Origin of the sequence: Paenibacillus senegalimassiliensis, assembly GCF_001486585.1 — a bacterium.
GTDB classification, from domain to species: Bacteria; Bacillota; Bacilli; order Paenibacillales; family Paenibacillaceae; genus Fontibacillus; species Fontibacillus senegalimassiliensis.
The window spans coordinates 288358-346028 of record NZ_LN909046.1 but is presented as its reverse complement, the minus strand read 5'-3'; the positions used below and the strand labels follow the sequence as shown (position 1 = coordinate 346028).

Sequence of the window (57671 nt, the reverse complement as noted above, 5' to 3'; positions counted from 1 at the left end):
CATCCCCATGATCTGTTTGGTGGGGGCCTCGCCGTCACCGCTCTCCTGGTTAAAATGATTCTTCATTAAATCAAACACATTATTGACGATAGTAGACGCGTAACAGACGGTGGGGACTCCGATTGCGATACATGGCACGCCCATAATTTCCTTGGTAAGTCCTCGCCGCTTGTTGCCGATGCCCGACCCCGGATGTATACCGATATCAGCGATCTGAATTGTCGTGTTCACACGTTCCAGAGAGCGGGAGGCCAATGCATCGATGGCAATGATCAGATCCGGCTTGGTCCGGTCGACAATGCCCTGCACCACCTCGCTGGATTCGATCCCCGTAATGCCTAGCACTCCCGGCGCTATCGCACTCACGTCGCGATAGCCTGGAGCTACCTGGTCTGGCGTCAGTTCAAAGTAATGCCGGGTCACTACGACATTCTCCACGACCAAGGGTCCCAGCGCATCCGGCGTGACGTTCCAGTTGCCCAGTCCCACGATTAAAGCTTTGGCCCCGGGAGCAACACCGATCTTGGGCAGGAATGCCGTAAATTCTTGGGCAAACGCAGCGGATACCTTCTCCTGAAGCTCCGTGTCCTTGGTCCGCAGGCCGGGCACCTCCAGCGTGATGTAATGCCCCTGAATTCGCCCGATTTGCCTGGAAGCAGCCTCACTGGTTACGTCCAGACGAGTAATTTTGATGCCTCCGTCCAGTTCCTCAATCTGTTCATGAACACCTGGCACGGGTCCACCATGGGCCGTCTCCGCCATTTCCTTCGACTCGACAGCAAGATCAGTGCGTACGGAATATTTGCGCAAATCCAAATTCATGCCATAAGACCTCCATTTGCTCTTGTTGCCTTTATTGTGCGGGAGAGGGAATCCGTTTATACATATAGCCTTTTTGGCAGGCTTCTGGCTTGCCAGAAAACGAGAGATTAAGTATGATGATCTTATTGCTTTTTACTACCTTGCGTGATAAACTATTTTAAGTTGTGAATCATCTGGGTTGATATATGCTTTACAGGAGGTGAATGCAATGCCAAACATTAAATCCGCAATCAAACGTGTGAAAACAAACGACAAGCGTCGCGCTCTGAACGCTTCGCAAAAGTCCGCCCTGCGTACAGTAGTGAAAGCTGCTGATTCCGCACTGGCTAACAACGAAGTAGAAGCAGCTAAAACTGCCTTCGCTGCTGCAGCCAAAAGATTGGACAAAGCCGTAACTAAAGGTTTGATCCATAAAAATGCAGCTGCCCGCAAGAAATCCCGCTTGGCTAAAAAATTGAACGCCCTTACGTCCCAAGCGTAAGAGACGTTATTATATCAAGTTTAAGCTCAAAAAGACCTGGACGATGTTCGTTCAGGTCTTTTTGGTTCATCCGTTAATTTTGAGATTATCGCATAGGCCTGGGGGGTTATTAGGCCCCCAACTTCAACAAGAACAGTTCCAAGCCTAGTACCTTGTCAACCTTTCCGCTCTTCATGCGGTAATCCAGCTCGGCCAGGTCGAACATAATTGTGCGCAACTGTTCGGGTTCGAATTTTCGCGCCTGCTCTCCCGCCAGCTTGACTACATAAGGATGTAGACTCAGCCTGGAAGCAATCTGCTGCTGTGAATAGCTTTGTCGTCCCAGGTCTTTGACCTGCAGCATGATTCTGAATTGACGAGCAATTAACGCAGCGATCTTGATCGGCTCCTCGCGTTGCTTAAGCAGCTCATAGAAGATACCCAAGGCCTGCTCCAATCTCAAGGCCGCAATATGTTCAACCATAACAAATACATTTTGCTCCGTACTCCGGGCTACTAATTGCTCTACGGCAACGGTATCGATCATTCCTCCCGCTCCAGCATACAAGCATAGCTTGTCCGTTTCAGCGGCCAACACAGCCATCTGCACACCACTGACGGCAATCAGTGCCTCTGCGGCATCGGCGGCGATTCGGCAGCCTCGTTTCTCCACCTCTTGCACCACCCACTGGACAAGCTCACGTCCTCCCATCGGCATAAAGGACAAAGCCGTACCCGAGGCCTTCATGGCCTTGACTACCTTCTTCCGCTCATCCAGCTTTTCATGATGCACAACAAATACAATTACGCTATGTTCAGCCGGGTTACTTATGTAAGATAATAAAGCCTCCACCTTATGCTCGATCTTTCCTCCGTCCTTCCCTGCGGTGAACACGGACGAATCACGCACAATAATTAATTTGCGCTCCACCAGAAACGGCATCGTCTCCGCTTCCTCCACCACCATCTCAACCGGTGTTTCTGCCAAGTCGAAGGAGGCTAAAGCAAAATCCTTCTGTTCCCGATCTACCAGCTTCTCCTGCAATAACCCAACGAACTCCTGAATTTGATATTTCTCTGTGCCGTAGCACAAATATAACGGGGAGATACGCCCCTGCTTAATGTCTTTTACCGCTTGCTTTGCGTCCATTCGGCTTCTCCCTTCCGTCTCTTACCTCTTACCATCATACTTCGAGTTCCCCTTGTTCTTCAAGGTCTCTTCCGATTACGCAACAAAGGGACCTCTGCCTCATGGCGAAAGATCCCTTTGTCCCGGAGCATCTATATAAACGCGCGCCGAAGAGCTCTAGAAACTCTCCGAATGGCGGTCATACGACGATCAGGGGGATATAACATTGTCTCTACTCTCTAACCTATTCCATATCTCCTGAAAAGGTGACTGCTTTTGCATATTTAGGAAATCGCCTGAGTTCGAACCCGGCTAACCCTGCTACAGTTCTATGGCTGTTCTCCCGCAGCATTTGTCTCGGCTGTTTTGCCTGCCTCGAACTTGTGATTAATCGCAGCCCCATCTTTCTCTGTCTGATACGTAAATATATGGCCGTCCGCTGACCAGCCACCAGTCACCCAATCTCCGTCAAGCAGCTCAGCATGAACCTGCTTCCGCTCCTCGGATTCCCATTTGTAGATATACAAATGTTCCTCTTTCACTTCTGCCTCAAAGACTCCATCTGGAGAAGACCAGACAGCGGGTTGCCCAGTGAGCCAATAACCACCATCTGCCGTGTCACCAACTATAGCCTTATCACTTGGCTCCTGTTGCTGCTCCGTCTGCTGATTTGGATCGGCAGAATCTGCCCCACCCTCGGCATTCTTGAAAATTTCTGTACGCATAGCTTCCTGATCTTCAGGCTGCGCTTGATCTGCTCCTGAAGAATTACCGGCTGAGGAATTGTCCTGCGAACCCGTCTGGAGCTGATCTGAAGCCGAATTGCCACCGGAACGCGCATCCGGTTGACTGGCTTGCGGCGAATTACCCGATTGATTAGAGTCTCCCGCAGCAGGACTACCGTCCGTGGAGCTTGGCTGCTTATCTATCACAGGTGCTTTCGCCGTTTGATCCGGCAATTCGGGCGACACCTCATGATTATTGGTGTTACTGTCCTCCATCTTGAACTGAAGGGCCGTCTCATCGGGCGCCGCATCGGCTGCCGAATCGCTGCTGGTATGCTGGTCATTCAGACTCTCACTTTGCTGTAAGGCCGAGGACACCTCGGCGTCTGACAGCGTGCGTGGCTCATATTGATAAATAAACACGCCCAAAATAATAACCGCCGCTGCCCCGAGTGCACCATAACGGTATATCCAGCTTCGTTGCAGTGTTCTTCCACCACTCCGGCGTCGTACATTTCTGCCACTTGAAACTTCCGGGAATTCGTCCGATGCGCTCTTGTCCATCGACATGATTGGCAAAGCCGAAGTCTCAGCAGTGCTTCCTCCCTCCAGCCGGGCGCGATCGATTTCTTCCAGTTGCGGAAGAATTGCGTCCACAAGACTAAAGTTAGGCATGACCTGAGGCAACTTCTCCAGCCGGGCAGACAGATCGCTTAATCGTTCGAACGCTTCAGCACAAGCCTCGCAACTGTGAATATGCTCGAACAGCAACGAGCGATCTTCTTCATTTAGATCATGGTCCAGATACCGCTGCATCCATTCCTCCGCCTCCTGGCATTTCATCCTGATACACCACCCTTCTGATAATCTTGGAGTAGATGCTGCAACTGTTGCCTAGCCCTGAATAAATAGGATTTCACTGTATTCAGGGGTAAATTCAAGCTGTCAGCAATTTCGTTATACGAGAAATCCTGCAAATATCTAAGCACAACCACCGACCTGTGATGTTCCGGTAATTGCTCAATGGCATCCCGAATATCATCGGCCAAATATCCCGCCATCACTTCCCGCTCCACGCTCTCCTTGCCTTGGAACACCATTTCATGCTCGTCAATGGATACGGTTGGCTTTTGTCTACGGAATTTATCAATGCAGATGTTGGTCACAATCCGTTGTACCCAGGTTTTGAACTGCGCCTTCTCTTCATAGGAGTCGATTTTGGTATAAATACGAATAAGGGCTTCCTGAGCCGCGTCATGCGCATCCTGCTCATTGTTCAAAATATAATAGGCCGTCCGGTATACGTGATTCTCGATCTTGCGCAATAGGGTGATTAGAGCGTCGCGATCGCCCGTTTGAGCGGCTCTGATGAGATCCTGCTCTACCACTAAAGGCTCCCCCTTCCTTGCATCTTTACAGACGCTAGAGTCCGACAATATGTTGCAATGTTGTTACTATATAATTAAACTTTTAATCCTTGCTTTATGCTCTCTTAATCTCACCTTAGAATATCAGAAAAGAAAGGCCCCGTCATCCTGCTCTAATAAGGTAACCCTTTGGCTTGATTCAGCTTCCTTTACTCGGGCTGTACAGGCAGTTTGAACCTTGCTTCAATAGGCTGTCCCCGGCGTATTTTCATCTGTACCTCCCCTTGCTGGTCTGTACGATAAATCTGCACCTTCTGCTCGTCCAGACGCTCAACTACCGTTGGATGAGGATGACCATAGACATTCGTCGCTCCCGCCGAAATTAACGCACGCTCCGGCTGCCAGAAGTCAAGCCAGGCCGCTGATGTCGATGTTTTGCTGCCATGATGAGCTACCTTCAAGACATCAACAGGCCCCTTGTAGACAGTGTTGTCCCCGAAATCCTCCAAAGCTAACGCCCTTCTCTCTGCCGCCTCATCCATATCTCCAGTAAATAAAAAGGAGGATTCGTTCATTTCAAGCATAAAGACAATGGAGCGGTGGTTTTGCTCTTTATCTACGGGTAGTGTTCCGGATTCTTGAATGCCTGGCTGCGGATATAGAAACTCCAATCGGGTGTCCTTGTCAGGCTTAAGCTGCATCCCCCGGCTCACCGAATAGACGGGAATCCCCTTTGCTATAGCCGTTTCCATCAGTTTCGTCATTGTCGCCGACGGAGACAGACTGCCATTAATAAGTAAGGATTCGACACGAAATTGCTCCAGCACGGCCTGCACTCCGCCGATATGATCCTGGTCGCCATGGGTCAGAATTACAGCATCCAGCCGATGGATACCTCGCTTTTTGAGCAGCGGAGCCAAAGTCTTGGTCCCCACCTCGAAGGGCTCCCGGCGTTCCCTCCAGTTATCCTTGGCTTTGCGAAAAGAAACGGTACCTCCACCATCCACCAAAATGTGAACCCCCGAAGGTGTTGTGATCAAGGCGCTGTCTCCCTGACCTATATCAATAAACTCTACATAACCCGTTCCTTTCACATAAGCCGTGCCATAACCAACCACAAGCAACAATGCCAGTCCAGCAATGGCGGCTAAGCGCAGCAAAGCAATGGGTCGCCCCATAGCCAAGCGGTAAAGAGCCGATATCCATTGCCGTGCACCCAGAGGGAACCTTCGCCCCCTTCCATCCCCGGCTATTCCAAATCCGTAGGCTGTAGAGTCGGCCGCAGCCTGTGCCCAGACTCCTGCTGCTCCTGGTCCGAGAGGAACTGTATCCCCCACCATTCCTCCGTTTACCCGCCAAGTATCCGCTTGCTGTTGACGCTCCCTGCCCTTAGCCAGCACATAATAGCAAAGCCCGTAAAAAGCCAGAATCCACGCTATATTCGGTGATCTCCAATAGGTCATAAAGCCACTACGCCCGCTAAACCATTCTGTAACTATAAAAGTAGCGCTATTTAGCCAACGTACCGGTATCGCAGCCCATAATCCCAGTTTGGTGGGCAGCAAGCTAAGTAGCAGCGCTCCCGTGCCAAGCGGTAATGCAATTGCCCCAATAATCGGTACCAGCAACAAATTAGCCAGAATTGACAGAAGGGAAAATTGATTAAAATAAGTAATCGTCAGCGGAAATGAAACCATTTGTGCTGTTAACGTAATGGCTACAGCGCCTCCGATCTTAGGAGGCAGCCACCGGAAATAACGGCTTAATAGAGGAACAAAGATAATTAACCCCGCGGTAACAGCAAAGGAAAGCTGGAAGCTGACATTCAGTAGAAAATAAGGCTCCCACAACAGCATAAGCCAGGCTGCGGCAGCTAATATGTTCAAGCTATCCTTCCATCGACCTTGCTGCAGCAAGTATATCCCGAGCATCGTCATAAGACCGGATCGGATCACGGACGGGGAAAATCCGGTCAACAGCATGTAGACAGGAACAAAACCCATGACGACGTTCAGCGAGGTTTCCCTGGTCGCCCGACATAACCGAAGCAAGCCAAACAGAAGCCCCACGTTTATAGCTACATGACTGCCGGAAATAGCCAGAATATGTGTCAATCCAAGGTTAGTAAACTCGGTGTATTTGTCAGGCTCAAGCTCATCCTGCAGGCCGATCAGCAGCCCCTTCATATAACCAGCCTGCCAACCTGGGAACAGTCGCTCTATGCGGTCACCCAAGGCGTAGCGAACTTCATCGACCTTACCGAAGAAAGCGGCGATTCCATGGCTGCCACCCTCTACCTCCAGACTCGAAGCTCCTTCGGCTTTGAGCAGCCAGTGAATACGTTGAATATGTAGATAACGACTATAATCAAAACCACCGAAATTCCGGGCAACTTGTGGCTCCTGCAAGCTTCCGCTTAAGCTGATTCGTTGACCACGCTTCCAAAGCTTTGCCGTTTGAATCTCTTCTTGTGCAGCAAGCCTCAATTGTACAGCCACCCGTTCTCCGCCCCGAATTTCTTGTTCTGTCTCTTGTCCTTGTACCAGCCGAAATACCTCCAGTGTAAAATCAGCCCGGTCGCCATCGACCTCTACCATCGAGACAATCATTCCTTCTACGCGCCCCTGCCACGTCTGCTCGTTTGGTGGAATTTCTATATGACTAATATTACGTGCCTCATTATAAAGCCAATAAGAAGCTCCCAACGTAAATACCAGCCATAATAAAATAAGCTTGCGCCCTGGCATCCCTAAGACTATCACGGACACTAGCACTAAGAGCGAGACGCCCAGCCACAGCCACCAAAATATCCCGCCGCCGCTCCCTGCCGCCAGGCCGCTGCCAACTAGCCAGCTAACCGTCATTGCTGTTAAGGGTCTTCTTCTCATCTTCACTCCTCCTCCTTTCCATTGAAGCACTAGCAAGCCCCGCCAACTAAAAAAAGCACCCCATCCGCTTTTAAGCGAATGAGGTGCTTCCCACATTCAGATCCTACTTATAATAGGTCAATTTGCTCGGCCGTTTCCTGCGGGGGCTGATAAGCCTCCAGACGGCGAAAGGTAATACCGATTTGCTTCATCATGGCCGTGACCTTCCCGGTATCCTTCGGATAAGGACGATGGAACACGATCTCCGTAATGCCGCTGTTAGCCAGCATATTGGCGCAGGTCCAACAGGGCTCATCGGTAACGTATACGCTTGCCCCTTCCCGATCCGTGCGATCCGTGAACAAGAGCAGGTTCTGCTCGGCATGAATTGTACGAATGCAGCGCTGCTTCTTGACCATCTTCTCTTGCCCGTCTTCCAGCACCAGCTCAACCTCTTCCGAAATCATACAGCCAGCCTCCGAGCAGTCAGGCACGCCAGAGGGAGCTCCATTGTAGGCCGTCCCCAGCAATTTCTTCCCTTGCACCAGCACTGCCCCCACATGCCGCCGGCTGCAGCGTGAACGCGTGGATACCATATAAGCAATATCCATAAAATACGTATCCCAATCTTTGCGTTTGTCCGGATTCATCTTCTAGCTCCCCCTGTCTCACAGCCTGATGTATGGCTTCATCTTCGCCAGCATTTTATCTCCAATACCCTTCACTTCCGTCAGCTCTTCAATCGAAGTAAACCCTCCGTGTGTATCGCGGTAATCCATAATGGCCTTGGCCTTCTTCTCGCCGATACCCGGAATATCCTGCAATTCCACCAAACCCGCCTGATTGATACTGATTAAGCTAAGATCAATGGCAGGCTGATTAGTCCCTGCTGCATCCACAGCAGGAGCCTGGTGTATTCCTGATTTTGTCGCTGTGGGAGACTGAATTAACTCCGTCTCCACCGTAGCTGCTACCGTTGCCTTCCCATTAACCTGAACTTCACCGCCAGAAGCCATTTGCTCACCCTGAGCAGCTTCCTCCAGCGTTGCTTCGATTGCCGCATTCACAGGAGCCCAGCCTTCAATTCCGGCAGGTTTACTTCCTCCTGTTGCCAGCAGCATCAAGCCCGCTCCAAGCATCGCAGACATGGCGGCTGTCATGACCAACTTGCGCATACCCACACCCCAATCTTAAGAGGTAGTTCAAAAAGTCGCCTTCCCATGACGAAGCTGCTCAAGAAGCAAACCCGACTTTTTTGAACTCGCACTTAAAAGAATCTACTCTTATGTCATGAAGATCCAATCAAGATGCATACATATTGTTACAAGTGGAATAAACATGCCTAGACATGCTTCATACCAGAAAGGTGCAACAAGCACGGAAAGGGGAACCCGGATGAAAGTCGCCTTCATCGGAACCGGATCCATGGGAAGCTTGCTCATCGATGCTTTTTTGCGTTCAGGCGCGCTGCTCCCGCATCATATTTGTGCCAGTAATCGTTCTCCCTCTAAGGCCAAATCACTCGCTTCACGCCACCCTGGACTACAAATTAGCGATAGCAATACCCAGGCGGTGCAAGGAAGCAAAATCATCTTTCTTTGCATCAAACCTCTGGATTACCCCGATGTCATCGCGGAAATCCGGGATAGCCTTGATGAGAAGCAAATCATCATATCTATCTCAAGTCCTGTTCAAATTGAAGCGTTGGAGAACTGCATTCCCTCCAAAGTTGCCAAGATTATCCCCAGCATTACTCATATGACCCACAGCGGAGCTTCACTTTGCATTTATGGTAGCCGAATTCTTCCGGAAGATCGGCTGCTGTTGGAGCAGCTCATGTCGTCCATCAGCGTCCCGCATTCCCTGCGAGAAAGTGAAACGCGAATTGCCTCGGACTTATCCAGTTGCGGACCCGCGTTCATGGCTTATGTACTGCAAATCTGGACGGACACCGCCGCCGAACTTACTGGCATCAGCCAAGCCGAGGCCCGTAGGCTCGGCTCAGAGATGCTGCTAGGAACAGGCAAGCTGTTGACCGAAGGAGGACTCACCGTTGAAGCGCTCCGGAAGCGAGTCGCCGTGCCCGGCGGAGTTACCTCCGAAGGCATCGCTGTTCTACAAGGCGATTTACAACGTTTGTTCGCCCGTTTGATACAAGCGACTCACCGCAAAAACGATGAGGATATCAGCAAGCTTCAGGAATTGTTCCGTTCCATCGTCAAAGAAGCTGCATCCGATTAGCCCACAACGATATTGACCAATTTGCCAGGAACGGCGATCACCTTGCGGATGGCTTTACCTGCCATAGCTTGCTGCACATTAGGCAAGCCCAAACTATGCTCTTGCATGGCCGCCTGATCCAGATCCTTGGAAATTTTAGTGCGATCCACAATTTTACCGTTCACCTGAACGACGATTTCCACTTCCGCTTCCACGGTCCAGGCCTCATCATAAGCTGGCCATGGTTCATAAGAAATCGTGCCTTCATGCCCAAGCCGCTCCCATAATTCTTCCGCTATATGTGGAGCTAATGGGGAGAGCAGTTGCACGAAGCTCTCGGCTGCCTCTTTCGGAACTGCATCAGCCTTATAGGCTTCGTTCACAAAGATCATCAATTGGCTGATCGCCGTATTGAAGCGCAGATTGTCAAAATCTTCGGTCACTTTCTTGACCGTCTTATGCCAGGTCCGCTTCATCTCGTCGCTGCCGCCATCCGCCGTGATTTTGGCGTTCAGGCTTCCATCCTCAGCCACGAACAAGCGCCATACACGGGACAGGAAGCGATGAACCCCTTCCACCCCATTGGCATTCCATGGCTTGGTAGCTTCCAGCGGCCCCATGAACATTTCATAAACGCGCAACGTATCCGCTCCGAATTCATTCACAATTTCATCCGGATTGATGACGTTACCGCGAGATTTACTCATTTTCTCATTATTGGTGCCCAGGATCATCCCTTGGTTCACCAGCTTGTGGAACGGCTCCTTGGTAGACACGACGCCCAGGTCGTAGAGTACCTTGTGCCAGAAGCGGGCATATAGCAGATGGAGCACGGCATGCTCGGCTCCCCCGATGTACAGGTCAACAGGCAACCATTCCTTTTGCTTATCTTGAGAGCACAGCTCTTGATCATTATGCGGGTCAATGTAGCGCAGGTAATACCAGCAGCTACCGGCCCATTGCGGCATCGTATTTGTCTCACGACGTGCTGGAAGTCCTGTCTCCGGATCGGTTGTATTCACCCAGTCCGTAACGTTAGCCAGTGGTGATTCGCCTGTACCTGATGGCTTGATCGCATCCACATCCGGCAGAACAAGCGGAAGCTGATCCTCCGGCACCGGCTTCATCGTGCCATCCTCCAGATGCAAGATTGGAATCGGTTCGCCCCAATAGCGTTGACGACTAAACAACCAATCACGCAGACGATAGGTAATCTTGCCTTTTCCTTTGCCGTTCTCTTCCAGCCAACTGATCATCTTCTTGATGGCTTCCTCATTGTGCAAGCCGTCGATGAATCCTGAATTAACATGGGCTCCGTCACCGGCATAAGCTTCCTTGCTCAAATCGCCGCCGGACACCACTTCAATAATCGGCAGCTCGAATTGCTTGGCAAAGGCATAATCACGTTCATCATGTCCCGGTACAGCCATAATCGCTCCCGTGCCGTAGCCAGCCAGCACATAGTCAGCAATCCAGATCGGCAGCTTGGCCCCATTCACCGGATTGATAGCATAGGCCCCGGTAAAGACGCCTGTCTTGTCTTTGGCCAAATCCGTCCGCTCCAGGTCACTCTTGCGAGCAGCCTGCTCTTGATAGGCCTCAATGGCTGCGCGTTGTGCTTCCGTTGTAATCTTGCTAACCAGTTCGTGCTCCGGCGCAAGCACCGCGTAGCTCGCTCCGAACAAGGTATCCGGACGCGTGGTGAACACGGTCAATGCCGCGTCGTGCCCTTCAATGGCAAATACAACCTCGGCTCCTTCCGATTTTCCGATCCAGTTACGCTGCATATCCTTGATACTTTCGGACCAGTCCAGTTCCTCCAGATCCTCAAGCAAACGTTCCGCATATTCAGTAATCTTCAGCACCCATTGACGCATCGGCTTGCGAATGACTGGATGACCCCCGCGTTCGCTCTTGCCATCAATGACTTCCTCGTTCGCCAGTACCGTTCCCAGCGCTGGACACCAGTTCACTGGCACCTCGGCAACATAAGCCAAGCCGCGTTTGTAAAGCTGGATAAAAATCCATTGCGTCCATTTATAGTAAGACGGATCGGTCGTGCTAATCTCACGGTCCCAATCATATGAGAAGCCCAGCGACTTAATTTGGCGCCGGAAATTGTTAATGTTCTTAACCGTAATATCCCGGGGATGCTCACCCGTATCAAGCGCATGCTGTTCCGCCGGAAGTCCGAAGGCATCCCAGCCCATCGGATGAAGTACGTTGTAGCCGCGCATCCGTTTGAAGCGGGAGACGATATCCGTCGCCGTGTAACCTTCCGGATGGCCTACGTGCAGGCCCGCACCCGAGGGGTAAGGGAACATATCAAGCGCGTAAAATTTCGGTTGCCCCTGTTCCTCCCGTGTTTTGAACGTATGATGCTCATCCCAATAAGCTTGCCATTTCGGCTCGATGGCCTGAGCCCGATAGATGTCTTGGGGCACGTTATGATCCGCCATATTCCAAAATCCTCCTTGATTAACCATAGTTTTAATACAAAATCCAGGATCGTCCTCTTAAGATAAATAAAAAACCTCCCGATCCATAGCGTATCATCGCTAGGGACGAGAGGAAGTTTCCCGTGGTACCACCCTAGTTAGCATCGGACATACTTTGTCCTAGCTCACTTTGACCCTTAACGCGGGCAAGACGATGATGCTTTTGAGCATCATGACTCCAAGGCGAGTTCATTTTCATTTCCCAACCGGCTTGCACCTGACGCCGGCTCTCTGGATGGTGAAATCAAAATTACTGTTCCTCTTCAAAGTTATCGTGATGTATGCAATTTTGGCTATCAGTTATTATATCCAATTTGCCGCTATAAAGTCAACGGCAGACCCGGTTTATCCGGTAATCAAAGTTGAAGCTCTTGATTATTCCGTCTAAATTTTGTTATTATAAAGATGTGTACACAACGCAAAAAACCTCGACAATTCGAGGCAGACTCCTGGACAAGCACCACCTTGTCCGAGGAACTTTATTTTGCAATGTGTTTTACTTTACTGGAGAGGAGGTTATCACTCATGGCAAAGGATGTACTCTGCGAAGTGAATTCATGTCGTTTCTGGGACAGCGGTAACAAATGCGCTGCTTCCTCCATCTACATCGTTTCTCATACAGAAGCTAAAACTTCTAAGGAAACAGATTGTAAAACATTTGAGCATAAAGCATAATCGATCCATCTGAGAAGGGACAACCCATGTTCCTTCTCTTTTTATTTTATCAAAGTTGAGAATGATTATCAAGATGAAAATGCAATTTTTTGTCCATGCTCTGAACGCAAGATAGTTCTGGACGCAAAAACCCAAGGAACTAAGCGAAATAGGTCGCTTTAGCTCCTTGGGTTTTAAAAACACTTCTCTATTTTGTTACTCTGGATGTTCTATTTAAATACGGTTGATTCGAGCAAGCAGGGTCTCCATATCACGCTCGCGAAGGCCCCTCTTGCTAAGCCACACCAGCGCCCGTAGCGGCAGGAAGTGCAAGTCCGCCTCGGCGATATCCGCCGGTTTGTCAGCCGGGAATATACCGCTATTAGCCTTGAACTGCTCAATGAGTTCCAAAGTAGCCGAGTCGGGATTTCCCCAAGTCAGCAAATCCCCCAAGGTTGAGTTGCGAGTGAAAACACGATTTCGCTGAGTCCCACTCTCCACAAAGACTTCTGACGTTGCGGCGATATCACGAGATGAACGCCCAATCATAATGTCGAATAGGCCGCTCTCCGCATGCCAATCACCTAACTCGACGTCGTAAAAGGCGAACGCTCTTTTACTTAATTCGAAGGTGACGGTCTTCTCTTCCCCTGGCTGAAGCTCGATTTTCTCGAAGCCCTTTAGCTCGCGAAGCGGCCGGGCAACAGAGGCTTCCCGATCTCCTACGTACAATTGAACGATTTCTTTACCTGCAAGCTCCCCCGTATTTCTTACTCGCACGCTCACCGTTAAGGTGTCGGAATCCTGAATATGTGTACTACTTAAGGATAGGTCAGAGTATTCAAAGCGGGTATAGCTTAAGCCGTGCCCGAACGGGAATAACGGCTCCAAGGCTTTGGTGTCATAGTATCGGTACCCAACAAATACGCCCTCACGGTACTCCGCCCGGTCATGCTCTCCCGGGAAGAACAGGTACGATGGGTTATGCTCCAGCGCAGCCGGGAAGGTCTCGGCTAACTTACCGCAAGGGTTAGCGTCGCCGAACAGCAGATCAGCCAAGGCCCCTCCACAGGCTTGCCCACCTAGGTAAGCTTCCAGCACAGCCTGGGTCTTGCCGATCCAGGGCATCTCTACAGGTGAACCATTGCTAAGAATCACCACCAGGTTAGGTTGAACCTGAGCCACTTCCTCAATCAGACGGATATGATTCTCTGGCAGACGGAGATGCTTGCGATCATACCCTTCCGTCTCATAACGGTCCGGCAAGCCAGCGAAAATTACGGCTACCTCAGCTTGCTTTGCAGCTTCAACGGCTTCAGCAATCAGCCCGGCATTCACCTCGTCCTCATCCGTCCGATACCCTGACGCATACGACAGTTGTGCCGAATTCGCCACTTTACGACGGATCTCCTCGAAGGCATTATCCAGCTGGGTAGGTACGATATGTGAGCTGCCGCCACCCTGAAATCTCGGTTGCTGCGCGAAGCCACCAATGATAGCAATATTTGCAGACTTCGAGAGCGGTAAAATGGCTTGCTCATTCTTAAGCAATACCATGCTTTCGCGGGCCACTCTTCTAGCCAGCCGATGATGCTCCTCCGCGTCGAAGGAGGCCTGCTCCCGCTTGGCTTCATGTCCCTTGAAGGCCAGTTCCAATAATACGGTGACAGCTCTGTCTAGCAGGGCTTCATCCAGTTCACCATTTTGCACAGCCTGGACTATTCTGGCATCGCCTTCTCCAAGGCTGAACGGCATCTCCAGGTCAAGACCAGCGCGCAGACCAGGTACCCGTTCATTTATCGCACCCCAATCGGATACAACTACGCCTTCAAAACCCCATTCATCCCGCAGAATATCGGTAAGCAGGGTCTTGTTCTCAGCACAGTATTCACCATTGACCCGATTATAAGCTGTCATCACGGTCCACGGCTGGCCTTCTTTGACAGCACCTTCAAAGCTGGCAAGATAAATCTCCCGCAACGTCCGTTCATCCACGATAGCGTCCACAGTCATCTTACGGTATTCCTGATTGTTCAAGGCAAAATGCTTAAGCGAGGTGCCCACGCCTTGGCTTTGTACACCTTGAATATGGCTGCCCGCCATCTCCGAGGATAGATAAGGGTCTTCCGAGAAATATTCAAAGTTTCTGCCGCAGAGAGGGCTGCGCTTGATGTTGGCACCTGGGCCTAGCAGCACAGATACCCCAGCAGCCTGACATTCAGCACCTAGCGCCGATCCCATCTCGCGAATTAATGAACGGTCCCAGGAGCACGCCAAGCCAGCGGCGGAAGGAAAACATGTAGCCGGAATACTTTGACCCGCAATGAGATAATCCGCGTTCTCTACTTCCTTACGCAGCCCGTGGGGGCCATCCGCAACCATAATGGAAGGAACGCCCAGACGCTCCACCGTCTTCAACCGCCAGAAGTCCTGACCCGAGCAAAGGCTAGCCTTCTCCTCTAAAGTCAACTGCCCGACGATTTCCTTGATCGATCGTTCCATGCTTATTGATTCCCTCCTGTTCCGGCGGCTGACTTGAACACCAAAGCCTCGTACGGCTGCAATACACCCGATTGATGTTCCACATAATTGGACAGAAGCAGTTCTCCAAATAGTGAAAGCTCAGCTAATTCGGTCAGTGCTACTTCATGATCTGTAAAGTTACAAATGACAACAAATTGCTCGTCTCCATAAATCCGGCGATAAGCTCCAACTTCATTGGATTCTTCATAAAGGTCCTCGTAAAATCCGTAGACCAGAGCCGAATGTTCCCGTCTGAGTGCAATTAACTGGCGGTAGAACTGGAGAACAGAATCCTGATCCTTCATATTGTCATCCACGTTAATTTGTTGATAGTTAGGGTTTACCTTAATCCAAGGCTCACCGCTGGTAAATCCTGCTTCTGCCTCGTTACTCCACTGCATAGGAGTCCGTCCCTGATCGCGGCTGCGTCGGCCGAGATAATCCATAATCTCATCGGCCGAACGTCCCTTCGCCGTTTCCTCGCGGAACAGGTTGATGCTGCCGATATCGCGATACTCATGAATGGATTCGAAATGACAATTGGTCATACCGATTTCCTGACCTTGATAAATAAACGGCGTACCGCGCATGAGGAAATAATAAGCTGCCAGCATTTTGGCCGCAGGCTCACGATATGAGCCGTCACTCGCGAATTTCGATACTGAACGTACATGATCGTGATTCTCCAGGAACAACCCCATCCAGCCTTGCCGATTGGATTCCTTCTGCCATAGCGACAATGCATCCTTGAATTTCTTCATGTCCCAATCAATAAATTCTGCCTTACCACCAGGTTTGATATCCAGATCCACATGCCCGAACTGGAACAACATCGTAAATACTCCGTCCGTTTCATCCACGAAATCCGGAATTTGCTCCAGCGGTACGCCGGGTGCTTCAGCCACTGTAATTGCCCCGCGAGGTTCCAGGGCCTCCTGCTTCATTTCCCGTAAGAAATCCAGAATGCCCTCCTGGTTCAAGCTTGCCTTCTCGATTGGAGCAAAGGAGCGACCATTTTCAAGTTCAAGCTGAGGATAAGCAGGGTCCTTCTTGATGTAAGTAATGGCATCAACGCGGAAGCCTGCGATGCCTTTATCCATCCACCAGTCAATCATATTGTAGATTTCCCGCCGTACTTCTTCATTCTCCCAGTTCAGGTCCGGCTGCTTCTTCGAGAAGCAGTGAAGGTAATACTCGCCACTCGCCTCATCCCATTCCCAGGCAGAACCCCCGAATGCGCATTCCCAGTTGGTTGGCTCCTTGCCGTCCTTGGCCGGACGCCAAATATACCAGTCTCTCTTGGGATTATCCTTGGAGGAACGCGACTCAATGAACCAGGCATGCTCATCCGACGTATGGTTAGCCACCAAATCCATGACCAGCCGAATACCTCGTTTCCCGGCTTCTTCCAGCAATTCGTCCATGTCTTCCATCGTTCCGTACTCAGCCAGAATGCCGTGATAATCCGAGATATCATACCCGTTATCATCGTTCGGGGAATCATAAACCGGACTTAGCCACAACAAATCAATCCCCAGATACTGCAAATAATCGAGGCGCTGGATAATCCCTCGCAAATCCCCGATTCCGTCTCCGTTGGAGTCTTGAAAGCTGCGTGGATAAATCTGGTACGCCACGCTTTCCTTCCACCACTGCTGCTTTTGCTCTCTCATTGTTCGTACCCTCCGTACCCGATGAAATCATGAAATTCAAAAGATAATACCATGTATAATTTACAGCCAGCAGCTGTCCATTTCCCATTTATTAAGCTTCTCCAGTACGGCTGAGCCGTCGCCAAAGAACAAAATTCCGTCGGAGTCTTCCCCCGGATAAAATCGAGCGCTCATTACCTGCTCGCCATCATTAATGAAGATTTCAATGCATGAGTTGTCAATAAAAATACGCAAGAGCAAACGGCCGTCCTGCAATTGCACCGGGGCTTTGCGCATTCCTCCCACTCCTTGTCCAGAACGAGTGCGGTCCAGGATCAATTTGCCTTCCGGTCCGTTAAAGGTTAATACGGTCTCCTCCACACCATCCGGGCTACAACCGATCTTCACCCCAAACACCGAATTGGCTTCCGCTTGAATAGCCAGTTCCAACTCGGCACTATTCCCCCGGACACCATCAAGTGCAAATTGTTGATCCAAAGGTATGCTGGCATGACTGACATGCTCCTTGCGCAAGCTCTCCATTTCGGGTAAAGGCATGCTATACAACTGCTCACCCTTAAGCGTTAGCATACGCGGCATCGTCATTGCCCCTGCCCACCCATGGGCATCCTCCGGCTTATCTCCGTCCCATAAGGACATCCAGCCGATCATGACTCGTCTTCCTTGGCTGTCCAGCACCGTCTGCGGTGCGTAAAAGTTAAAACCGTAATCCAGCAAATGAAAATCATGATGCTTGAAGGAACCCTGCATTTCATCAAAATATCCAATCAGGTAACCCGATTGGCTTTTGTTATGATACAAATCGCCTTCCGGCTGCATGCCTTCTGGTGAAATAATAAGCATATGATGATGGTTAAGCTCGAACAAATCGGGACATTCCCACATGAACCCCAGACGCTCATCACCTTGTGCCAAGACGTTAACAAATTCCCAATCCAGCAGATCGACTGATTTATATAATAAGGCCTGTCCGCGATCATCCTGGCTTCGGGAACCGAGCACCATATAGTAGTGATCACCTTGCTGCCATACCTTGGGGTCGCGGAAATGATAAGGATGAATATTGCCCTTCGGCGCCGATTCGATCAATGGATTTTGCTCCAGCTTGGTGAAGGTGATGCCGTCTTCGCTGACTGCTGCGCACTGTACTTGGAGCAGCTCGCGCGTCCAGTCTGAACCGGTCCATACATTGCCGGTATACAGCAAGTACAGCTTGCCATCCTTCTCGATGGCACTCCCGGAGAAACAACCGTCCTTGTCGTACTCTTGGTCTGGCGCCAAGGCCACGGGCAGATGCTCCCAGCGTACCAGATCACTACTCTTCATATGACCCCAGAACATATTTCCCCATTTAGAAGCGTAAGGATGATGCTGATAAAATAAATGATAGTCTCCCTTATAAGCGCTGAATCCGTTCGGATCGCTCAGCCAATTGGCCGGCGCGGAAACATGATAATTGGGCTTCCACCGGCTCTCATCGGCCACGGGCTTAACCCGCTCCAGATACTCTTCCGCCTTCATGATGGAATTGTCCAAATAATTCGTTGGTTCATATGACATTATTTAACTGCTCCTTCAACGACACCGCGAATAATTTGTTTTTGCATAAATAAATAGAAGAAAATAACCGGAATCATGGACAATACTAGCGCCGCCATAGCTACTCCGTAGTCGGATGTGTATTTCCCGAAGAAGTAGAAGGTGGACAACGGCAAGGTTCTGTCGTTCTCCCCAATCAGGACCAGGGACGGTAACAGGAAGTCGTTCCAGATCCACAAGACATCCAGAATAGCCAACGTGGTTGAGATGGGCTTAAGAATAGGGAAGACAACTTGGGCAAACACGCGTAATTTACCCGCTCCGTCGATCAAAGCAGCCTCTTCCAATTCTTTAGGCACGCCTTTGACAAAACCGTGGAACATAAAGGTCGCCATGGCCAGTCCAAATCCCAAGTAGAAGTAGGCCAGCCACCACTTGCTGTTCAGCATGTTCAAATCCCCATAAATCGAAACAAACGGAATCATAACCGCCTGAAACGGAATAATCATTGAGGATACGAGCACCATCAGGATATAGTTATTGAGCTTCCATTTCCAGCGAACCAGAAAATAAGCGAGCATCGCTGCAAACACAATAATGAGTGCCACCGATAGTACCGTAACAATGACGGAATTAGATAAAGCATGCAGAAAGTTCATAGTTTCAAAGGCTTCCTTGTAGTTGCCGAAGCTCAGGGTTTCGGGCAAACTCAGCGGGTCCCGAACGATATCCAGGCGTGGCTTCAAGGAATTCAAGAAGATCATTAATAACGGGAAAATGAACAAAGCGAGCATCAGCGCGCTTACGACAAATAACAGTGACTTTCTTATGACTTTGCCGCTCATCACGCTTCCACCTCCACTTTTTTCATCGCTCTAACTTGCAAAATGGCAATCAATGCCACGATCAGGAATAATACAAATGCCTTGGCTTGTCCTGGCCCGTAATTCTGATACACGAACGCTTCATTGTAGACGTGCATCGCAATCATTTCCGTCGAACGGAACGGTCCCCCCTTGGTCAGGGACAAGTTGGTATCATAGACCATGAAGCTGCGTTGCAGCGTCAGGAACAAGCTGATTGTAAAGGCAGGTACCATCAACGGGATGCGGATGCTAATCAACTGTCTGAAGTAACCGGCACCATCCAGATTGGCCGCTTCGGTCAGCGATTCGGAAATCCCCGTCAACCCGGCAATGTAGATCAGCATCATATAACCTGCATTTTGCCAAACGCCAACTACGACGAGAGACCAGAAGGCCGTACCCGGGTCGGCAAGCCATGATGAAGAGAAGATGCCTAAGTGCAGTTCAGTACCTACATATACAAGGACTTTGGTGAAAATAAACTGCCACACAAAGCCGAGAATGATCCCGCCGATCAGGTTGGGCGTGAAGAATCCGGCACGGAAGAAGTTCTGGCTACGCAGCCCACTGGTTACAATCAGGGCGAGGGCAAAGCCAATCACATTGGTCAAAATTAGCGTAAAGAATACATAACGAATCGTTAACCACATTGAATCCCAAAATATAGCATCTTGCAGAGCCGTTACGTAGTTGCTCAGGCCCGTAAATTCAAAACTGCCAGTCCCCTGCCAGTTCGTCAGAGTCATGAATAGCCCGGCAAGGAAGGGCACGATGATGACCGTGGTGAATGCAAACAGCGGGATGGCCGCGAACAATCCGAAAACCTTTAATTTACCTATCCAAGTTTTTTCATTATACATAGGGTTGGATAACCTCCAAGAAGGGCTCTGAATAATAAGGTAGGGGAAAAGCCGGATGGCCTTTCCCTCTATAGTTCCACTTTGTTATTTCTTTGTTTTCCAGTAATTCTCGAATTCCTTGGCAACACCGTCACGGTCAAGCGCACCTGTCAGATATTTCTGCAAGGCAGCTCCCATGGTTGGGAAGCCATCTGGTGGGAAGTACAGGTTCATCCACTCCAAAGTTTGCTGCTTGTCCATGTAATACAACACCGATTGCGACAAGCTATCTTCCGGTTGGACCTGGAAGTTGCTGAAAGCAGGAATTGCGCTGAATTGGTTCACGTAGTAATCCTGACCTTCTGCGCTGCCAATCATCCAGTTCAGGAAGTCTTTAGCTGCAGCTTGTTCTTCAGGTGTGGATTGCTCTTTGTCAATTCCCCAGTACAAGGAAACACTGGCCGAGATTTGGCTGTTACCATAATCGTCAGCATTATTGCTGATCGGTACTGGCAGGAAGCCATATTCGCCATCAGGATCGGCTTCTTTGATTTGTGGATATGCCCAGTTGCCCATGAACCACATCGCTGCGCCTCCGTCAGCGAGCAACAATGGTGCTTCGTCGTATTGGGCTGCCAGGGGAGCATCTTTTGCTGTGTTATATTGCTTCATCAAATCGAAAGTGTCCATCCAGCCGTTAAATACAGCATTGTTAGCAAGATCTACGGAGCCTGCGGACACATCTTCAAGGAACTTGTGACGCGCATCCCGATCCTGCGATTGAGTTGTGAACAGGATGTTGGAGAAGTGAGCACCAAGCGACCAGTCGATTGGAGTCACCGTAATTGGAGCTACACCGCTCGCTTGAACTTTTTCAAAAAGCGCTTTCAAGTCGTCAATAGTTTTGATCGTTGCAGGATCAAAGCTGCCTCCGGTTGCTTTGTCCAGGATAGCTTTGTTGTAAATAAAACCAAAAGCTTCTACGGACATCGGCATACCGAGCACTTTACCATCAAACGTTGCGTAATCCAGCGTACCGGCAGATGCATTCTTGACCCATTCTTCATTGGTCAAATCCAGCAGCTTGTCCTTCATCAGTGGCATTTCTTGCCCGATGCTGATTACTGTTGGCGCATTGTTAGCTGCATACAAGGTTGTCATTCTCTCGTATCCGTTTGCACCCGACAACGGAATGATGGTAACTTTCGCCTTATCTTGCGATGCATTGTAATCCTTGACCATCGCCTCGAAAGGCTTGGCAATTTCCTCTTTACCAACCAGCACGGTAATATCAACGGCCTTGCCACCCGCATTGCCGCCAGCCCCTTGGCCTTCATTACCTTCCTTGCCATTTCCCCCACATGCCGATAGCACTGTAACGACAAGTGCCAAGGCAATGGAGAGTGACATCCACTTCTTCATTTTGTGTTCCCCCAGTCTGCTTTTTTTGAAATCGGTTCATGAACGAACTCATGAACTTATTATATTCCTTTTTGATTTTATGTCAAACGTTTTCATATAAAAAAAACGACATAAAACAAGGGTATTAGGAAATAATATGACGCATAAACCATAAAAATGTGGTAACGTTAACACACCGATGCTATAGTTTACAAGGAAGGATTTAAGCCCCTTCTATAGAATTTTTACAAAGGGCAACAACAACAAATGAAGGATGATCTTATGTCAAGTATTAAAGATGTGGCCAAAAAGGCCGGAGTTTCTGTTACGACTGTATCCCGAGTAATTAACAATCGCGGCTATATCGGCAAAGAAACACGCCGAAAAGTGGAAGCGGCCATGGAAGCCGTGGATTACCACCCCAATCTGATTGCCAGAGCCCTGCAAAAAAGCCAAACCTTCTTTATCGGGGTCATCGTCCCTGACTCCAATCACCCTTTCTTCTCCGAGCTCATCAAATATATCGAAATCCAGGCCAATGACCGTAATTACAAAGTGCTGGTCTGCAATTCGCTGGACGACCCCGAGAAGGAAGCCAATTACATTAGCATGCTTCGGCAAAATCAAGTTGACGGTATCATCATGTGTAGTCACACCTTGGATATTGATCAATACAAGAAGGCTACCTTGCCGATTGTCTCTTTTGACCGCATGATCTCCCCCAACATTCCATGCATCGGCTCAGACAACTATCGTGGGGGGGAGCTTGCTACCGAGCATCTGATCAAGCAAGGCTGCAAGCGGATTTTGCATATCTCCGGTCCGCTTGATCTGGATATGCTCTCCAACCGCCGGGGAGATGCCTTCATCCTTACTTGTATGAAATACAAGGTGGATTACGACTTCGTTGAAGGCGCACGGAACAAATTGACCTTCGACTATTTCTGGGATTTCATCACCCATGAATTGTCTACGATTGAGTTGTCTGGTTACGATGGGGTTTTCTGCAGTAATGATATTGTGGCATATGCCCTCTATATTTATGCACAGCAAAAGGGGATTAAAGTCCCTGAACAGTTGAAGATCGTCGGCTATGACCATCATAGCTTCACACGAATGCTACAAAATCCCAAGCTGACCACCATTAAGCAACCCATCGATCGGATCGGGCGCCTGTTGTTGAATACGCTCATTCAAATGATTGAAAATAAAGATGAGGAAATCAACAGTACCACCATTGTGGATGTGGAATTGGTTGTTGGGGAAACTACTTAAACAGCAGCTAAAAGGGGAGCCACAATGTGTGGCTCCCCTTCTCTATCACCATGATTACTTACTAAATAATTTCTCAGCATCATCCAACGCCATGCTATGTCCAATGGAGGAGTAATCCAGCCATTTCTGCCCGTCAAGAACATAGACATGGTTATTTTTTACCGCTTTAAGATTTTGCCAGATTGGGTTCTTGGTTAATTCTTCATAATTGCTCTTTGCAACGTCGCCGGTACTTATGATTACAAAGATAGCATCCGCATCATAATCTGGTAATACTTCTCTGGATATGACTTGGTAAGGCTCATCGGCAGGAATTTTCTCCACCCCATCTGCCATCTTCAATTCCAAATCCTCAAACATTATAGGTCCAAGAGGCCGTCTTGTCCCCATAACGCGTAGTTCCTTTGCAGTCATTCGAACTGCCATTACTTTGGCATCTGCTCCTAGTTCATCTGCTATTAACCCTTTAACCCGTTTTGCTTTTGCTTCGTAATCCTGAATAAAGTCCTCTGCTTCCTGTTCTCGTCCAACATGCTCGGCAATACGTTTTAAGTGTTCCCGCCACGTGCCACTATCCATATCAATTGTAATTGTTGGAGCAATCTTCTCGAACTTTGCTAAATCTTGTCCAGAGTACACTTCATCAATGTATACAACATCAGGCTTTAGCCCCAGCACAGCCTCCATATCCGGATCTGTAACTACCCCAAACTTAGCTACTCCTTCTAACCGGTCTTTTACATGAGGTAAAAAGTCTTTGACATCTCCTCCAACAACAGATCCCGCTGGAGTAATTCCGAGTGCCAGCAAATTGTTAGTGATGTGAATAGACATGGACGCTATCTTAGCATTTGGATCATGTGAAATGATATCTGCTTCCGAATTAGTCGGAGTCGAAGACGAAGATTCAGTCTGCTCGTTAGATTGCCCACAGGCAGAAAGTATCGCAACCAGCAAAAGTGAAACAAACATAAATGTTATTTTTTTCATATGAAATCAGTTCTCCCAGCATAATTATTGTGTATTAAATCAGCCTTTGCTCTTAAATAAAAGATATAAAAAGTAGGGACCACCAACAAGTGCAACTACCACACCTGCCGGTATCGCATTCGGCCGAAATATGGATCTGCCGATGGTATCTGCCGTCACCAAAATAACAAGCCCGATCAATGCGGCAACGGGCAAGAAGTAACGATGTTGCGGGCCTGTTAGACGTTTCGCAATGTGAGGAGCAACCAACCCAATAAATCCGATTCCTCCAGCCACCGACACGCTCGCGCACGTTAAGGCAACCGCCGTACCCAAGAGAAGTAGACGCTCACGGGTAACATGACTGCCCAGACTATGAGCTATTTCATCACCTAGAGATAAAATATCCAATGTTTGAGAGCGACTATATATAAATGGGACAAGTAGAGCAACCCATGGTAACAGTGACCATACATGAATCCAGTCTCTGCCCCATACACTCCCGGCTAACCAGCGGGCAGCAAACGAATAAGTTTCTTCATCCAGCTTCAAGGATAATATGAGAGTAACTGCACTAATTCCGGCAGCAACTGCGATTCCTACTAGAATTAGACGGATAGGTAATATTCCACGGTGGCGATCATAAGCAAAAAGAAAAATGATGAATGCTGACAAAGTTCCGCCAGCAAACGTGAATATCGGGATTAGCAGTGATAAGGGCCCCTCCATCGTCCGAAAAAAAGAAACGAAAATAATAAGACCCAATGCAGCCCCAGTATTAATACCTAGGATACCCGGATCGGCAAGAGCATTTCTTGTTGTCCCCTGAAACGCGGCACCTGAAACGCCAAGACCAATTCCCGCCAACATGGTTATAATAATTCGGGGCAAGCGGTAATCAAATAAGATCATTTTCTCTTCGTTCGTTCCGTAACCCATCATCGTCTGCCACACGGAAGCAGGGGATAGCGAAATACTGCCAGTGTTCAAACTGATTAAAACAACAATGACAGCAACGAGTGAAAAAATGAGGCTAAACGCTACCGCACGCCGAAATCTTTTTCTCACCAAGATTTCTTTGTGTGCATTCATTTCAAAGCTCCCTCCCTTCTTTACGCGCCAGGTAAAGGAAGAATGGAACGCCAACCAACGCTACCATTGCACCTATCGCAAATTCTTGAGGAGGATTAACCATCCGCGAAGCGAAGTCAGCCCAAACCAACAATACGGCTCCAAGCAACGCAGAAAATGGGATTAAGACACGATAATCCGGACCCAGCAATCTGCGTGCAATATGAGGAACCACCAACCCTACAAAACTAATTGCTCCAGCCACGGCGACCGAAGATCCGGCAAGAATAACCGCAATGAACAATCCGACGATTCGTATTCGTCCAGTGTTCACCCCCAAGTTGACCGCGGTTTCTTCTCCAAGAGACATGAAAGTAATCGGTCTTCCTATCATAACTGCCCAGAAAATAGCTAGCAGAACAATCGGAGTAATCACTCGTAAGTGCTCCCAGTTAACCCCTGCTACTCCGCCGGCATACCAGAAAGCTAAGTCCTGGCTGAGATCGAAATAAATGGCAATCCCTGTACTTAACGAATGTAAAATAGCTGCTACTACCGCACCAGCAACCGTCAACCGCAAGGAGGTCAACTGCCCTGGCGTTGATGAACCCAGTACAATAATAAACAGGGTAGTAGCAGTTGCTCCAATGAAGGAAAAGAAAATAATCCCCCAATAAGACAGCCCTGGTGCTATAGCAAAACATATAGCAACTGAAAAGGCAGCCCCTGCATTAACACCAAGAATTCCACTATCAGCCAAGGGATTACGGGTTACACCTTGCATAATGGCCCCTGCTACGGAGAACGCCATTCCAGTTATCACTGCCCCAAGAACCCGAGGAAGCCGAAGTTCATGTATGATTTGATGCGCGGTTAAGGATGAATCATACTGAAAAACCGCGGCCCACACACTCTGAAGCGATATATCCTTGGCCCCATAAGACACCGCTAAAAACATGGAAATTAACAAACTTATGGCCGCCGCGATAAACCATAGGTAAGTACCTAATCTAGAATATGATTTCATTATCCTGCGCTCTAAGTGGCTCCCCCTTCCTTTTGATTATGAGAATCATTATCATTAATTGTATCCATTATTTCAGTGGGGTACATATCAAATTCTTAGATTTCCACATGGATTTTTCTTAGATTGATTCTCTAAGGCTAGGAGAATGCATAAGCAACCTCACTGCCTCATCCATTTGTTGGCCAATTACATGAGGTGCGTAAATAAGCCATTTGTTCCAATCGATAAAAAAGAAGCGCTGCTTGAGTATAGCCGAGTGCCGCCTCCACGCTGGAAGCCTTCTTTGCATCTCCAAGACGCGACGTTTATCCCCTTCTGTTTCCACTGCGAAAAATATAAAGTCTGAGTCATATTCGTGGAGTTCATCGGGTTGAATTGCAGTCCAGTTATAACCCGTTCCAGCGGAATGCTGACTTAATTGCTGTTGTATTTTTTCAGGTGGCATTAACTGCAGAGACCGATACAGCACATGTCCAATATTTCTGGCTCCATACATACGAAGTTCATGTTGACGGCACACACATACAGCAACAGTCCCTGAACCTGTTACAGAACGAAGCTTTTTACGGTAACCTTCGGCCGTCCGTTCATGTGCCTGAATCCATGACTCCGCTTCTTGTTCCCTGTTTACCAGTTCAGCAATCTTAAACAAATGGCCGTACACGTCCAGACTAAGCCAAGGAATAGCTATAATAGGCGCAATATCATTGATATGCTCTCTGGCTTTGGACAGCACATTATCCTTGCATAAAATTAGGTCTGGCTGTTCACTTAGGAAGGCTTCTCTGCTAATCCCCCAGGGATCTGCGGCATGCTCGGGCAATGTCAGACTTTTAGTTCTCAGTGGAAGAAAGCGGTGTAGCTGGGCGGCACAGGGTGTCAGACCAAGAGTATATAAATGATCTGTATATGCTTGTGAAAGAGAAATTATCCGCTTATCCCTCTTTCGGGCAAAAGACTTTGGAGCAATGCCACTTGTTTCCTTAAATCGCCGGCTGAAGTAGAATTCATCTTTATAACCAACCTCAGTTGCAACATCTCGAACTGTCTTATCCGTCAACAAGAGCATTTCCTGTGCTCTATTTATCCGTAAATGCGTTAGGAAGGATACTGGAGATTTGTTCATTAATTGCTTGAAGAGTTGTGAATAATACGAAGGGTGAAGTTCTACCATTTTGGCCAACTCATTGACCCTGATATCTTCACGGTAGTGATTCTGCAGATAATCCAGTGTTACTTTTAGCCTCATATCCGAATCGCTTAGAACCGGCTCCGCGTAACGTAGCAGACCATCCAGCATATCATGCAGGTATTGCTGACTAGAAAACGGATTTTGATCTCGCCATAGCTGCCCTTCAGCAACCAACAAGTCAAATAGCTGTTTAAATTGGCTGCCTCCCAGGCGAATAAGGCCTTGTAAAGGAAACTGAGGTTCACGATGGTATTCCCTTACTTGCTGTTCTTTCTTCATAAGCCTATAAATATCAAAGCTGATCCAGTAGAGCTGGAGTTCCTCTTTTGTACTGACACTCATCTTTATTTCAGTGCCTGGACAATATATATAAAGAGCTTGTCGCGTCTGCTTCTCCCGTCGTCCATTCGCCTCAAGCTTAACGTTTCCTCGAGCTATATAGATCAATGTATGATGCTCCATCTGTCGACCGTCTGCCCATGTTGGAACCTGGGAAGCTTGCCACGCTTCTGCAATTTCATACACCACCCCTTGCAGAAAAGGGCTGCTATTCACAAGAGTAATCGTTGACATAGACTTCTATCCTTTCCTTATTCAAAAAATGATAAAACACCACCCCATCGGGTAGTGTTTTATAAATACATTGATAATAATAATCAATATCAATTATAAACAATCTACAAATTTGTGTCCATCCTATTATAAGGTCGGTGAAGCTAAAATCCTGAAAATAGCCGTGCTTCGAAATCTTCCCCTTCCTAGTTTAGCGCTTTATGAATATCTTCCGTTCCTGCGATTAATGCAGTTTGGTAATACATGCATTTATATTCTATAAGCTCCATCGATTTCTTCAGTTCTTCCATCTGTAATTCCACAGTTGCCTTTCGTTCAAGAAACATGTCATATCTTTGTTTCAGCGTAGAGTCTCCCTCAGTACACCAATCGATAAATGTTTTTATTTCCTTAATGGGCATCCCCGTTGATTTTAAACACTCAATTATTTTCAGAAGTGAAATATCGGATTCTTTAAATCTTCTTATTCCACTCGAACCCCGTTCTACAAAAGGCATCAGCCCTTCCCTGTCGTAATAACGCAAAGTATATGGCGTAAGTTTTAATTCCTTAGCAACCTCGCTAATCGAATAGGTCTTCATTCTGTATCTTCTCCCTCATATTAGACTTCGAGTTAACTCTAATAATAAAAACGATATTAACACACTATTTTGTCCAGTGTCGAGTTTCTGGAAGTTCGGGTTCATTTTACCCCCTTGACTTAGAGTTAACTATAAGGATTAACATGGTTTTGGAAAGAGGAACAAAGTATGAAGGAGGATTTTTGATGATAACTGCTAAAGCACGAGCTGTCGACGGGCCGGACAAACCGTTTCGCGTTGCTGAAATCAAACGGCGGAATCTTGATGCGAAGGATGTATTAATTGAAATTAAATATGCGGGCATATGCCATTCGGACATTCACACCGCTCATGGAGAATGGGGACAGGTTAACTACCCTCTTGTACCTGGACATGAGATCGCGGGAATTGTCACGGCTGTTGGACCTAATACTACTAAATATAAGGTCGGCGACCGTGTAGGAGTAGGTTGTATGGTCGATTCTTGTGGCGAATGTGAGAATTGCCAAAAAGGGGAAGAACAATATTGCCTGAAAGGAAATATCCCTACTTACGCTGGCGTTGATAAATACGGTGAACCCACGCAAGGTGGCTATTCCACCCATATAGTTGTAAGCGAGGACTTTGTAGTCACAATTCCTGATGCTATTGAGCTTGACGTGGCTGCTCCGCTACTTTGCGCAGGTATTACGACTTACTCACCCTTAAATCATTGGGGAGCGGGTTCAGGCAGAAAGGTAGCTGTTGTTGGCATGGGAGGCTTGGGGCATATGGCTGTTCAAATTTCCCATGCCATGGGCGCTGAAGTTACCGTGCTATCCCAAACATTAAACAAACAAGAGGATGGCCTTCAATTAGGAGCGGATCATTACTATGCTACTAATGATTCTGAAACCTTTAAGAAGCTGGCCCGAACCTTTGATTTAATTATTAATACCGTAAGTGCCAATATCAATATGGATGCTTATTTCTCACTGCTTACCCTGGACGGAACTTTAGTCAATGTCGGTGCTCCTGGAGAGCCGTTGTCTCTTAATGTAATGTCCCTCATCGGGCATCGCCGCTCATTTGCAGGTTCTTTGATTGGGGGCATCCGTGAGACCCAGGAAATGCTGGATTTCTGTGCAGCACACAACATTGCCCCTAAGATCGAGGTAGTATCGGCTGATCAAATCGATGAAGCGTACCAGCGTGTATTAGCTTCCGACGTGAAGTATAGATTTGTAATTGATATCAGTACCATGTAAGTGATGTAGTCAGAGCCGCCAAAAGCGGCTCTTTTTTATTTTAGAGAAATATTCGTGATTTGTGCATATTGCTTATCTCTAGATCGCTCTCCCGGGAAGCTGTTGTAAATCAGGCGCCCAATGAATTCGCTCCTTGAGCGGGACCGGGAGGCCCAGTTGCTGCAATTCGTTAAAGATCCAATTCACGTGATAATTATATACAATGTCAATCCGTTGGCTTATATCCTCATCGATGCTGCCGACTATGCTTTGATCTCCCCTATCATGCATATGCAGTACCGGATGAGGCTCATTAACAAGCCGCCAGACGATGATCAAATGCTCATAAATATGACGGTAGGATTCAATCTCCTCACCGATTTGCTCCATAGTTGCATTCTGGTCCTTGGTCAGATGGAACTCTTCCTTGCAGAGACGATAGTACTTCTCCAGGGCATTCAGTTCGTCACGAAGTCCCTTCAAATTGGCTGTCTCCCCGCGCTCTACCACTTGGTCAAATACCTCGGCTACTTTCTTGGCCGCCGCCTTTCTGGCCTTTTGCAGATACACCTCATGCTTGGGAGGGAAGATAACCAGATTAACCACGACAGCTACCGCGATGCCGATTAGTGTATCGGTAATACGATTTAACCCATAAAACATCGGACCTTCGCCAACATCCAAATTTAGCATAATAGCCAGAAAAACAATACATCCAATCGATATCGACTTGTTCCATTTCAGCACATTACAAATGTATATCACAATAACTACGCCAATGGCACAGTAAATCGCATTTCCCGGAGCAACCAAAGCAAAGGAAGCACCAACGATCGCGCCAACAAATGTCCCCATCGTCCGATGCTTGCCTGCGGTAAACGAATTGGTTACCGAATTCTCCATCGAGATTATGGTGGCAATGGCCGCGTAGAAGGGATATTCCAGACGCAATAAAGCCGCTACAATGACACAAATGCAAATGGCCAACCCTGTCTTTAAATTACGCAAACCAATCGTCCATCTCACCAAAACTCAGCTCCTCACCTTAGCTCAGAACCGTATTATATAGGATGTGCTTCAATTGCTCAAACTCCAAATAACACTAGAAGACTAAAACATGCTCATATTACGAAAATTTCATGAAAATTTCATTAATAGTGCGTGTTCAAAAAGTCGAATTTCTAGGACCAAGAAGGTTGGATGAAGCTAGGGACTGAGGAGTGGAGCGTACGTAGTGGGTACGTGAGCACCGGAAGGCCCGGGTGAATTCAAGATTCGATGTCGAACCCACTTCTCGAATAACTTCGTTCTGGGAAGACGACTTTTTGAACAACCTCTAATAAGCAAATACACGCTTCCTCTGTTGCTTGCTTCTTCTCTTTCAGGAAGGATAAGGGACTCACTCCCGGGTATACTACAACATCATAGAGGAAGGAGGATATCCATGAAGCCGCTCTTCTCGTTCAGCAACACGAAAAAGAAGCCCAAGCATGAACAGGGAAATACCTCTGTTCCCTCATCACGGGCCTTAACCCACTCGTTGGCATTCAACTTGCAGCATCTGAGAGATACAATCGGGCAGAGCTCAGATGTCATATTCCGCCGCGTCAATGAGCCTGGAATCAAACCTGAAGTGGCCTTGGTATACATCAGCGGGCTGGTCAACCAGGACACGCTGAATCAGGATGTTTTGCTGACATTGACCAAGCATCCAGCTTTGCAAGAGCCGGATTTGTCACCAGAATCAATGCTAGCGAAGATGAAGGACGAGGTACTCGCTATAGGCAAAGTGTCCGAGTGTAAAACCTTCGAGGTCCTCCATGCCATGCTGTTTGAAGGACATACCATTATTCTCATCGACGGGACCAACCATGCCCTTTCAGCGGATACCGCAGGCTGGGAGAAGCGCAGCATCAGCGAACCGAGTTCACAAGGCGTTACTCGTGGGCCGAAGGAATCCTTCACTGAAGATCTACGTACAGGTACTTCCCTCATGCGCCGCCGGATCAAATCGGCTGATCTACGCATTGAAGAGTACAAGATCGGGCAGCGTACGCATACTGATATCGCCTTGGTCTATCTGAAGGGGATTGCCAGCAACAAGGTGCTGGGCGAAATCCGTGAACGGCTGAATGCCATCAATACCGATGCCATACTGGAGAGCAATTATATTGAGGAACTGATTCAGGACGGAAGCCTGACTCCGTTCCCGACCATACAGAATACCGAACGCCCAGACGCCTTGGCTGGGGGAGTGCTGGAGGGACAGGTTGGAATTTTAATTGACGGGACTCCCTTTGCCTTGCTGGCCCCCTCAACCTTCTTTAGCTTCTTTCAGTCGAGCGAGGACTACTATCAGCGCTTTGATATATCCTCATTCCTTAGAATGATCCGGTTCACATCCTTCTTCGTATCAATGATGCTACCGGCACTATATATCGCCATAACCACCTTCCATCAGGAGATGCTCCCGACCACGCTTCTGGTCAGTCTGGCCGCCCAACGTGAGGGCGTTCCCTTCCCTGCACTGATTGAAGCTTTAATGATGGAATTAACCTTCGACGTGCTGCGTGAGGCGGGCGTTCGGATGCCGCGAGCCATCGGTCCCGCCATATCTATCGTTGGGGCACTGGTACTTGGACAAGCTGCCGTACAGGCCGGACTGGTCTCCGCCGCTATGGTCATCGTGGTATCGTTCACCGCGATTTGTAACTTAGTGATTCCGGCACAGGTCATTGCGAACTCTATCCGGCTGATTCGTTTTCTAATGATGTTAATTGCAGGTTTCCTGGGCCTGTTTGGCATGATGTCCTTCCTGATCGTGTTATTAATTCATATGGCCGGACTACGCTCCTTTGGCGTGCCTTACCTGTCGCCAGTTGCACCCCTGACCTTTCGATACTGGAAGGATATTTTCATTCGTGCTCCGCACTCCATGATGAAGATCAGGCCACAGATCTTTGCCGCTGAAGAAGCGAGAAGACAGTCTTCACCCAGCAGCAAACATGCTAATTCAAGCCATCATAAGCAACCGGAAAGGTGATTTGAACATGGACTCCAAAATCAGCTCGTGGAATGCAGTGCTTTTGATCTTTAATGCGATTGTGCCCACGGCCTTTATCGTTCTGCCTACGATCATCGTGACCTATCTTGACCAAGATTCGCCTTGGGCGGTCTTGTTTGCTTATGCGACAGGAATTGGTATGGCTGTAATCATTGGGCTCATCATCAAGCATAATGAGGGTGCCCCATTTCTCGAATGGGTCAGCAAGGTCAGTTCCCCGGTTGTATCTACCTTGTTGGGACTGGTCTTATTGCAGTATTACCTGGATGCTTCATCCTCCATCTTGCGGGAGTTTGTTAATTTCCTTAAAGACAACGTATTATTTCAAACTCCGATACTCGTGATCATTGTTATTTCTCTTTTGATTGCTGCCTATATGGTTCACCAGGGAATTACCACGCTCAGTCAAGTCAATAGCATGATCTTTATGCTTTACTTCATCGTTCTGCCGATCTACTGGTTTGGGTTGAAAAATTATTTGGATATCCATCGATTGCTTCCCGTCTTCGATCATTCCTATCGCGAATTACTCTTGGGCAGTATGACTCCGGTTACCTGGTACTCTGAAGTGGCGATTTTGCTGTTCCTAGCCCCTTATCTTAAGAATCCCAAGCATGCAGGACGCATCGGTCACAGAGCTCTGCTCATTATTACCGTACTTATGACCATGAACCTGTCTGAAATGATCATGATTTTCGGGTCCAACTACATCAAAGCTACTTCCTATCCTGGCTTTATTTCGCTAAGTGTGGTGCATATCGGTAATTTTCTGGAAAATCTTGATATTTTGTTCATTTCCTATTGGATGCTTTCTATCTATTTCAAGCTGGGCATCTTCCTGTTTGTTACTCTGGAATGCTTCAAGCAGACGTTTCGCGTTAAAGAGAAGGAGCCCTACCTCATCGGTATTCTCATGGTCATTTGCGCTGAATGTCTCTACACCTGGAAGGATCCCTCCAAGCTGACGGCCTTGAATGCCGAGGGGCGTTTCCCCATCATGATGCTGGTGAATCTGATTCTGCCCACACTTATATATCTGTACAGTTTAATGGCTGGCAAAATAAAATCCAGAAGAAAGGAAACTCCATCATGATAAAGCCAACTTGGGCACGCGGCCGCAAAGTCCTGTACCTGGGTTTAAGCCTATGTCTGGCGGCAGTGACGCTAAGTGGTTGTTGGGATGACCGTGAGCTTGACGAGTTAGGCATTGTCTCGGGAACGGCCTATGACTGGGAAGATGACCAGTGGCGTGTCACCTACCAGATTATCAACCCCAGTTCGACCAGCAGCATGGGGGGCTCTAGTGGAGGCTCGTCGATCTCCCCACCTTTTCTAACTTTTACCGAACGAGGATCAACGGTGACAGAGGCTGTGGCCCGAAGCAATCTTACAAGTACCCGGCAGCTCTTTTTCTCCCATTCACGGATTTCCATCATTAACGTCAAAGCGGTGGATCAAGGGTTGCCAGCCTTGCTGGATCTTTTCCTGCGCAAGCCTGATGAAAGTGAAACCTTGTTTGTCTTCTTGAGCGAGCGGGAAGCCAGCGATGTGCTTGAACAATTAATGCAGGTAACGAAGAACCAGGGGATGGGCATTCAATTAATGATTCAGCAGGAAAGCAGGCTGACCTCCTACTATCCCGGAACGCGAATGTTTGAATTGACCATGGCACTGTCTTCCGACTCGCATTGTGCAACAATACCAGAGATCAAGCTGACGAAGCCTGCAGTCATGGACAAGGTCGAGGACACTCAAGTTACGGATTTACCTAGCCGTATTTCCTTGGGGCGCCTTGGTGTGTTGAAGGAAGACCGTTTTGTGGGATGGCTGAATACGAAGCAGGCATTCGGCTTAACCTTTCTGCGCAACCAGATCAATGCTGCCAGCATTCCGTTCTCTGCGGACCCCAAGAAAGAACAGAACGATTCGACCTTCTCCCTGCTGAAATCTAAAACCGTGGTCAAGCCCGTTTGGGACAATGATCATTTTGTTATGCAGGTTGGCATCAGGGGAGAAGGCATGTTGATAGAGACCGGAGGCAAGGCTGATTTGAGTAAAGCCAGCGAGTTAGCCCGGTTGGAGAAGATCATTGAAGAAGAAGTTCTGGAATACGTCAATGCTGGGTGGCGTGCCGTGCAGGGGCTTAATGCCGATGTTACGGAATTTGCTACACTGATTCATTCCAAATATCCAAAACGCTGGAAGCAAATTGAGGAGGATAACAGTTGGGATCAGGTATTTAAGGAGATCGAAATTCGTCCTTCCGTTTCCATAGACATCAATCGTTTTGGCCTTAGCAGCAAGTCTTATAAATCGGTGGAACAGAATTGAGGATTGACCATGCTGATTTGGATTATCGTCATTGATGCTGCCCTGCTGATATGGGGATTTCGGAAAATTAAAGGTAAGCGGCGGTTGTTAAAATGGTTGCTATACACCATCTTGATTGGCTGGAGCACTTACCTGCATGTATGCAACATCATCGGAGTGCCACATATCAGCTTGTCCACCCCATACTTGAATGTGTTCCAACCCCTTGGACGAGCGATCATCCGTTGGTTAGGAGGATAGAATCTTGTGAAAGAACATCAGGAGAGGATCAGTTCTGTTCAAATCTTCTTTATGGTTATTTTATTTGAAATTGGCAGCACGCCCCTGTTCCTGTTGGGCGGCAAAGCGAAGCAGGATTCCTGGATCGCCATGTCGATTGGATCGCTGGCTGGCTTTCTGCTGCTGCTCGTGTTCCTCTGGATTCAGAAGCGTTCTCCACGTTCAAGTTGGATGAACATTTTGCAGCGCGGGTTCGGGCGTATTGCCGGTACCACAATCGGGATACTTTACTGCCTTTATTTTGCCTATGAGTCCATGCGTAATGTGCGTGATTTGGGAGAGCTCGCCAAATTGGTGATGTTGCCGGAAACCCCCATGTTTCTCACCATGTTGATATTTGTAAGTATCGGCGGTTATGCCATTTCTAAGGGAGCGGAAATCGTGTTTAATCTACCTGAATTGCTGCTCCCACTGATGATGTTGTCGTATGCTGTGTTGATCACCTTGTTACTGACGTTAGGAACCGTTGATTTTACCAAATTACAGCCGATACTGGAGCAAGGCATCCTCCCTGTCGTCCAAGCTGCCCTGCCCGACATCGTTTCATTTCCCTTCGGTCAAATGCTGGTCTTCCTGATGATATGGCCCTTGTGGAATCAAAATGGAGTCCCTGTCAAAAGCACATTGCTCGGCTATTTCACCGTCAGCCTGTTCTTAATCTTCATGAACGTTCTCAATATGGCAATCCTTGGTCCAGCCGTTGCAACAACAAGCCAACTTCCCTTTTTGAAGTCGGCCCGCACGCTATCCCACTTTTTGTTCATTGAACGGCTAGATTTAGTGGTTACTATTTTGCTGTTTTATGGACTACTCATGAAGATGACTCTCTTCTTCTTCTGTGCTGTTCGTGGCATTGCTCAGTTGACTCAACGTTCGGGCAGATTCTGGGTAATCCCACTCGGCTTGCTCATTTACGCCTCTTCCTTCATAGAGCAAGGTTATGCGCAACACTTTGCCATAGGACTGGGGCCTAGCCTGAAGGTCGATGTGCTGTTCCAAATCGCCATTCCTCTGTTGATATTATCAATGCTGCTCATCCGCAAGCGTTCGTAACTTTCACACCTAAAAACGCAGGCAACAACTTGGATGCCTCATTTTTTTAAGGCAATGCCTTCTGCCCTTTGCGGCGCTTCGCAACCCAGGTACGGACCAATCCAACCACAGCTAGTGCGAGCGGAATAAGCAACAGATGTAACTGGGCGTAACCCGCCCACACACGCTGAATGATGTCGGCGACATAAACGGTGTTAATATAAGTATGCCAGGCAACCAGTAGAAAAAGGACGGCCATCGGCGTAATTAAGGAGCGTGTGTCGGTAAGTCCAAATACTTTCTCTAAGCCTTTCAGCAATGCGAGATAGAGCAAGGAAATCTTGATGAAGAATGTGCAAATCCAAATCGTAATTAAAATCCCCTCCAGCCGTTGCAGAAAGTTGCCAACATTGATTGTTTTGGCCAAGGCATACGTGGGGAATGTGGCGTTCTCCGCTTGCTCGATACCCAGAACCAGAATGCTCAGCACTACAACGATAGCCAGAAACATAGCTCCCAGCAACGTCCCTCCCAAAAATCCTGCTTCCGCTTTCTTTCCCCCGCTGCTCATTGGTAAGAACACCAGCAATACGATAAGCTCCTGGAACATGGCAGAATGATATCCTGCCTGGAGAGGGGGAAGCGGGCCCGCTTCAAGAACAGGCTTGATATGATTCCACTCGATTTGGGGTAGCAAGGCTAGCACCAAAATCAAGAACAAAACCACGATCCAGGGGAACATTAACTGACTAACCCGCGCCAGAATAACTGTACCCAGCCGAGCACACATAATTGCGGCCAGAAGAAAGATAATTTGCACAGCCTCGATGGGTGTCTCCGGCATCATTTCGCTGGTCAAGAAAAAGCCCAGATTACCTAGCAATGTGCCCGTAAGAATTAGGAAATAAAAGAGATATAGCAGAGAGAGCAGCTTCCCTAACCATTTGCCCATAACGGCTTCGTTGATTTCGAACAAATTCTTACCTGGATACATGCGCGATAAGATAATGTACAGGACCACCAGCAGCAAATTGATAAATAAGCTGAACAAGGACGCAATCCAGGCATCCTCTCTGGCAACATGCGCCAGCCCTGACGGCGTGACCAATATCGATGTTCCCACTGTAAGCCCGAACGTAAGAATGAGCATCTGTCCGGGGGAGATTTGCTTAGGTTTCATTTAGTTATCTCCTGACTTTATTTGGGGTTGAGCATCTTGAGAGGCTCCATGGCGAAACGAATCCAATCCAGCGGTCTGAGATTTGGACCCTCCACAAGATCATTGAACAGCCACGCTAGGGTTATGCCTAGAAAGATACAAAACATAACAAGATCACGCATGGAGCGGGCTTTAAGCAAAAAAGGGATTTGCACAGCTCCGGCGACTACCACCAGCAATAACAACACTAGTCTCCAAATCACCTACGCTCCATCTCCCTTCTGGCAGGCTGTACGATTGAGCCAATACGCCGAATCTCCGCGTCGGCATATACCCGAACCTCCATACTGCGGAAGCTATCCTCCCAACGTTCTCTATATTTCTCCCAGACCTTAGGATACTTTCGGTGTAACGCTTCTCCGAAGCCGAAAATATCAGCCCCGTATTTCCGCTGAACCTCATGGATGCCTTCCTCCAGCAGAGAAGTCAGCTTATGCTCCAAGTTTCTGCTGATTTGATCGATGGACTCCACCTTGCTCAAATCCACGGAGCATTGAGCTGCATCCAGGTTAGCTTCGGTCTTCAATCGTACGATGAACTGTGGTCGCTCTTCCTTGTCCAGGTGAACCTCCAGTTTGCTCCTTGCACTGGTGATTTCAACACCGATGATGCCTCCTCCCGGACACGGAACATACCCCGAAGTCATTTCTACTTCATTTAAGACATAATTCGTAGCCTTGCTCCCCGCCTCTCCCACCCAGCCAACCAGACGATCCTTCACAAATACCGCCAAGCCGGCATTTTCCAGCATCGTGTCGGGTTTGATCTTCTTCACGTTCTCCAGATTGTTGCCGGTTTTCGGGTCCCCATGAAGCTCGACACCTGACATAATCGGGTTTGATCCACTTTGGTCCAATTCCGTGATAAATTGTTGAAGTGTAATTTTGCCCATTGCTGCCCATTCCTTATTGGAGATCAATATGGAGGAATATAGCGAACTCGATGGAATATGCTCAAAGGGCGTGACGACCTGAAGAATCTCCGCCGCATCCATCCCTTTGGCCACCATCAAATAGAAGTCTGTACGCAACTCATGATTGCGCGAAATAAAGTCCAACACATCACTGATGCCTTGACGTGCCATCTCCTCACCAAACACCAGTACACGCATATGCGACAAATACAACATCCGCGGCGTAACATTAAGCATGCGCTGAAGGGCATCCGGAATGGTCTTGCCCACCGCGCTGTACGTAACGGCTGGCGAATTACCTGATAAACCCGACTGTTGCGATCCAACTTCGCTCGGATTCATCACTTGCGCAGACACCACATAGCCACCGCCTTCCTGTAAATCGACCCCCAACGCCATCACCACAGCCAATTCATTAAGCTCCTTCTTGCTCCAACACCCCGGCAAAATAGCAAGACTGGCACAAAGTATCACCATTAACCAGGCGTATCCCTTCATCCTCATTTATCCATCACCCGCTTATCGAGGTTGTTCCTTATATTAAGCTTTGCCGAAGTATTTCTTCGCCTCCCGGCGAGATACGCGCAGCAAGGTATCCTTCTGAGCCCTCCAACGAAACGGAGCCATTGAAGTCATATAGGGCACCCCCAGTGACTCTAGGCTACACAGATGCATTCCCAATACAATCAAGGCAATAATAATACCGTACATCCCAAATGAAGCGGATATCACCATTAGTATGAACCGCAGCATCCGGGCCGATATGCCAACGTTAAAGGCCGGAAGCGCAAAGTTGGCAATCGCGGTAATCGAGACGACAATAACCATGGCTGCCGAGACTAATCCCGCCTCAACGGCCGCTTGACCTATAACGAGCGTACCTACGATCGATACAGATTGACCAATGGATTTGGGCAGACGGATACCGGCTTCCCGCAGGATTTCGAACGTAACCTCCATGATCAAAGCCTCAATGAAAGCGGGAAAAGGAACCCCCTCCCGTTGACCGATCAGGCTCACCAGCAGATTAGTAGGGATCATTTCCTGATGGAAGGTAGTAATGGCGATGTACACTGATGGTGTCAACAAGGCGATACCGAAGCAGAGGTAACGGAGAAGCCGGACCATACTGGCAAAATCGCCACGCTGATAGTAGTCTTCACTGGACTGGAAGAATTGCGGGAACAGAGCCGGAACGGCAAGTACAAAAGGAGAACCCTCCACAAATATGGCGATGCGCCCCTCCAGAATCGTTGAGGCGATGACATCTGGACGCTCTGAATTATATACTGTCGGAAATGGGCTATATCGCCGATCCTGAATCATTTCTTCAATATAGTTACTTTCAAGAATGCTCTCCAATTCAATCGCGTCCAGCCTTCTTCTTAATTCCTCCAGAACACCCTGATCCGCTACTCCCTCCAGATACATTACGGCTACATCCGTTTGAGTCATTTCACCCAGCCTACGTTCTTCAATTCTCAACCCGGGGTTCTGAATTCTTCGACGAACCAGTGCCGTGTTCTCACGCAGCGATTCGGTAAATCCTTCCCGCGGGCCACGAACCACAGATTGCGAGGTAGCCTCCTCTACGCCGCGCTGCTTCAAATCACGGGTGCCCACACTAATCGCACATGAAGCCCCATCTATGTAAACGATAGTATCGCCGGATAGAAGCTCGGCAGTTACCTGCGAATAAGAATTGACGCCAGCTACCCGGCCCAGCGGAATCATCTCCGTTCGCAATACCTCAAGATATCCTGCTGGAGAATGCTCCTGAGGCGCAAGCCTACTCTCGTGATCCAATATAGCTTCCAGTAGATATCTTGGCTCCGCCATACCGTCCACGTACACAATGACCGCTTGAATTCCCCACAGCATCATTTCCCGGTAAATAATGTCCGGACTCTTACCCAACATCCGCTGCACATCTTCGGTAAAATGGTTAATATCGGCCGCAATCTCTTCCTCTTTCTGTGCTGTGTGCTTTGGCCCCTTCGGCATATCGTTTCCTGCCTTTCTTTTCTTCCTATTATCACCCGTTACGAGCTTCGTATGCATAAATGAACCAGGCAACACAAATAGTCCCGCCCTCTCCCGGACGGGACTATCTTGTCACATCATTCTATCAGAAAGCTACAAGACGGCGGATGTTCCTCCGTCAATATTGACCGCTGTCCCCGTAACGTAAGAGGCGGCTGGCGATACAAGAAAAGTAATCACTCGCGCGGCTTCCTCCGTCTGGCCAATACGGCGGAGCGGTATACCGTGACGCGGATCGGCGGCGAACTGCTCCCAAGTGAGTTGGGGAGCGACCTGCTGCCATCTGCGTTCAATTTGAGCACTGCGTATCAAGCCGATGCAGACGGCATTTACGCGAATGTTATCGCCCGCCAGGTCCTTGCTCATTGCTTTGGTCAAGGCCAGGCCCGCTGAGCGGCTGACAGAGGTAGGCAGCGAGGAAGCTCCCGGCGTTTTGCCGCCAATAGCGGTCACGTTCAGAATGGAGCCCCCGCCAGCCTTCCGCATATGCGGGATTGCGGCCCGGGCAAAATGAATTCCTCCGAACAGCTTAAGATCCAAATCCGCAGTCCAGGCTGCTGTATCAACCTGATCAAAGGGCTGGGCAGCGGAAGTGCCCGCGTTGTTCACCAGAATGTCGATACCACCGAGTTCTCTGGCTACCCGTTCGACAGCGCGAATTGCCTCCGCTTCCTGGGAGACATCTGCCGTGATGAGTAGTGGCGCTATTCCCGTTCGCTCCCTGATGAGATCAGCCGCCTCTTGCAACGGCCCTTCGTTCCGGGCCACGATAGCAACCAAGGCTCCCTCCTCGGCCAGCAGCAATGCTGTGGCCCGGCCAATTCCCTGACTGCCGCCGGTAATGATGGCCCGCTTGCCACGTAAGCCTAAATCCATGCTCCATTCCTCCTTAGACCTCTAGCTCTCAAATTTGCTTTAACCCCTAGCTTTCACGTATGCGGCTTTGTAATCCGCAGCCTTGCGGGCAATCAGCGAGAAGTTCTGCTGTTTGATCGCTTCGCTGGTCAGATCCGACCCGATCCCGACGGCAACCGCACCCGCAGCAACCCACTCGCCAAGATTATCGAGCGACACGCCGCCGGTAGGCATAATGTTTGCTTGCGGCAATGGACCCTTGATGGCCTTAATCATGGATGGATCATACAGATTGCCCGGGAAGAGCTTCACAATATCTGCGCCCAGCTCAAGCGCTTCTTGAATCTCCTTAATTGTCATGCACCCTGGCATGACCGGCACACGATACCGATTGCACAAAGCAACCGTCGCCGGATTCAAAGATGGGCCTACCACGAATGTCGCCCCGCTCAATATAGCTGCCCGAGCCGTCTCGGGATCAAGCACTGTTCCTACGCCGATGATGGCATAAGCCGACTCCTCCTCAGCATCCCAGGCATATTTGCGGGACAATTTCTCAATGGCCTGCAAAGCAAATGGAGTCGTCATCGTTATCTCAATAACCTTGATCCCGCCGGCAATCGCTTGCTCGGCCATCAACACAATTTCTTCGGGAGAGTTGCCACGCAATACGGCGACAACGCCTTCCTCCACAATTTTCTGAACAAGTTGCAGCTTCTTCATCTGACATTCCTCTTTTCCCTATGAAATATATGTAACCCTATTCATGATGAATGAATAGCACGCCATTTCCGTTGTCTTGCCCAATATATCATTCGCTGCAAACGGCTATTCTCCTTCTGGAATCACACGCCTGAACTACCTTTTTCAGTGCCTGATTATCTTCTATTGTAAATATTTATTATTTCCCTGTCAGTGTGTAAAGCACTTGTCAAATAAACCAAAAGAGATTAATATGAACATATATAAACAAAATAAACATAAACGAACATAAAGAGGAGGTTTTTCGTATGGAACGGCGTTATGCTTCCCATCCGAATGAGGTTAAGGCATTTGATACCAAGCGATTGCGTGAGGAGTTCCATGTTCCTAAGCTGTTCACTCCGAACCATCTGGAACTGGTACTGACTCATGAAGATCGTTTCATTATCGGCGGAGCCGCACCGGTGGATCAAGAGGTCAAGCTGGAGACAGACTTGAAGGAACTAGGTGTATCTTTCTTTCTGGAACGGCGTGAACTTGGCGCTATCAATGTAGGGGGACCCGGGCTGGTTGCTGTCGACGGCAAAGAGTATGAGCTGAACAATAAGGATTGTTTGTATGTCGGTCAAGGCTCGAAGGAAGTAATCTTCAAAAGTAAGGATACCGCTAATCCAGCCAGATTCTACTTGAATTCGGCTCCGGCACACCAAGCGTTCCCAACTGCCATCACCACGCTGAATGACGCAGAATCCGGTGCCCTGGGCTCTATCCAGAACTCTAACGAGCGGACGATACACCGTTTCATTCATGAGACGGGCATTCAAAGTGCACAACTGGTTATGGGCATGACTCAACTCAAGACCGGCAACATGTGGAACACGATGCCTGCCCATGTCCATCCCCGCCGTATGGAAGCTTATATGTACTTTGATCTGCCCGAGGATGCCGTTGTATTCCATCTCATGGGCGAGCCTGATGAGACCCGCCACATCGTGATGCACAATGAACAGGCCGTGATTTCTCCAAGTTGGTCGATTCATAGCGGAGTAGGCACCAGCAATTATACCTTTATCTGGGGAATGGCCGGCGATAACAAGGCATATGCGGACATGGACAGCGTTGCGATGAAGGATTTAAAATAAGGGCATTACCTGATGGAAGAGTGAAGTAGATATGAGCCAAATTCGACGGCACGAGAAAATTATGGAGGTTCTGCTGACGCACAAAGAAGTAACAGTGGCAGAATTAAGCGAACAGCTAGGCGTTACCGGCAAGACCATTCGCGAAGATCTGGCCAAATTGGAGGAGCAAGGCTTGCTGATGCGGGTGCATGGCGGCGCGATACTTGCCCAGAGTGATCAGTACGGCATTTTGCCCTCCAGGGAGCCGCTAGCCAAGCATGGGGAAGAGAAGCAGGAAATTGCCCGCAAAGCGCTGATTCATATTGAAGATGGGGATATCATTGCCCTCGATGGAGGAAGCACTACGCTGGAAATCGCCCGGCGCCTGGACAATCGGCCGCTGACCGTAGTTACTAATGACGTCTACATTATCAGCGAGCTGGCCGCCAAGGACCAGATTCGGCTAGTCGTCCCAGGCGGATATCGCGTACGTAATATGCTCGCCGGGCCTGAGTCTGCTGCCTACATCCGGCAGCTTAACATTCAGAAGGCATTCGTCTCAGCAACGGGCATCCACCCGGAACATGGCTTGTCCATCTATACCGGGGATCTCATCGCCTTCAAGCGTGCCTTGATCGAAACCTCCCGCGAGGTCATCGCCGTTATGAACCACCAGAAATTCGGCCAGACGGCCCTACGTACCTTCGCGCGGCTAGACGAAGTGACTCGCATTATTGCGGATCAAGGGTTAACTGCCGAAACAGCCCGGTTATACGCAAACTCCAACGTTGCCATCGAATAGAAATACATGTGGAAGGCACTAATTTATTATTTGAAATGGAGAGTGTACGCCAATGAAACTGTTTGACCTGTCGGGAAAGACGGCTCTTGTTACGGGAGCGGCAAGCGGACTCGGACAAGGCATTGCTATCGGGCTTGCTGAAGCCGGTGCCCATGTTGTGAATGTTTCGCTTGGCAGTAGCGCGGAGACAGTAAGTAAAGTAGAAGGCTTGGGACGTAAATCTAGCGAGGTTATTGCCGATTTGAGCAATCATGATCAGCTTCAATCCATCGTTGATGAAGCTCTTCAATTGACTGGACAGATTGACATTCTGGTCAATAATGCGGGAATCATTCGCCGGGCTCCGGCGAAGGACCACCCGGAGAAAGATTGGTTCGATGTTATCAACCTGAACTTGAATACGGTATTTCTACTATCGCAGATCGCTGGACGCCATATGATTGAACGTGGCAGCGGCAAGATCATCAATATCTGCTCGATGCTCTCATACCAAGGCGGCATCAATGTTCCAGGCTATACCGCCAGCAAGCACGGCGTCGCTGGTCTGACCAAAGCCTTCGCCAATGAATGGGCTGGCCAAGGCCTTCAAATCAACGGCATCGCGCCAGGCTACATGGCCACGGACAACACCGCACAAATTCGCGCGGATGAGAACCGGAAGAATTCCATCACCGATCGCATCCCCGCAGAGCGTTGGGGAACCCCTGACGACCTTAAGGGCCCGGCGGTATTCCTGGCTTCCCCGGCGGCCGATTACCTGAATGGCCATATCCTCTGCGTGGACGGCGGCTGGATGGCACGCTAGTTCTTATAAATATTTATGACTGAAATTTAATGCGAGTTCAAAAAGTCAGGTTTTCAGCACCAAGAAGGTTGGATGAAGCTAGGGACTGAGAAGCGGAGCGTACGTAGTGGGTACGTGAGCATCGGAAGTCCCGGCTGAATTCAAGATTCGATGTCGAGTTTACTTCCGGAGCCGCTTCGTGATCAAAAGATGACTTTTTGACAACCTCTTAAACAGAGATTATTTGCAGGCAGCTCCGTATCTCCTCGACGGCGACTGCCTGTCTCCATTCCCTACGATATCCCAGGCAAGCACAAATCATTTCCGTGTTCTGATGAATCTGCCGCTTCCGATAATGCACATGCCCCATCACGGCGTAACGTACGTCATACTTCTCATATAAATCGGTATATTCTGTACTTCCAAGGAAGGCGTTGAAATATTCCCAGCGGGGATGCGGCATCGGCACCTTGAAGAAGGGATGCCCCAGCATATGGGTAACCAAAATAATCTGCTTGCCTTGATGCTTGATTAACTCCTGCTCTAACGCTTCATAGAAATAGCGATGCATATCCGCATTACTTCTTCCCCATTTTACATAAATACTGTCCTGCCACGTACGCTCGCCCAGCTTCATTTCCTCAAAATCAACCGTTCCGTATTTAGGCTCTCCCATGGTGTAGTCATACCAGCCGGTATTACCAATGACGGCCCATTGTTCATTCAATGAATAGGAGCGTTCACTTAAGCAGCCAGAGAAGGTTTGATAAGCTCGATAAATTTCCCACGTATCCGTAATTCCATTCTCCTTGCTCCAATAATCATGGTTGCCAGGAACGAACAACACCGGAATGCCGCTGGCCTCACGTAACCCCTCAAGAACCTTCAAGCTGATGTGCAGGTCATTGGAAATATCTCCGGCGATAATTAATTGATTCAATTCCCGTTCCCGGACAACTTGCAACAACGCTTCCTCGATGGCAATATCTCCTTGCTGTTCATTTAAATCAACATGAAGATCCGATATAATTCCGATGTTCATCCTGTCTCTCTCCTTCTGTCTGATTAAGTTCCTTCATATAGATGGCAGCTCACCATATTCCCCGTCGAGTGAGGCGTTAGCTGCGGCTGATCCTGCTTACATCTCTCCATAGCAAAGGGGCAACGTGGATGAAAGGCGCAGCCCGAGGGCGGGTCAACCGGACTTGGCAAGTCTCCCTGGAGTAAAATACGCTCGCCCGCTATCGGCTTAACCCGGGGAATAGAGGAGAACAAGGCCCGGGTGTAAGGATGCAGGGGTTCGTGGCTTCCTTGCGCTACATCCATAATCTCCACCATCTTCCCCAGATACATCACCCCGATGCGGTCACTCATATACTGCACAACGTTCAAGTCATGGGAGATAAATAGATACGTCAGCCCCAGGCTCTGCTGCAACTCCTTCAGCAAGTTGAGAATCTGCGACTGAATGGAAACGTCCAGGGCAGACACAGCCTCATCAATAACGATAAATTTCGGATTCAGGACAAGGGCTGCGGCTATGCCGACGCGTTGCCGCTGCCCTCCGCTTAGCTCATGGGGATAACGCTTCAAATAGCTCTGATCCAGCCCTACCTGCTCCAAGGTGGACGCCACGATGCTCTGCCTTTCCTCCCTGTTACCAAGCCGGTGAATGACGAGGGGCTCTTCTAAAATCCAGCCAATCTGCTTCTTGGGATTCAAGGAAGCATACGGGTCCTGAAACACAATTTGCAGGTCTCGGCGAAGCGCCCTCATCCCCCGGCGGTCCAATCCTCCAATATCTGTTCCTTGGTAACGTATACTGCCCTCTGTCCGCTCCAGGAGCCGGACCAGCATCTGCCCCGTTGTAGATTTGCCGCAGCCGCTTTCTCCGACTAAGCCAAAGGTCTCACCCGAATGAATCGTGAACGAGACATGATCCACCGCTTTGACATATTGCTGGCTCTCCCATAGTCCTTGCCGGGGAACCGGATAATATTTAACCAGCTCTTCCACCTCTACCAATGCGGTACTCATAAGCTCACCTCCGTCTCCATAGGTTTAGCCGCCCCTTCGTATAAATGACAGCGAACCCAATGGTTGACCGTTGACTCTGTCAGGGAAGGAACCTTATCTGCGCAAATAGGCTCCGCATGTGGACATCGTCCCACGAACGGGCAGCCGCCCCCGCGTTCAGCGAGAGCGGGCACACGGCCCGGGATGGTATGGAGTGGTTGATTTTTATGTCCAGTATCAGGAATAGACTTTAATAAGCCAACGGTGTAAGGATGCTTCGGATCGTTTAGCAGTTCTTCCACGGGAGCTTCCTCCACTACATAGCCAGCGTACATAACCATCACCCGGTCGCTAATCTCGCGAATAACGCCCAAGTCATGGGAAATGAACAGCATAGCCGCTCCGGTCTCTTCCTTCATGTCCCGCAGCAAGCTAAGAATCTGCGCCTGAATGGTCACATCCAGCGCCGTTGTAGGCTCGTCCGCAATCAGCAATTGCGGACGGCAAATCAGCGCCATCGCGATCATGACCCTCTGGCGCATTCCGCCCGACAATTGGTGGGGGTATTCGCGAAACAGCTGTTCCACGCGCGGCAAGCCAACCCGCTTCATCATATCCAGAGCAAGCTCACGTGCTTCCTGGCGTGAAATCCGCATATGAATCAGTGCCGTCTCGGCAATTTGTCTTCCAATGGGGACTAGTGGATTTAATGCCGTCATAGGGTCCTGAAAGATCATGGCCGCCTGCTTGCCCCGCACGTTGCACCATTCCTCCGCGCTTAGGCCATATAGGTTTGTCCCTTCCAGCCAAATTTCCCCTTTGGTAACTTCTGCCCCTCCGGGCAACAGCCCCATAACCGACAATGAGGTCAGGCTCTTGCCACAGCCGGATTCTCCCACAATTCCCAGCACCTCTCCTTCACGCAAGGCGAAGGAAATGCTTTGCAATGCCGGATATGAGGTTTTCCCGCCGGAGAAGGCCACTTCAAGCTCCTTTACCTCCAATAGTGCCGTTCCCATCGTTTCTCCTCCTAGCCCTTCTTGTTGTATATATCCCGAATACCATCGCCCAGCAAATTAAAGCCCAGAACCATAGCCGTCAGCACCACACCGGTCAAAATGACATACCATGGGGCATTAATAATGAACGGCTGCGCTTCGCTTAGCATCCGGCCCCAACTCGGGTCCGGGGGTTGAACACCCAACCCCAGATAGCTAAGTCCGGCCTCTGCCAGCACGGAGCCGGAGAACCCTAATGAGGCAGCAACTATTAAGGGAGAGACCATGTTCGGAAGGATATGGCGGATGATAATGCGCCAAGCTCCCGCCCCTTTGGCAATCGAAGCCTTCACAAAATCAAATTCCTTGTATTGGATAAACCCACTGCGAGCAATCCGTGAGAAGGACGGAATACTCATCAATCCAAGCGCCAGTATCGTATTATTCAGCCCGGGACCAAACACGGAGACCAGCATAATCGCCAGTAGAATGCCTGGGAAGGCCTGCATTGCGTCGATAAATCGCATAATCACCTCGTCCAGCCAGCCGCCAAAATAACCGGCCACAGCGCCGATAACGAGTCCACAAGTCAAACCGATGGACACGGAGGATACGCCGATAAGAAACGCCGTCTGCGCGCCTTCCATAATCCTGCTGAAAATATCACGTCCAAAATTGTCCGTCCCCCACAGATGACTGGCTTGCGGAGGAGCTAGCCGCATCGCGGTATTCATTTCATTAGGTTCGTATGGGGTATAGAACAGCCCCGTCAACATAAAGAGCAGTAGCAAGATAACCAGCAGACCGCCGATGACCAGCGGTTTGCTGCGAAGCCAGTAGTTAACGTTCATGATGGGTTCTCACCTTTTCAATCGAATGCGGGGATCAATCACCTTATATAACAAATCAACCACGAAGTTGATCCCGACTACCAAAATAGCAATATACAACACCAGCGTCTGCACCAAGGGCAAATCACGTGTCCCAATAGAGGTAATCAGCAGATTGCCCAGCCCCGGCAGTGCGAACACATTTTCCACCACAATACTGCCTCCGAGCGTATCGGTAATGATGAGACCGATGATGGTCACTACGGGAATCAGTGCATTACGCAAGATGTGACGGTACATAATGCCCTTCTCCCTGAGCCCCTTACTTCTGGCAGTTCGCACGTAGTCCATCCGGCTTTGATCCAGTAGCGTATTGCGCAAGTACCTCGTCACAACAGCAATTCCGGGAATGGCTAGCGCCAGGGACGGCAGGAACAGAGAACGCAACGCCCCCAGAGGGTCCTCTCCCCATGGAATGTAGCCATACGTGGGGAACAAGCGGAAGGTAACCGAGAACACCAGAATTAGAATAAAAGCAAGCCAAAAGGACGGCATCGCTACCCCCAACTGTGTCAGCGCCGACAACCATACCGCCGGCCATTTTCCGTCATTTCTAGCGACCAATGTTCCCAGGGGAACACCTATCGCCAAGGTTAGCGTCAGAGATAACAAGGCCAGCGATACTGTAACTGGCACCCTCTCAGCCAAAATATCTGCAACCGGTCGTTGGTAGCGTAAGGATTGACCCAAGTCGCCTACGACGGCATTCTTAATCCAGGTCATATAACGCTCTGCCACCGGACGATCAAGCCCCATCGTTTGCCGCAAAGCAGCCAACTGATGGGGATCGGCGTCCACGCCCAGAATAATCTGGGCGGGATCACCGGGAAGAACCTGAAATACGAGAAAGGTAATAACTGATACGAGCAGTACCGTAGTGGCTAGCATGATCAGCTTCCGGATATAAAATCTCAAGGTGCATGTCCCCTATATTATTCTTCCGTAAAATACATGGCAGCGAAGTCATACTTTTGTACTGGATACATTTTAAAGCCTTGCAGATTTTGCTTCATGGCTACATTCCGGCTAGGGTCCATAATGAACACGGCAACGGCTTGCTCCGTCAGTAATTCCTGCGCCTGCTTGTAGAGGTCAGCTCGCGCCGTCTCATCCAGTTCCGTACGCGCTTTTTCAATCAGACCATCGAATTCACTATTACTGAACTTGTAGAAGTTCTTCGCATAACTGGATTCATAGCGCCCTAGCACCTCATGCGGGTCCAGCTTCCCGGTCAAGCCAATAATGGTAGCTTCATATTTGGCATTGTTATATACATCCTCCAGCCAACTGCTCCACTCAATCTGCTTGAGCGTGGCACGAATACCTACCTGCTTAAGCTGCTCACTAATCACCTGAGCTGTATCCACATGGAATTGATAGTTGGAAGGTACCGTAATCGTCAAGTCAAATCCGTCCTCATAACCGGCTTCCTTCAACAATGCTTTGGCCTGCTCCACATTTGGCGCATAGCGATTCTCCAGTCCTTCCTGATAATACATCTTCATCGCCGGGCTCATGTTGGAGCCGAGTGGCGTGCCATTCCCGTCCGATACGGTTTGAATAATAACATCCTTGTCTACGGCCAGATTAATAGCTTGGCGAACCTTAACGTCATCCAGCGGCTTCACGGAATTGTTCAAGGCCATCAACTGCACCATATTTTGCGGACCCGACACAATGGTATAACCTTCTCCCAATTGCAGAGCGCCTTGTGCACTCACTCCAGGGACCATATCAATATCTCCGGCTTGCAGTGCCAGCACCGAGGAGTTGGCATCCGGCATGATTTTGAATTCAACGCGATCCAGCTTTGGCATGCGTTCCTTATCGTAGAAATCAGCATTCTTCTCCAGCACCAACTGCTGCCCCGGCTGATACTCTACGAATTTGAACGGTCCCGCCCCTATGGGCTGCTCACTTTGCTTGTCATAATCTTTCGGGACGATGGCTGCAATGTTCGCCGCCAGGAAGGCCGCATCCTGACCTTTGAGCTTAATGATCACGGTATGCTCGTCCGGCGTCTCCACGCTGTCCACACCAGAGAACTTGGACGAAAGCGGCTCTTGTCCATCCAGCCCAGCCAGCTTGGCGTAGGAATAATAGACATCTTCCGAGGTCAAGGCCGAACCATCATGGAATACAACGCCTTGCTTTAATTTGAAGGTATAAGTCAGACCATCCTCCGACACCTCGTAGGATTCTGTGATTGCCGGAACCAGTTCTCCATTCTCTCCGGCTTCAAACAAGCCGTCAAACACGTTATCCATCATAGAGTTCGTATCGGTAGCCGCAGATAGATAAGGGTCAAGATTGTCCGGCTCTGTAGCAATAGATACTCTGACCGTCCCGCCCTCCTTGATCTTCGTCTGCTCCGTCTCTGTCGCTGCTCCCGTATTTGCGGGTTGATTGCCCGTTGGAGCGGGCTGCGTAGCGTTCCCTCCACACCCTGTAATAATGATCGCTAGCAAGGTGACCGTCGACAATCCTGCAACCCATTTCTTGTTCCATTTCATGATGATTGCTCCTCTCCATGATCCAATATGTTTTTGAACTTATAATTTTTATAGTTGCAAACTCCACTTCAAGCCGGAATGTGCCAGTTCAATGGGACCCTTATAGTTGTGACCGGCTTCTAACTTAAGTTGCTGATGCTCTCCGTAATGTGGAAGATGCGTCAGAATTAAATGACCAACACCAGCCAAGCGGGCTACCTTACCTGCTTCCCCCGCCGTGAGATGTCCTGACATCATCCCCTTCTGCACTTCATAGAAGCTACTCTCCAGCACAAGCAAATCAGCATTTGAGGCAAATTCGACGAAGCCCGGACAGAATCCCGTATCGCCAGAATAGACAATTGACTGCCCCTCCGGGGACGTCGCCTTGATCGCGCAGCAGGGAACCTCATGAATGGTCTCCTGGAACGTAAACATCACTTCTCCAACCGTTACGGTCTGTCCCGTATCAATGGCGTGTACCCTGACATAGTCCGGATAAGCAAAATGCAGGCTTTCCGGAGCAGTGTCATACACATACACGTCCAGCGGCTGCGTCCGCTTACCAATCTGCGTCAAGACCAAGGCGGCAAATTCCAGTGCATAAGCATCCGCAAAATGATCAGCATGCGTATGCGTGATGAACACCGCATCCAGTTGCTCCAACTCGATTTCATTTTGCAGCCGCGACAGCACACCACTGCCACAATCCAGCAGCACGGCGCACTCCTTATGCCTAAGCAAGTAACCTGAAGTGGCTTCATTTTTGGCGGGAAATGCTCCCCAATACCCGATTACCGTAAGCTCCATTCCGTTCCATCCCTTACTGTTGTCGTTAAGTTCTACTTCGATTTGTGCATCCATTCGAAGCTGTCCTGGAACTCCTTGAACATGAATTCCATTCGTTCCAGATTGCCCTGTACCCGATCCCTATCCAAGTAGGAAACCTCATTAATGATGGCATTAACGACCGATAGAGAAGCCGTATAAGAGTCAAGAAAGCCTGTGGACTTGCACTCCGCCAGCAATACCAGGTCAGCAAGCTTGGCAAAGGGAGACAGACCTGAATCGGTAAGCACAATCAATTGGGCCTGCTGCTCCTTGGCTAATCTGGACAGCTTCAGGGTTCTGGAACAATATCTTGGGAATCCGCAAGCAAATACCACATCTCCCGGCTTAATGTACGGTGCGTATTCCGCAACACCCCCTTGAGGAATTAACTCGCAATTGCCTAGCATGTATTTCATTACAAAGCTGAAGAAGGCGGTAACGGACAGGCCCATTCGCCAGCCCACTACCCAGATGCGATCGGCCTGCAAGAGCAAGCGGGCCGCTTCATGAATATGTGACTGTTCCAACTGCAGCATGGTTTGGCGAATATTTTCCGCTTCCTGGGCAAAGTGTTTCTCCAACCAAGACTCCTCTTGCCGCGTTGTGGACTGAATGAAGTTATGGACAGCCCGCCGATCGTGTATAACAAGTTGTCTTAAATCCTGATGCATCTCTGAAAAGCTGGCATACGCCAACGCCTGGGCCAAACGGTGAACCGTAGCTTCACTAACGCCCGACTTCTCGGCAATTCGCTGTGCGGATTGCAGCGCCGCTTCTCGCAGATTACTCTGAATGTAGTGAGCTACCTTCTTCTGGCTTAAGCTCAAACTTTCAAACTGCTCACGAATGCGCTCCTCAATTCTCGACATGACCCTGTCTCCCGACTCCAGATTCCGATAGCTCCCCCGGCGTTGCGGGATGTCCCAGATAAGCAGGAAGCTCGTGGACCCCTGAGATGACCTGTCCATAGCTCAATTCCTCAATGCCCTGCTTGCCATAAGGATTAATGAGCAGACAGCTCATCCCGACCTGGCTGGAGCCAATATAATCGTCATAGTAGTTGTCACCGACATAAAGAGATTGCTCTGCCGTAATACCCGCCTTCTGCAAAGCATGAATGAATATAGCCGGATCAGGCTTCTCAATTTCCAACTCTGAGGAAATGACAATGATGTCCAACTCCTCGTCGAGTTGATTTTGCCGCAGGACTTCACGGGCAGTCTTATCCCAATTGGAGATCAGACCCACACCGTAACCAAGCTCTTTCAAATACCGGAGCGTTGGCTTACTGTATGAGAAGGCGCTCCAACCGGTAGCCTGTTCCTTAAGCATCGTGCGGTGCACTTGCAGCACCTCTTCAATCGGCAAACTCAGTTGCAAATAGTAATTCAACACCCCGATATACCAAGGCATATACGATCTACTATCCCTGCCCAATACCCCCCGAAATTCTCGCATAAACAGCTTGTCTGCCAGATGATAGGCAATCGTAATTTCGTTCAACGTTCTCACCACACCAAGGCCCTGCAGTGTTTGCTGGTAGACCTCTTCACGGTTCGTCTTCACCAAGGTGTATCCAAGATCAAACCATACATATCGAATCATAGATGCCTCCGTTTTTCTCATGTAGCCTTTCCTTCATCCACTACACAAATGTTTGTTTTCCTTCATCCATGACTCCATCTTAGAATGAAAGTATTTGCCCGAAATCAATTCAAATGATGACTTTCGTAAATGTCCCCATCGGCAAAATTTACTAAAGTAGCTAATTGATAGAGTTGGCAGTTATACTGTGATTAGAAGGGGGCTTATAACATGACTCAACCGAGAATCAAGGACGCACCTGAACCTCTATACTGGTCGCTTCTCGCCGATGAAGGTGGCGCTCTGCCTATCGCAGCCACGGCGAAGGGCCTTGCTTACGTAGGCTCGCCTCATCAGCCGCTAGCTGATCTGGAAGCCTGGGCTTCCCGCTGCTTCCCCGGCTCCCCGCTTGAGCGCAACGAGGATGTCCTAGCACCTTATATCATCGATTTAGCAGCCTATTTGCAGGGCGGGCAGAATTCATTCACTCCCCCCTGTGATGTGAAGGGAACCCCGTTCCAGCTTGCCGTCTGGCAAGCCCTTCGCGCGATTCCCTATGGACAGACTCGATCCTATGCGGATATTGCAGCAAGCATTGGCAAGCCAGCCGCAGTTCGTGCCGTCGGGACCGCCATTGGCGCTAATCCCGTTCTTATCGCCATCCCCTGCCATCGCGTGATTGGCAAGGACGGTACGCTTACGGGCTACCGCGACGGGCTGGAGATGAAGAAGCGATTGCTTGAACTCGAACAAAACGGCTGCTCCCCGAAGTAACTTCGGAAAGCAGCCGTTTATGTTTATTAGATATAGTATATAATCAATTTTTCAACATTGGATGGTTATAACAGCCTGGGCCGGATCAGCTTGACTTGCAGCTACCTCCACCTGCTTCACACACTCCTGGCCATTCGGTACAATGACAGGCGTAATCACGGGATAACCCGCTTGCTCGATTAAGGCCATATCGAACTCCAACAGCAGTTGTCCCCGGGTAATAACATCCCCGGTTTTGACATGTGCTATAAAGCCCTCCCCCTTCAGAGATACGGTATTCATTCCGACATGAATCAGAATTTGCGCCCCAGATGCGTGCTCCAGCATAATCGCATGCTTGCTCTTCTCCATCAAGTGAACAACCTTGTCATCAAACGGCGCAATGACTTTCCCCTCCGTGGGCTGAATGGCGATGCCTTCCCCCATCATTTTAGCGGCAAAAGCTTCATCTGGCACCTGCTCCAAGGCTACCAGCGTTCCGGGTACTGGAGATGGAATCTCGACTACTACCGGAACAGCTTGTTTCTTCTTCCAACCAAACACAGTTGTTTCCCCCTACGTTGATTTCTACAGATTTTTGGCGATGAAGTAACCTTCTCGGGTGGCATCCATCACATTTCTTGGTTTATTAGCGTCCCCAATGACAAAGGTGTCCGGTACGATGCCATAGAAGGAATCGATAAGTGCCGGTGTAGTTCTCATACCTGTGGAGAGAATTACAGTGTTTGCAGAAATGTGCTTCCGCTCCCCGGCCTCTTCATAAATGACCCCATCGGCAGTAATTTCTACAATCTTCACGTTCAATCTGGTATGCAGCGTCTCTTGCTTATCCATGGCCTGCCGCAAACCAACGCGATACAGGATGTTCCCGTTCTTGGCCAACAGATCTCCCGCCTCCATGATCGTAACCTGCTTGCCGTGCCGTGCCAGCTCGATACCAAGCTCACAGCCCGTGGAGCCGCCGCCAACCAGCACGACCTCATTCCCCACTTCATCCATCCGCGTGTAGACATCCAGCGCCCCCATCACATGGCTTTGCTCCACGCCTTTGATCGGAGGGGTGAAGGGCACGGCCCCAGTAGCCACAATAATGGCATCTGGAGACAACTGCTGAATCTGTTCCGGTGTTGCCTCCACACCCAGCTTCACCGTAACTCCTGATTTGCCAATCTGGGTAATCAAGTAGTTCATATAGTTGTACAAATCAATCTTCAACTCTTCATAGGCTGAGTAACGCAAGGCCCCACCTAGTGATTCGTGCTTCTCCAGCAAAGTAACTTCATGGCCCCGCTCATCGGCAACCAAGGCAGCCTTCATCCCTGCCGGGCCACCTCCGACAATTACAACCTTCTTGCTTTGCTTCGCCTTCGGCAATTCCAGAGGAACCATATCATAGCGCGTATAACGCGGGTTGACCGAACAGCCGACATTTTTGCGTTCCGTGGAAATATGGTAGCAGTATTGGCAGCGCAGGCAAGGAACGATATCTTCGTCCCGACCTTCCTTGGCCTTCTGCGGCCAGAACGGATCTGCGATTAGCGGGCGTCCCATAGCTACAAAATCAGCCTTGCCTTCGGCAATAATTGATTCAGCTTCCGCCGGGCTCATAATGGCCCCTACCACGGATACAGGAATCTTGACGTTACGCTTGACTTCCGCAGCCCATTCAACGTTTGGCATATGCTCCTTAAAAATCGTTGGAGCCATATGCACGTTGCCCTCATAGTTGATATCCAGCCCCGCCGAGATATGCACCATATCCAGCTTGTCCTCAACGATCTTGATAAACTCCAGCACGTCTTCGAACTCGATAGAGCCGTCCACAATTTCGGAAGCGCTGATCCTCATGTCCACAATAAAATCATGACCCACCGCTTCCCGCACACGATCAATGATCATTTTCGGAAATTTAATCCGGTTCTCGAAGGAACCTCCATATTCGTCAGTCCGCTTGTTAAATAGCGGTGACAGGAATTCAGCAGGGAGCCAGCCATGGGCGAAGTGTAGCATAACCAGATCAAATCCGGTTTCCTTGGCCCGCTTGGCCGTCTCAGCCCAGTCGTTCGCAACCTCTTCCATCATCTGCTCATCCATTGCTTTGACGATAGTGCCGTCCGCCCGAACAAGGTCTACAGGACCGATGGCATAGTCGTCCACACGAGCATATTGACCCGAATGAATCAGTTCCAGTGAAGCCTTTGCTCCCGCCTGATGGGCGACAATTACGCGATTTCTCGTTGCTTCAATCTGATATTTATCGAAGGCGTAGGGCTCGTCCGGCCGGGAATAGCTTGCTCGCTTGCGGCTGACGTTAACGCTACCCGTGATGATAACCCCCGCCCCGCCAATAGCTTTATCATGATAAGGCCCTGCAGGCGTCGCGATAATCCGGTTATTAAACACTGTATTTTTAATGCGGATCGGCTTGAATAGATTCGGAAATTTCATCCCTATCACTCCTCTGTCTGCTCTTCTTGAGGTTCATCCAACATCTCGCCGTTTGTTGCAATCACTTGTTGATACCAACCAAATGATTTCTTGCGCTCCCGATTCAACGTACCCTGGCCTTGATCATCACGATCCACGTAAATCAGGCCGTAGCGCTTCTTCATTTCTCCGGTCGAGGCGCTGACAAGGTCGATACAGCCCCAGACGGTATAGCCCATAACCTCGACTCCATCCAGCACAACCGCGTCGATCATATGTGCAATATGTTTTCTCAAATAATCAATTCGGTAATCATCCTGAACCATTTCGCCTTCACGCTTCTCATCGACCGCACCCAGCCCATTCTCAACAACGAAGATCGGCAACTGATAACGGTCGTACAAATAATTCAAAGCAATTCGCAGCCCCAGTCCGTCAATCTGCCAATCCCAGGCACTCTTCTCCAGGTACGGATTAGCAATGCCATCCAGCATATTGCCCTTGACCCGGATTTTCCGGTCGGGGTTGGCACTGGTGACCAGGGACATATAATAGCTGATGCCTATATAATCAACGGTGCCACGTAATAGGTCCTGCTTATCTTCTGACGTGATATCCAGCGAGATCTGACGCCGTTCCAGAAATTTGATGGCTTTCGGAGAATAATATCCCCGGACTTGCACATCGGAGAAATAATAATGAAGATCCATATTGTGCATATTTTCCAGGTTGTCTTCCGGGGAACAGGTCTCTGCATAGGATAACGGATACAGCATCATCATGCCGATCTTGAAGTCAGGGTTGATCTGACGCCCCAACTGGACGGCTCTTGCGCTGGCAACCATCTGATAGTGTGCCGCTTGATACATCATTTGCTCGGGGTGCTCCGCCTGCTCGATGCGAATACCCGCTGCAATGACGGGATTTAAAGTAATGACATTAATCTCGTTGAAGGTCATCCAGTATTTCACTTTGGTACGATATCTCCGGAACAGAACTTCACACAAACGAACATAACAATCAATCATATGGCGATGG

The 57671-nt window shown here is 49.2% G+C and carries 53 protein-coding genes and 1 other annotated feature (2 of these 54 only partly in view); of the genes, 15 read left to right on the top strand and 38 right to left on the bottom strand.

All coding sequences use genetic code 11. From position 1 onward, the window contains the following. A protein-coding gene (gpr, locus tag BN3279_RS15585) for a GPR endopeptidase (protein WP_059052101.1) crosses the window boundary here: on the bottom strand, positions 1–822 show its 5' portion. The gene continues 195 nt to the left of window position 1, outside the view; only the first 822 of its 1017 coding nucleotides appear in the window; it begins with the start codon at positions 820–822; its stop codon lies beyond the left edge, outside the window. A 208-nt stretch (positions 823–1030) separates the two neighbouring features. Here gpr and rpsT point away from each other — a divergent pair, with 208 nt between their 5' ends. Beyond that, positions 1031–1303, top strand: coding sequence for a 30S ribosomal protein S20 (gene rpsT / locus BN3279_RS15580; protein WP_059052100.1), 273 nt, complete (start codon positions 1031–1033; stop codon positions 1301–1303). A gap of 109 nt (positions 1304–1412) precedes the next feature. Here the strand turns inward: rpsT and holA are convergent, their stop codons facing one another. From holA to BN3279_RS15550, 6 genes are all read right to left on the bottom strand, one after another. Then, a complete protein-coding gene (holA, locus tag BN3279_RS15575) occupies positions 1413–2432 on the bottom strand; it encodes a DNA polymerase III subunit delta (protein WP_059052099.1) in 1020 nt (339 codons plus the stop codon). 308 nt (positions 2433–2740) lie between these two features. Further along, positions 2741–3979 carry a zf-HC2 domain-containing protein gene (locus BN3279_RS15570; RefSeq protein WP_059052098.1) on the bottom strand — a complete coding sequence of 413 codons (1239 nt, stop codon included), beginning with the start codon at positions 3977–3979 and terminating at the stop codon, positions 2741–2743. Then, the gene (locus BN3279_RS15565; RefSeq protein WP_059052097.1) at positions 3976–4524 is read right to left on the bottom strand and encodes an RNA polymerase sigma factor; all 549 of its coding nucleotides are present in this window, start codon (positions 4522–4524) and stop codon (positions 3976–3978) included. The genes BN3279_RS15570 and BN3279_RS15565 overlap by 4 nt, the downstream gene beginning before the upstream one ends. Before the next feature lie 188 nt (positions 4525–4712). After that, positions 4713–7391, bottom strand: a complete 2679-nt coding sequence (locus tag BN3279_RS15560) for a ComEC/Rec2 family competence protein (RefSeq protein WP_059052096.1) — start codon at positions 7389–7391, stop codon at positions 4713–4715. A gap of 107 nt (positions 7392–7498) precedes the next feature. After that, positions 7499–8020, bottom strand: a complete 522-nt coding sequence (locus tag BN3279_RS15555; RefSeq protein WP_059052095.1) for a deoxycytidylate deaminase — start codon at positions 8018–8020, stop codon at positions 7499–7501. 18 nt (positions 8021–8038) lie between these two features. Then, on the bottom strand, positions 8039–8545 hold the full coding sequence (locus BN3279_RS15550) for a ComEA family DNA-binding protein (protein WP_059052094.1): 507 nt from the start codon (positions 8543–8545) through the stop codon (positions 8039–8041). A gap of 220 nt (positions 8546–8765) precedes the next feature. Here BN3279_RS15550 and comER point away from each other — a divergent pair, with 220 nt between their 5' ends. Then, positions 8766–9611, top strand: a complete 846-nt coding sequence (gene comER, locus BN3279_RS15545; RefSeq protein WP_059052093.1) for a late competence protein ComER — start codon at positions 8766–8768, stop codon at positions 9609–9611. On the opposite strand, the gene leuS is transcribed toward comER, so the two are convergent. Beyond that, positions 9608–12049, bottom strand: a complete 2442-nt coding sequence (gene leuS, locus BN3279_RS15540) for a leucine--tRNA ligase (protein WP_059052092.1) — start codon at positions 12047–12049, stop codon at positions 9608–9610. The two genes, comER and leuS, sit on opposite strands and share 4 nt — an antisense overlap. A 98-nt stretch (positions 12050–12147) precedes the next feature. Further along, positions 12148–12364, bottom strand: a binding site (T-box leader). Here leuS and BN3279_RS24045 point away from each other — a divergent pair. Both BN3279_RS24045 and BN3279_RS23465 read left to right on the top strand, forming a co-directional pair. After that, on the top strand, positions 12327–12476 hold the full coding sequence (locus BN3279_RS24045; RefSeq protein ID WP_187377804.1) for a hypothetical protein: 150 nt from the start codon (positions 12327–12329) through the stop codon (positions 12474–12476). Its footprint overlaps the feature before it by 38 nt. Positions 12477–12613: 137 nt before the next feature. Further along, positions 12614–12763: a DUF1540 domain-containing protein gene (locus BN3279_RS23465; RefSeq protein WP_082673100.1), complete on the top strand. Its 150-nt coding sequence runs from the start codon at positions 12614–12616 to the stop codon at positions 12761–12763. A gap of 213 nt (positions 12764–12976) precedes the next feature. Here BN3279_RS23465 and BN3279_RS15535 read toward each other — a convergent pair whose 3' ends face one another. The 6 genes from BN3279_RS15535 to BN3279_RS15510 all read right to left on the bottom strand — a co-directional run bounded on the left by BN3279_RS15535 (position 12977) and on the right by BN3279_RS15510 (position 21604). Next, entirely contained in the window at positions 12977–15244 is a 2268-nt protein-coding gene (locus BN3279_RS15535; protein ID WP_059052091.1) for a glycoside hydrolase family 3 C-terminal domain-containing protein, read from the bottom strand. A gap of 2 nt (positions 15245–15246) precedes the next feature. Further along, positions 15247–16938, bottom strand: coding sequence for an alpha-glucosidase (locus BN3279_RS15530; protein ID WP_059052090.1), 1692 nt, complete (start codon positions 16936–16938; stop codon positions 15247–15249). Between the two features lie 60 nt (positions 16939–16998). Further along, the gene (locus BN3279_RS15525; RefSeq protein WP_059052089.1) at positions 16999–18498 is read right to left on the bottom strand and encodes a glycoside hydrolase family 32 protein; all 1500 of its coding nucleotides are present in this window, start codon (positions 18496–18498) and stop codon (positions 16999–17001) included. Beyond that, a complete protein-coding gene (locus tag BN3279_RS15520) occupies positions 18498–19322 on the bottom strand; it encodes a carbohydrate ABC transporter permease (RefSeq protein WP_059052088.1) in 825 nt (274 codons plus the stop codon). Before BN3279_RS15520 ends, BN3279_RS15525 begins: the two co-directional genes overlap by 1 nt. Continuing rightward, on the bottom strand, positions 19322–20203 hold the full coding sequence (locus BN3279_RS15515; RefSeq protein WP_059052087.1) for a carbohydrate ABC transporter permease: 882 nt from the start codon (positions 20201–20203) through the stop codon (positions 19322–19324). The genes BN3279_RS15520 and BN3279_RS15515 overlap by 1 nt, the downstream gene beginning before the upstream one ends. Positions 20204–20287: 84 nt before the next feature. Continuing rightward, positions 20288–21604, bottom strand: a complete 1317-nt coding sequence (locus BN3279_RS15510) for an ABC transporter substrate-binding protein (protein WP_059052086.1) — start codon at positions 21602–21604, stop codon at positions 20288–20290. Between the two features lie 261 nt (positions 21605–21865). Here BN3279_RS15510 and BN3279_RS15505 point away from each other — a divergent pair, with 261 nt between their 5' ends. Beyond that, a complete protein-coding gene (locus BN3279_RS15505) occupies positions 21866–22858 on the top strand; it encodes a LacI family DNA-binding transcriptional regulator (RefSeq protein ID WP_059052085.1) in 993 nt (330 codons plus the stop codon). A gap of 54 nt (positions 22859–22912) precedes the next feature. Here BN3279_RS15505 and BN3279_RS15500 read toward each other — a convergent pair whose 3' ends face one another. The 5 genes from BN3279_RS15500 to BN3279_RS15480 form a co-directional block, all read right to left on the bottom strand. Continuing rightward, complete coding sequence (locus tag BN3279_RS15500; RefSeq protein ID WP_059052084.1) at positions 22913–23848, bottom strand: ABC transporter substrate-binding protein; 936 nt, start codon at positions 23846–23848, stop codon at positions 22913–22915. Between the two features lie 39 nt (positions 23849–23887). After that, positions 23888–24919 (bottom strand): FecCD family ABC transporter permease, encoded by a 1032-nt coding sequence (locus tag BN3279_RS15495; protein WP_059052083.1) that lies wholly within the window; start codon positions 24917–24919, stop codon positions 23888–23890. A 1-nt stretch (position 24920) separates the two neighbouring features. Beyond that, positions 24921–25925, bottom strand: a complete 1005-nt coding sequence (locus tag BN3279_RS15490) for a FecCD family ABC transporter permease (protein WP_059052082.1) — start codon at positions 25923–25925, stop codon at positions 24921–24923. A gap of 118 nt (positions 25926–26043) precedes the next feature. Beyond that, positions 26044–27690 carry a helix-turn-helix domain-containing protein gene (locus BN3279_RS15485; protein ID WP_059052081.1) on the bottom strand — a complete coding sequence of 549 codons (1647 nt, stop codon included), beginning with the start codon at positions 27688–27690 and terminating at the stop codon, positions 26044–26046. Positions 27691–27875: 185 nt separating this feature from the next. Then, positions 27876–28271 (bottom strand): MerR family transcriptional regulator, encoded by a 396-nt coding sequence (locus BN3279_RS15480; protein WP_059052080.1) that lies wholly within the window; start codon positions 28269–28271, stop codon positions 27876–27878. Positions 28272–28456: 185 nt separating this feature from the next. Here BN3279_RS15480 and BN3279_RS15475 point away from each other — a divergent pair, with 185 nt between their 5' ends. Beyond that, positions 28457–29497: an NAD(P)-dependent alcohol dehydrogenase gene (locus tag BN3279_RS15475; protein ID WP_059052079.1), complete on the top strand. Its 1041-nt coding sequence runs from the start codon at positions 28457–28459 to the stop codon at positions 29495–29497. A 78-nt stretch (positions 29498–29575) separates the two neighbouring features. Here BN3279_RS15475 and BN3279_RS15470 read toward each other — a convergent pair whose 3' ends face one another. Further along, positions 29576–30502: an FUSC family protein gene (locus BN3279_RS15470; protein ID WP_059052078.1), complete on the bottom strand. Its 927-nt coding sequence runs from the start codon at positions 30500–30502 to the stop codon at positions 29576–29578. Positions 30503–30920: 418 nt separating this feature from the next. On the opposite strand from BN3279_RS15470, the gene BN3279_RS15465 reads away from it, so the two are divergent. The 5 genes from BN3279_RS15465 to BN3279_RS15445 are packed head-to-tail and all read left to right on the top strand — an operon-like array spanning position 30921 to position 36203. Next, positions 30921–32519: a spore germination protein gene (locus BN3279_RS15465; protein WP_059052077.1), complete on the top strand. Its 1599-nt coding sequence runs from the start codon at positions 30921–30923 to the stop codon at positions 32517–32519. A gap of 7 nt (positions 32520–32526) precedes the next feature. After that, on the top strand, positions 32527–33633 hold the full coding sequence (locus BN3279_RS15460) for a GerAB/ArcD/ProY family transporter (protein WP_232436869.1): 1107 nt from the start codon (positions 32527–32529) through the stop codon (positions 33631–33633). Next, positions 33630–34871, top strand: a complete 1242-nt coding sequence (locus tag BN3279_RS15455) for a Ger(x)C family spore germination protein (protein WP_059052075.1) — start codon at positions 33630–33632, stop codon at positions 34869–34871. The genes BN3279_RS15460 and BN3279_RS15455 overlap by 4 nt, the downstream gene beginning before the upstream one ends. A 9-nt stretch (positions 34872–34880) precedes the next feature. Continuing rightward, the gene (locus tag BN3279_RS15450; protein WP_059052074.1) at positions 34881–35111 is read left to right on the top strand and encodes a hypothetical protein; all 231 of its coding nucleotides are present in this window, start codon (positions 34881–34883) and stop codon (positions 35109–35111) included. 6 nt (positions 35112–35117) lie between these two features. After that, positions 35118–36203, top strand: coding sequence for a GerAB/ArcD/ProY family transporter (locus tag BN3279_RS15445; RefSeq protein WP_232436868.1), 1086 nt, complete (start codon positions 35118–35120; stop codon positions 36201–36203). A 46-nt stretch (positions 36204–36249) separates the two neighbouring features. On the opposite strand, the gene BN3279_RS15440 is transcribed toward BN3279_RS15445, so the two are convergent. The 6 genes from BN3279_RS15440 to BN3279_RS15415 form a co-directional block, all read right to left on the bottom strand. Then, positions 36250–37362: a GerAB/ArcD/ProY family transporter gene (locus BN3279_RS15440; RefSeq protein ID WP_059052073.1), complete on the bottom strand. Its 1113-nt coding sequence runs from the start codon at positions 37360–37362 to the stop codon at positions 36250–36252. 17 nt (positions 37363–37379) lie between these two features. Next, positions 37380–37604, bottom strand: a complete 225-nt coding sequence (locus BN3279_RS15435; RefSeq protein ID WP_059052072.1) for a hypothetical protein — start codon at positions 37602–37604, stop codon at positions 37380–37382. Continuing rightward, a complete protein-coding gene (locus tag BN3279_RS15430) occupies positions 37601–38818 on the bottom strand; it encodes a Ger(x)C family spore germination protein (protein WP_232436867.1) in 1218 nt (405 codons plus the stop codon). Before BN3279_RS15430 ends, BN3279_RS15435 begins: the two co-directional genes overlap by 4 nt. 36 nt (positions 38819–38854) lie before the next feature. Then, a complete protein-coding gene (locus tag BN3279_RS15425) occupies positions 38855–40318 on the bottom strand; it encodes a spore germination protein (RefSeq protein ID WP_059054454.1) in 1464 nt (487 codons plus the stop codon). A 132-nt stretch (positions 40319–40450) separates the two neighbouring features. Continuing rightward, complete coding sequence (locus tag BN3279_RS15420) at positions 40451–41233, bottom strand: SDR family NAD(P)-dependent oxidoreductase (RefSeq protein ID WP_059052070.1); 783 nt, start codon at positions 41231–41233, stop codon at positions 40451–40453. A gap of 39 nt (positions 41234–41272) precedes the next feature. Next, positions 41273–41935, bottom strand: coding sequence for a bifunctional 2-keto-4-hydroxyglutarate aldolase/2-keto-3-deoxy-6-phosphogluconate aldolase (locus tag BN3279_RS15415; protein WP_059052069.1), 663 nt, complete (start codon positions 41933–41935; stop codon positions 41273–41275). A gap of 287 nt (positions 41936–42222) precedes the next feature. On the opposite strand from BN3279_RS15415, the gene kduI reads away from it, so the two are divergent. The 3 genes from kduI to kduD are packed head-to-tail and all read left to right on the top strand — an operon-like array spanning position 42223 to position 44642. After that, positions 42223–43056, top strand: coding sequence for a 5-dehydro-4-deoxy-D-glucuronate isomerase (gene kduI, locus BN3279_RS15410; RefSeq protein ID WP_059052068.1), 834 nt, complete (start codon positions 42223–42225; stop codon positions 43054–43056). 31 nt (positions 43057–43087) lie between these two features. After that, positions 43088–43837: a DeoR/GlpR family DNA-binding transcription regulator gene (locus BN3279_RS15405; protein WP_059052067.1), complete on the top strand. Its 750-nt coding sequence runs from the start codon at positions 43088–43090 to the stop codon at positions 43835–43837. A 52-nt stretch (positions 43838–43889) separates the two neighbouring features. Next, the gene (gene kduD / locus BN3279_RS15400; protein ID WP_059052066.1) at positions 43890–44642 is read left to right on the top strand and encodes a 2-dehydro-3-deoxy-D-gluconate 5-dehydrogenase KduD; all 753 of its coding nucleotides are present in this window, start codon (positions 43890–43892) and stop codon (positions 44640–44642) included. 208 nt (positions 44643–44850) lie between these two features. Here kduD and BN3279_RS15395 read toward each other — a convergent pair whose 3' ends face one another. Genes BN3279_RS15395 through BN3279_RS15355 form a run of 9 tightly spaced genes read right to left on the bottom strand, consistent with a single transcriptional unit; the run spans position 44851 to position 53474 of the window. Beyond that, positions 44851–45663, bottom strand: coding sequence for a metallophosphoesterase (locus tag BN3279_RS15395; protein ID WP_059052065.1), 813 nt, complete (start codon positions 45661–45663; stop codon positions 44851–44853). A gap of 23 nt (positions 45664–45686) precedes the next feature. Next, complete coding sequence (locus tag BN3279_RS15390) at positions 45687–46658, bottom strand: ABC transporter ATP-binding protein (protein ID WP_059052064.1); 972 nt, start codon at positions 46656–46658, stop codon at positions 45687–45689. After that, positions 46655–47656, bottom strand: coding sequence for an ABC transporter ATP-binding protein (locus tag BN3279_RS15385; RefSeq protein ID WP_059052063.1), 1002 nt, complete (start codon positions 47654–47656; stop codon positions 46655–46657). The genes BN3279_RS15390 and BN3279_RS15385 overlap by 4 nt, the downstream gene beginning before the upstream one ends. 11 nt (positions 47657–47667) lie before the next feature. Then, positions 47668–48486, bottom strand: coding sequence for an ABC transporter permease (locus tag BN3279_RS15380; protein WP_059052062.1), 819 nt, complete (start codon positions 48484–48486; stop codon positions 47668–47670). 9 nt (positions 48487–48495) lie between these two features. Continuing rightward, positions 48496–49440 (bottom strand): ABC transporter permease, encoded by a 945-nt coding sequence (locus BN3279_RS15375; RefSeq protein ID WP_059052061.1) that lies wholly within the window; start codon positions 49438–49440, stop codon positions 48496–48498. A gap of 17 nt (positions 49441–49457) precedes the next feature. Continuing rightward, positions 49458–51038 (bottom strand): ABC transporter substrate-binding protein, encoded by a 1581-nt coding sequence (locus BN3279_RS15370; RefSeq protein WP_059052060.1) that lies wholly within the window; start codon positions 51036–51038, stop codon positions 49458–49460. A gap of 48 nt (positions 51039–51086) precedes the next feature. Next, positions 51087–51881 (bottom strand): MBL fold metallo-hydrolase, encoded by a 795-nt coding sequence (locus BN3279_RS15365; protein ID WP_082673099.1) that lies wholly within the window; start codon positions 51879–51881, stop codon positions 51087–51089. Continuing rightward, positions 51860–52717: a MurR/RpiR family transcriptional regulator gene (locus BN3279_RS15360; protein ID WP_059052059.1), complete on the bottom strand. Its 858-nt coding sequence runs from the start codon at positions 52715–52717 to the stop codon at positions 51860–51862. Before BN3279_RS15360 ends, BN3279_RS15365 begins: the two co-directional genes overlap by 22 nt. Further along, the gene (locus BN3279_RS15355) at positions 52704–53474 is read right to left on the bottom strand and encodes an HAD family hydrolase (RefSeq protein WP_232436866.1); all 771 of its coding nucleotides are present in this window, start codon (positions 53472–53474) and stop codon (positions 52704–52706) included. Before BN3279_RS15355 ends, BN3279_RS15360 begins: the two co-directional genes overlap by 14 nt. Positions 53475–53663: 189 nt before the next feature. Between BN3279_RS15355 and BN3279_RS15350 the strand changes: the two genes are divergently transcribed. After that, entirely contained in the window at positions 53664–54206 is a 543-nt protein-coding gene (locus BN3279_RS15350; protein ID WP_059052057.1) for a methylated-DNA--[protein]-cysteine S-methyltransferase, read from the top strand. 51 nt (positions 54207–54257) lie between these two features. Here the strand turns inward: BN3279_RS15350 and BN3279_RS15345 are convergent, their stop codons facing one another. The 3 genes in view from BN3279_RS15345 to BN3279_RS15335 are tightly spaced (at most 24 nt apart) and all read right to left on the bottom strand, a layout consistent with a single transcriptional unit that may run on beyond the window. Further along, entirely contained in the window at positions 54258–54749 is a 492-nt protein-coding gene (locus tag BN3279_RS15345) for a PTS sugar transporter subunit IIA (protein WP_059052056.1), read from the bottom strand. Between the two features lie 24 nt (positions 54750–54773). Beyond that, positions 54774–56654, bottom strand: a complete 1881-nt coding sequence (locus BN3279_RS15340; RefSeq protein WP_059052055.1) for an oxidoreductase — start codon at positions 56652–56654, stop codon at positions 54774–54776. A gap of 5 nt (positions 56655–56659) precedes the next feature. Next, positions 56660–57671, bottom strand: the 3' portion of a protein-coding gene (locus BN3279_RS15335) for a 6-phospho-beta-glucosidase (RefSeq protein ID WP_059052054.1). Its footprint extends 440 nt past the window's final position; the window shows 1012 of its 1452 coding nt (coding positions 441–1452); its start codon lies beyond the right edge, outside the window; its stop codon occupies positions 56660–56662.

What these genes read in the sequence shown, in the direction of transcription:
- BN3279_RS15455 (WP_059052075.1), top strand. Translation starts at nt 33,630, where the DNA reads ATGATAAAGCCAACTTGGGCACGCGGCCGCAAAGTCCTGTACCTGGGT.
- BN3279_RS15490 (WP_059052082.1), bottom strand. Translation starts at nt 25,925, where the DNA reads ATGAAATCATATTCTAGATTAGGTACTTACCTATGGTTTATCGCGGCG.
- BN3279_RS15440 (WP_059052073.1), bottom strand. Translation starts at nt 37,362, where the DNA reads ATGAAACCTAAGCAAATCTCCCCCGGACAGATGCTCATTCTTACGTTC.
- BN3279_RS15560 (WP_059052096.1), bottom strand. Translation starts at nt 7,391, where the DNA reads ATGAGAAGAAGACCCTTAACAGCAATGACGGTTAGCTGGCTAGTTGGC.
- BN3279_RS15525 (WP_059052089.1), bottom strand. Translation starts at nt 18,498, where the DNA reads ATGTCATATGAACCAACGAATTATTTGGACAATTCCATCATGAAGGCG.
- BN3279_RS15480 (WP_059052080.1), bottom strand. Translation starts at nt 28,271, where the DNA reads ATGAAGACCTATTCGATTAGCGAGGTTGCTAAGGAATTAAAACTTACG.
- BN3279_RS15425 (WP_059054454.1), bottom strand. Translation starts at nt 40,318, where the DNA reads ATGCCGAAGGGGCCAAAGCACACAGCACAGAAAGAGGAAGAGATTGCG.
- BN3279_RS15510 (WP_059052086.1), bottom strand. Translation starts at nt 21,604, where the DNA reads ATGAAGAAGTGGATGTCACTCTCCATTGCCTTGGCACTTGTCGTTACA.
- BN3279_RS15390 (WP_059052064.1), bottom strand. Translation starts at nt 46,658, where the DNA reads ATGAGTACCGCATTGGTAGAGGTGGAAGAGCTGGTTAAATATTATCCG.
- BN3279_RS15370 (WP_059052060.1), bottom strand. Translation starts at nt 51,038, where the DNA reads ATGAAATGGAACAAGAAATGGGTTGCAGGATTGTCGACGGTCACCTTG.
- BN3279_RS15530 (WP_059052090.1), bottom strand. Translation starts at nt 16,938, where the DNA reads ATGAGAGAGCAAAAGCAGCAGTGGTGGAAGGAAAGCGTGGCGTACCAG.
- BN3279_RS15475 (WP_059052079.1), top strand. Translation starts at nt 28,457, where the DNA reads ATGATAACTGCTAAAGCACGAGCTGTCGACGGGCCGGACAAACCGTTT.
- BN3279_RS15460 (WP_232436869.1), top strand. Translation starts at nt 32,527, where the DNA reads ATGGACTCCAAAATCAGCTCGTGGAATGCAGTGCTTTTGATCTTTAAT.
- BN3279_RS15450 (WP_059052074.1), top strand. Translation starts at nt 34,881, where the DNA reads ATGCTGATTTGGATTATCGTCATTGATGCTGCCCTGCTGATATGGGGA.
- BN3279_RS15520 (WP_059052088.1), bottom strand. Translation starts at nt 19,322, where the DNA reads ATGAGCGGCAAAGTCATAAGAAAGTCACTGTTATTTGTCGTAAGCGCG.
- BN3279_RS23465 (WP_082673100.1), top strand. Translation starts at nt 12,614, where the DNA reads ATGGCAAAGGATGTACTCTGCGAAGTGAATTCATGTCGTTTCTGGGAC.
- BN3279_RS15485 (WP_059052081.1), bottom strand. Translation starts at nt 27,690, where the DNA reads ATGTCAACGATTACTCTTGTGAATAGCAGCCCTTTTCTGCAAGGGGTG.
- BN3279_RS15500 (WP_059052084.1), bottom strand. Translation starts at nt 23,848, where the DNA reads ATGAAAAAAATAACATTTATGTTTGTTTCACTTTTGCTGGTTGCGATA.
- BN3279_RS15340 (WP_059052055.1), bottom strand. Translation starts at nt 56,654, where the DNA reads ATGAAATTTCCGAATCTATTCAAGCCGATCCGCATTAAAAATACAGTG.
- holA (WP_059052099.1), bottom strand. Translation starts at nt 2,432, where the DNA reads ATGGACGCAAAGCAAGCGGTAAAAGACATTAAGCAGGGGCGTATCTCC.
- BN3279_RS15405 (WP_059052067.1), top strand. Translation starts at nt 43,088, where the DNA reads ATGAGCCAAATTCGACGGCACGAGAAAATTATGGAGGTTCTGCTGACG.
- BN3279_RS15360 (WP_059052059.1), bottom strand. Translation starts at nt 52,717, where the DNA reads ATGTCGAGAATTGAGGAGCGCATTCGTGAGCAGTTTGAAAGTTTGAGC.
- comER (WP_059052093.1), top strand. Translation starts at nt 8,766, where the DNA reads ATGAAAGTCGCCTTCATCGGAACCGGATCCATGGGAAGCTTGCTCATC.
- kduI (WP_059052068.1), top strand. Translation starts at nt 42,223, where the DNA reads ATGGAACGGCGTTATGCTTCCCATCCGAATGAGGTTAAGGCATTTGAT.
- rpsT (WP_059052100.1), top strand. Translation starts at nt 1,031, where the DNA reads ATGCCAAACATTAAATCCGCAATCAAACGTGTGAAAACAAACGACAAG.
- kduD (WP_059052066.1), top strand. Translation starts at nt 43,890, where the DNA reads ATGAAACTGTTTGACCTGTCGGGAAAGACGGCTCTTGTTACGGGAGCG.
- BN3279_RS15420 (WP_059052070.1), bottom strand. Translation starts at nt 41,233, where the DNA reads ATGGATTTAGGCTTACGTGGCAAGCGGGCCATCATTACCGGCGGCAGT.
- BN3279_RS15350 (WP_059052057.1), top strand. Translation starts at nt 53,664, where the DNA reads ATGACTCAACCGAGAATCAAGGACGCACCTGAACCTCTATACTGGTCG.
- BN3279_RS15555 (WP_059052095.1), bottom strand. Translation starts at nt 8,020, where the DNA reads ATGAATCCGGACAAACGCAAAGATTGGGATACGTATTTTATGGATATT.
- BN3279_RS15570 (WP_059052098.1), bottom strand. Translation starts at nt 3,979, where the DNA reads ATGAAATGCCAGGAGGCGGAGGAATGGATGCAGCGGTATCTGGACCAT.
- BN3279_RS15495 (WP_059052083.1), bottom strand. Translation starts at nt 24,919, where the DNA reads ATGAATGCACACAAAGAAATCTTGGTGAGAAAAAGATTTCGGCGTGCG.
- BN3279_RS15550 (WP_059052094.1), bottom strand. Translation starts at nt 8,545, where the DNA reads ATGCGCAAGTTGGTCATGACAGCCGCCATGTCTGCGATGCTTGGAGCG.
- BN3279_RS15385 (WP_059052063.1), bottom strand. Translation starts at nt 47,656, where the DNA reads ATGGGAACGGCACTATTGGAGGTAAAGGAGCTTGAAGTGGCCTTCTCC.
- BN3279_RS15535 (WP_059052091.1), bottom strand. Translation starts at nt 15,244, where the DNA reads ATGGAACGATCGATCAAGGAAATCGTCGGGCAGTTGACTTTAGAGGAG.
- BN3279_RS15430 (WP_232436867.1), bottom strand. Translation starts at nt 38,818, where the DNA reads ATGAGGATGAAGGGATACGCCTGGTTAATGGTGATACTTTGTGCCAGT.
- BN3279_RS15505 (WP_059052085.1), top strand. Translation starts at nt 21,866, where the DNA reads ATGTCAAGTATTAAAGATGTGGCCAAAAAGGCCGGAGTTTCTGTTACG.
- BN3279_RS15415 (WP_059052069.1), bottom strand. Translation starts at nt 41,935, where the DNA reads ATGAAGAAGCTGCAACTTGTTCAGAAAATTGTGGAGGAAGGCGTTGTC.
- BN3279_RS15380 (WP_059052062.1), bottom strand. Translation starts at nt 48,486, where the DNA reads ATGAACGTTAACTACTGGCTTCGCAGCAAACCGCTGGTCATCGGCGGT.
- leuS (WP_059052092.1), bottom strand. Translation starts at nt 12,049, where the DNA reads ATGGCGGATCATAACGTGCCCCAAGACATCTATCGGGCTCAGGCCATC.
- BN3279_RS15465 (WP_059052077.1), top strand. Translation starts at nt 30,921, where the DNA reads ATGAAGCCGCTCTTCTCGTTCAGCAACACGAAAAAGAAGCCCAAGCAT.
- BN3279_RS15355 (WP_232436866.1), bottom strand. Translation starts at nt 53,474, where the DNA reads ATGAGAAAAACGGAGGCATCTATGATTCGATATGTATGGTTTGATCTT.
- BN3279_RS15395 (WP_059052065.1), bottom strand. Translation starts at nt 45,663, where the DNA reads ATGAACATCGGAATTATATCGGATCTTCATGTTGATTTAAATGAACAG.
- BN3279_RS15365 (WP_082673099.1), bottom strand. Translation starts at nt 51,881, where the DNA reads ATGGATGCACAAATCGAAGTAGAACTTAACGACAACAGTAAGGGATGG.
- BN3279_RS15515 (WP_059052087.1), bottom strand. Translation starts at nt 20,203, where the DNA reads ATGTATAATGAAAAAACTTGGATAGGTAAATTAAAGGTTTTCGGATTG.